Here is a 57,671-nt window from a genome sequence, read left to right on the forward strand (position 1 = left end):
AGCTGTAATAAGGGTTAGTATAAATATTGACCAAAACCCTAGTTCTGTTTTTCTCACAATCTTTTATCTCATTACAATTTTAAATACTTACTTTAGGGAAGTCCAAATGAACACAATTTTTAATTGTATACCGATAATGAGCTTGTATAATTTTTAATTTCTAATCGCACAATTAATCTCATTTTTTAATGAATGGTTACATAGGCTTATATCTTTATACACAATTATCTTGTCTTTGCTAATAAATGATTATATAGGCTTATATACTTTATATATAATGATGCCATTACGTAAAGAATTAGGCTTAATTGAACTTGTAGTTATAGGTATCGCTGGAGCAGTAGGGACTGGAGTCCTCTTTAGTTCAGCAGGTATGGCTGCAGCAGCAGGACCGGGTGTAGTGTTGGGATGGATATTGGGATCGATCTTCTACTTCTTTGTAAGCTTCACTTACGTTGAGTTATCCTTAACTTATCCTGAAGCTGGAGGCCCTTCAAGATATGCTTTGTATAGCCACGGAAGAGTAACAAATTTCATAAACGCCATGGCTGACTTGATCTGGTACCTTTTCATACCACCCATCGAGGCCTTAGCCGTAGTAGAAGGTTTAGATTTCTTTTACCCTAGTTTGATCAACCAACAAACTGGTGTACCTACATTACAAGGAGTTATGTTAGGAGTTATCCTACTCTTATTATTCGTTCCATTTAATTATTTCGGTGTAAAATTTTTTGGAAGGTCAACTTTAGCTTTCGGTATTATTAAACTTATCATGTACGTTGCTGTAGCTATAGGAGTTGTATTCGTATCGTTTAACGTTAGCAACTTCACTTCTTACGGTTTCTTACCTTTCGGAATAGCAGGAGTTTTTTCAGCAGTCCCCCTTGCAATGTTCGCGTTCGGAGGGATAAGAGTTTTACCGGATTATGCTGAAGAGACTAAAAACCCAGATAAGCTTAAAGAGGGGATAATCTTGACGGTATTAGGACAATCCCTAATTTATGTACTGTTCGCAGTTGCATTTGTAGGAGCGATTAACTGGAGCGGACTGGGAATTAAAGAGGGAGATTGGTCCGCTTTGTCGTCTCTTCCCGGAAATCCCTTTATAGATATTGCTTCATCATATCACGCCAATACGTTATTACTGCTTACGGTTATAATAGGGATTATAGGACCTTTTGTTACAGGCTATATATACTTGGGAGCGGGTACCAGAGTGTTATTTGCTATGGGGAGGTCAGGATACGTCCCGAAAGTGATGGAAGATTTGCATCAAAAGTACGCAATACCCTCTTGGGCCTTATTAGTCTTTGCGATAGTAGGAGCAATAGTAACGTACATTTCTTCACCCTTACCAACCATTTACGGCTTAATTACTGATTCAGTAATAGCCGGTTACCTCGGTTTTTCAGTTAATCCAGTAGCCATGATGGTATTGAGGAAGCAAGGCATATCTAGGAAAATCATTCCGGGAGGTAGCATTATTGCTGCAATAGCTTTTGCTTCAGCTTCACTAATTGTCTTCTGGTCGGGTTGGCCTCAAGTCCCTTATGCAGTCTTACTACTTACTATAGGCTCAGTAATATTTGGAGTTATTTACAAGATAAAGGAGAACTTCACTAACTCTTTATGGTATATATTTTATATAGCGTTCCTTACAGTAATGTCTTATATAGGATCTGATGGTGCATTAAACCTTATCAATTTCTATTTAGCGTCAGCTATAGTAGCAATAGTTTCAGTAGCACTATTCTTCCCCTTGGGAATTATTTCCAGTATGAAAGAGGTGAGGACTAAACAGAATTAATCAAGTTAAACATCTATATCCCTTTCTCATTTATGTCAAACTAATACGGCTAAATCTTTTATTAAATAGATTTTTCTTAATATTAGAGTAGACTATTTAAGAAATACCTATTGAAATTTTTGACCACTTTGCCAAAAAATTATAATATAGTACAATCTAATCTTTTCACATATATGAAAGGAGAACGAATGATAATATTGCGAGGACTGCTGCCAGTTTTTGTCTCATTTATAATCTACAAAAGGGGAAAAAGAGCAAGAGCAGCAGATATAGTAAAAGATTTACAGTGCTTATACGGAAAACCTATACCAAAGAGCCTGGTCTTCACGACCCTGAAACGATTGATAAGATATGGGGTAGTTGAAAAAGAGACTGACGGAAATAGAACCTTTTATATCTTAAATGAGGACGGTGAAGTATTTTTAATTAGACATATTGAGATTTTAAAGAATTTAAATGTGGTCATACAAAAAGTAATAAAAGAAATGGAAAATAACGGATAATTTTGTTAATTACGCTAAAACAACCGCTGGAATGCCTACAGTATCATTATCGGCTGTTATTAGCATAACTATAACTCTCTCTCCTACCCTTAATGAGTTGAGCATACTAGAAAAATATATCGTTACCTCATTATATCCCTTCATCAAATACCGTGGATTAATAACTTGAGAGGTATAGGAGGTACCGTCTATTTGTGCTGACAGTAAATAGACTTGCCCTAAAGAATACAAATGTAACCTTACCATTCCGTTTAGGTAAACTTCACCCACTTTCACGTATTTCACTAAATTTGCTTGAGAAGATGGTTGAGTAGAAGTTGGATTATTATTATAGGGAGTGTAATTATACTGGGTATTAGAGTTACTCATAATTAATTATTTAGTTTTGAAGCACATTATTAAATTTTATCTGAGTATTCTAAAAGACTTATCTCATCTCATTCACCAATTTATACTTACCGTCTTGTATAACTAAGTTAGCATTAGTATACTTTTCCTCTGCCGTCAAGATCGCGTCAATATTTCTCTTAGTATCACCGCCTAGCACTTTGTAACAATTTCTTAGGTCTTTAATCATCATAAATTTTAACAAGGCCAAATCTGGCGGAGAGACCTCATTGCATTCAAACTTAGCGAAATCCCTTTCGAATATTCCTCCCTTTTGGATAATTAATGAGAGGATTGGATAGTAATAGTTACAATCAACAATTTTTATTGGTTTTAATACCTCCCCTACATACATAATAACGTTTGTCAAGCACTTTTCGTCCCACACATCTACTTCAATCAGATCGTTAATAATCAACTTTCCGTCCCTCTCAAAGTACTCAACCTTTCTTACACCAAAATTCAAAACTTTTTGAAGTTTATCTAAGTTCTCACCATGATATATCACTATACTAGGGGTTTGACTTTCCACAATTTTAAACAGTCTTTTTATACATTTTAATACAGCCTTAGGATCTGCATAGACATAGAACTCCTTTCCAAGTTCCTCTTCGATTATCATAACTCCGTTTTTGTTGATTTTTATCGTAGCCCTTTTGTGACTTAAATCCACTAAGCTCTTTACGTCCTCCACGTCCAACATTTCAGCGGTAATAATTCTCAGACTCCCAACATCTAGTTCCAATTCACCTAATAGTTTCAATGGAATTTTAAGAGCCTCAGCTACTTCAATTAGCCTGATTATCCTTTCGTCAATCACAATAGGAAATGTGAAAACATGGTAAAAACGTTATGTCACAACTTCAGAGTTGGTTACATTTTGTGATAGTAAAATATTTTTTAATAATCCCCTTACTTTCTCCTCTAAGATAACAGTATCCCCACGGATCATTCTCACAACTTCTAACGTTGATAATTCTACGCTGTCTATACCTTCTAACGATATTTTTCCATTGGTTATAACGAATCTCTTAGCGACTTTATAATCCTTTTTATCATGCTCTATAACGTTGATGAAAGGTAACAATTGGATCTCCGAGTCAACTTCTTGATTATTCATTAACTTCACTAATCCTATATAAGCGTATTCACCATAAATGAAGAATAGACCTACCGTGATATTTTTCCCTTTCACTTCCACTCTCTTACCTCTAGGGTGAACATATGTTATATCGTATTCCTTAGCTAAGTTTGCTAATTCCTCTCTTATCATTTTCTCTAAAGTTTTTGAATCTGTTTCTATATCTTTAAGAGTATAGGAGTTCCTAACTTTCTCCTTTACACAACTTAACTCCTCATTCCCACAATCATTTACTGCTTTGTCAACTTCATTTTTGACATATTGTAGGATCGAACTGACGGTATTGAGTTCTTTACCGTTCCACATGGATAGGACTATTGGATATAATTCTTCACTTAGTGGTTTGCAGTAAACCTCGATGATTTCCTTTATATCATCCGCAGTTAATGCACTATCAAGGCTTATCCTACTCTCGTCAAGTCTTCTCCTTATAGCTAGGTCTGTGACCTTGTTATAAGCATCTGTAGGTATAGCCATTAAGACCGGTACAGCTAGACCTGAGTTTATAAGCCTATGAATTTTAGGTAAGTGTGAGTCTCTAACTTCATCTATAAATAATACCACGTCAGTTACTGACTTTAGATCCCCTATAAGTTTAAGCATACCGTCGAAATCTCTCGTGTAATTTATGCAATATAACCTGATCAAGGGGTCATTCAGTTTGTCGCAAAGATCTTCTAAATGCTTCTCAAACTTTATGCCTCTAATCCTCTTAAAGAATGTGTAACCGTACTTCTTCTTATCCATTTTAGGGAGTACTATCTCTCTAAGCTTAAACTTGTCTACTTTACTCCAGAACTCGTCTTCTATCTCGTTTTTGCTGGCTAGATCAAGGAAGAATGTGAACATCTTGTCTTTACACGACTCTTCAGCCTTCCTAAGTATCGTAGTTTTTCCCATCCCAGGTTGTCCAATGATCGACGCAACGTCCTTAGAGCTTATTATCTCCAACGATTTATTTAAGTACTGCCTATAAGTAGGGCCTGCTAATACTATCTTATCGGAAGACCAAGTAGTTACAGTTACTTTAGGTATATTACATATCATTTCCCATTACCCCTCTTTCTTATAATCCCGTAAACTACACCTTTCTTTACTAAACCCTCCTCACCTCCTGCTATGAGGTCGTATAAAGACTCTATGTGGTTCTTAAACTTAGAGTAAAATTCTTCCTTAGGTAATCCCAACTCAACCCTTATTGATTGAAGGGAAGCATACCCTAAATTGTCCTTTATTTCATCGTAAATTTTGTCAAAATGGGAATAGTCTATCTTAGACTTTTCGTTTACTAGATCTTCTAACCTCTTTAACTCTTCCTTTATTTCCTTAAGCATATTAAGAATTTGAGTTATCGGATCGGTTTTAACTGGCACGTAAGCCTTACCACCTCCAACTTCGTATCTCCTTATCAAGCCCTCCCCTTCCATTTGCTTAAGAAGCTCCTCAAGCACCTCCGGTCTCTCCTTTATCTTCTTTTTTATTTTAGAAAAGGCGATGGGTTTGCCGTCATATAATTCCTGAAGAACAGTTAATAGTTGTTCCTTAGTAATCATAATTCTTAGCTTAACTTAGTCTTTATAAAAACGTAAAGGTATATAATACTCTCTCTCCGTGTTAAACCAGATTATAGTACAATCCCATTTTCCCTTTCATCTCTCCTGCCTAAAGTCAGAAGTCCTAGCTTTATTGAGCCTGGCTTAAACTTATTACTAGTGATTACTGACGGATTTACCATAGGCTGTATATTTACACATATAAACGCCAAACCTTGACTCTTAGCATTGTCTATGATGTCTATAATGATATTGAGGGCTGAGGTATAGTGGGTGTTAAAGATTTTGTTAAAGTTTTCTACAAACTTCTTCTCATCATCTATAAGCTTTACAACTTCCTCAGCTTGGGGAAACTTTAACGTTACTATAATTTCAGGATGTTCGTTCCCCTCATGCTCAAGATAGACTTGTTCTCTCTTTACCGTAATTTTGTGACCGTGATGGCTTAAGCTGAAACAATCTTCTAAAGTTATGATAGGTGTGGTAAATGAGAACAATTCAAAATTTTTTCTAGTTACTATTATAGTCCTATTATTAACTGTTATTGTATTTCTATCTGGCACGTAGATTATTATAGGTAGAGCCACATTCCTAAAAGTCTCATAATCCGTAGATTTCAAACCTAGAGAACCTTGAGAAGAAACCGGAAAAGGTAAGCCACAATCGATCTCATTTATCATCGATACAAATTCCTCAGCGTTAAATTTGGATGGTATCTCGTTTTCAGGCGGGAGCCTCAGACCTCTTATCAACGTGTTTAGCATATACTGCCTAAATAAAGGCAATATTACATCTTTACCTCTCTTTCCGTGTCTTGTTAAGTGTTTATAGTAGAAATCGATCAATCCCTCCATACTAGTTGTAGCACTCCTTATCTCAGACTTTGTGACGTTAGCCTTATTTACACCGAGAAGATAAAAACGACTTTTACTGACTTTAATCCCGTTTACCTCCAATAATTTTATGAAATAAGCATCCCTTAAAGTTAGAATAAGATCATAAATAAACTTCTCTCTATTGTCGTCGTATAAAAGCCTGAGAATATTTCTTGTAAACGAGGATCTAGGGTTATAACATATTCTTTCTAATAATGCATAAACTCTGTGCATATCGTACTTTAACTTAGCACTAGTAATTGCGAACGCTTTTATGGAGAGTTCTGCTATTTTTCTTACGTCGGGCTTTTGCTGAGTTTTATTGTTAAAGAAAATGGTTACTATTAAGTCATTAAGAAGCCTCATCAGAAACTCGTGTCTAACATCTAGTTGTTTAACAACATTTATGTCTAACTCGTTCACTCGTTCAATTATGTTCCTAACAGTGTTTATGGCTTTCTCAATCCCGCCTAAGAGGATCAAACTGCCGTCTAAAAGAATATTTACAAATAAATCCCCTAATCCGTAGTAAACTTTACACCCCAACTGTTCCTCCACGAAAGGTATTGAAAACAAGTAACTACCTTCACGTTGAAGTAAAAGACTGCTAAATGGAAAATAATAGTGAGAATTCTGACAATCCGAACTCGTAAGTTCGTATATTGTCTTTGAGAAATAAAACGAAGGGGTATCGTAATTGAATTTCTCTCCTAATAATTTTTCTAGTATTTTTGACTGATATTTTCTAATCTTCTCTACTTGATATTCCTTAAAATTCTTTAATAATATCAATGATGACTCTTTTTCATTTCTATTTACTGTTTCTATTAATTCTTTTAGAAAGTCTGACGTAATTATAGGAGTTATTAACAGGTAAAAATCTCCTTGTTTTACAAGAGTCAAATCTTCTACCCTTATATAGCCAACATCATTCACAAATTCTTTTCTAGATATAATATCCAAATAGTCTTTAACATATTCCTTTATCCTTTCTGGTGGAGCTACAAACATATTTATGAATAATTTCTCTGTTCCGCCTACGTACTCAGCTTGTTTACCTACAATATAAACTGGGATAAACTCTGTGAAGAAGTCTAAAAGCTCTTCGAAGAATATAGCTGAAAAGGACTTATCCAACGTCTCTGTAATTGATTTGGTTCCTACTAAAATGAGGTATTCGTCCGGTCTATTTGGTTTTAACTCACTTATCAACTGATCTAACTCATCTCTCAAAGCGTTGAGACAGGTTAATTCCTCACGCTTTCCCGTATTAGGAACTCTACAAGGCCTATATAATGTCTTACCCATATCTTTAAGTTCGCCTTTTTCGAATTTGTAAACATTTAGCGGATATCCTGATGCATAGTTCAATATACTCCCTACTATCGATTGATAGAACTGATTATCAAAGACTTTCGACGTAATATATTGCACTCTTATGTCTTGGATTAAATAAAATCTTTCTATAAATTCTATCCTACTCTCCTTGGGATTTTCCATCCTCAGCTCAAAAAGAAACTTATGCGTACCGCTCTCCCTTATGACAATCGGGACGTAGAAGGCTACAACTACCAAATATCTCTTCCCTTGTATATTAACGTGGTACCTCGCCTCATTAGTAGGTCTAGTAAGTTTTATTTTCCTAATAGACCTTGATTGTGCTACGCCTTCAATTTCACCCTCCAGTTTAAAGTACAATCTCATTTGATCCGAGTTAGAGTCAACATCTCTTAAGACAAGATAGAATTCATTTGGGAGGTTTACGATTTCAGGAATATTGATCTCTATTTCGGATTCTCTGGGCTCATCCATACTTGTGGGATAATTAACGAGAAATGTAGACGATGTATATACGTTTACTCCCTCGATAGGGATCCTCAATTTTTTAGTAGATGAACGAGTATGATCAAAGATCTTGATAATATCCATAACATATACTCTCTCAAAAAATAATACTATAAACTTTGTTCACATAGAGCATTCATAAGGCATCTATAGTTCCCCTAATGAACCGAACACCACTTCGTCTCCACTTTCGCAGAAATAAGATAAGGAAGAAGAAAACACTACGTTCTCTCTTCGGTAGAGTTTATAATACTCATTATGTATACCTTTCTTTTTCACGTAATCTTCGTTGTAAAAATTGACGTAGAGGAGTTGTGGTGTTCCTTTCTCCCTAGGAATCCTCAGGATGAATAAGTTTAGTGCACTCTTAGTAAACTCCTTTAATTTATCTATAGACTCTTTACTTAATCCTTCCCTGACGAGAAATTTTCCTATGAGTTCAGAGTCCACCATAAACTGGGTGTCTATTCCCAAATATTTCCCTAAAGAAAACTTATCAACACTACCATTGTGAGCAAAATAGAGTAGCTCATGTGGGGTAGACTCTATGTAAGGGTGAGAGAACTTCGAGTCGACTAATTCTTTCTGAGAAGCTAACCTAGCGTGTATGATCGCCCAAACCTGACCTTCTAAAATATCTAATATTTTCCACAATTTATTATCAGAAAAGATCGGCAAACTACTTCTGTAGTGAATTAAGGTTCCGCTGTCACTATACACGACTATACCCCACCCATCGCCATGAACATCGCCAGTAATAGGATCCTTTTCTGCTGCCTTTACAAGACAAGAGACATAATTTTTCAACTCCTCCTTGCTTTTTCCTTTGTATGCAAGCATCCTACACAAAGCTAATCGTTCATATTACTACTTAGCCGGATTTTAATTTACCTTTAATTCTTCAACAAGTGTAAGACCTTCTTGTTTGTTTAATTTAAACAAGATCTAAAACTTTCGGTTTCAGCTAAAATGAGTAGACAGTTAAAACATAAAAAGAGGTTAAACTAATCCGCTCGTAAGTACAATAAATCCAACAGAATATAGTATTGTAACTGCTAATCCTTTTAGTACTTTTTTCGATACCCTTTTAGACAATTCCCTGAACGCAAATAAACTCCATAAGAAACCCAGAAACCCTCCTATCAATCCTAACGCACTACCAGATATTATCCATGCACTCACAGAAAATATATCAACTTCCAGCCCCTCAGCCACAATACCGATAAAGGCTAGTAGGAAAGCACTATTCGGCGTAGAATAGTCGTCCTTATAAAGGAAGTAAGTGGCTAAAGACACTAGTAGAAGTCCTAAAAAGAGTTTTATATAATATTCTGCTATATCGGACACTAGAATAGGTAATATGATATAAGTTAAATACAGCATTAGTGTAACGATTAAAATACCAATGATTACACCCATATTAGCTTTAGTTTTATCTTTCAAACTCGCTAGACTCCAAAACATACTCATTTCAAATCCTTCGAAAGAGGAGGGAATAAAAGAAGCTAAAAGACCGACCTCATTTATATACACTTTTCCTCACCTTATTACTAGACCTCAACCTTAGTGCTCCCGCCACCAAGAATCCTATTAGACCCGAGTATGTATAGTAATTAACTACGAAAGAATATATTACAAACGACGAGTTATAGTATAGGGCTATGCCGGTAACTAATACCATTAAAACTAGTGATAAGTCTAACAGAAACTTTCTCTTAGACCTTATTAAGAATGACGCTACTATCAACACAAACCCCGTAAATGTCATGGGAAATAAGAATGAGATTGCAGGGGCTGGATACACTTGAGCGTAAGACTGTCCTTGAGATACCTTAGCTATATAACCGTAATGGACTGGGTACTGTAGAGGTATTGGATAAGTCCAGTTATTAGGCGTCAAAATTATTGGAGGTCTTGGCTTCGAAGAGAAGTTGAAAGCTTGTAAAATACCTTCTACATCGCTATTCTCTACCCACTTCGTAAGCCACGGTAAATGCCAATTATAGTCTATAAAACCCAAAAGAGTATAACCGGAAAGCGTGTAGTTGTCTATCCATGCCTCTTTAGCATAAGGGGATATTATAAGCAAAGGAATCCTTTGTCCTAAGCCCATTGTGTTAATCGCAGGCGGGGTGATTTGGTCGTAATAACCTCCTCCTTCGTCAAACGTTATGAATATTACTGTTGAGTTCCAACAAGGGCTCTCCATTACGTGGTTTATAATGTTACTAAGCTCGACGGCACCCTCAGTGACGTTGTAAGGTGGGTGCATGTCATACTTATCATCGCCACATCCTATTAACATAACCCAACTTACTGATGGTAACTCACCGTCCTTAAGGTCGTTAAAGAACGCGGTTAGGCCGTGAATATGGGATTTGTATTGTTGAATTCCTATGAACGCATTTAACGGCCAAGGAATACCTCCCTGATAGTCATAAACGAAATAGCCCCACGAGATTCCGTAAGAACTTAGTTGATAGAATATTGTCTGATTAATTGGAATTACGTTAGAAGCACTATCGGTAAAGAAGTTAGGAGGAGCACCGGTTAGGTAAGCTACTCTGTTAGGCTCTGTAAGTCCTAGTACCGGGGCGTAGTAATTATCTGCTAAAACATATTCCTCAGCATAATCCCATAATATCCCTACTTGCTGATAGGAAAAGTAAGCCATAGACTGAGGGTCAGAGTAATAGACAAAGCCTATCGGTTTTCCGAACCAGTAGTCCCCGTGATATGAAGACCAACCTTCGTAAGGGTCTACCGTATCCCATGAATTAGCATAGTAGGGATGAGATATACCAGCCAACGGAAACCAAGGGACGTTAGGTACCGTGATATAACTCAGGACTCCGTCTTTAGACTGTTGTAATTGAGTATAACTGGTGTAAAGTCCTTCAGGCCACATGACAGATAGAGTAATATTATTCACTATAGGAGGCCATCCAAAGGGATATGTCCCGAACAAGTTGTCAAAAGAGTGGTTTTCTTCGATTATGATAATGACGTGCTTTATAGGAGTAGCAGTAAGGGTCTCTGAAGAAGCTATTGGAGAGAGTAAAATTAATAGTACGAAAGATAGCATGATTGAATTCTTAATTATAGATTTCATACGAAACACCTAATAGATATTTTGAAGGTAATTTAAAAAATTGTCTAATAAAAATACTTACAGTCCTTCGTAAGGGATCGTCCTACCGAAACCGGTTAAATTTGCAACAATATCAACGATGATTAATAACACTATCACCGCAAACATAATATAATCCAGATTAGTGAAAGATAGATTAACTAATGACGTCCTGCCTGGATAAGCCCTAAAACCTCTAGTATCTGCTGAAATAGCTAATGTTTTTGCTCCCCTAAATAAGTACACTATTGCCGGGACTATAGCCATAATTCCAGCATAAAGGTAATAAAAGACCCTCAAAACCTTAGGCTTATTATAACTTAACCCTCTAAGTAATTGCATTTTTACGGAAGTATCTAAAACTTCAAAGATCTTAGGCACGGTTCTAACACCTACCATAATGGAGAATGTAATGGGAAGAGGAATCTTCATCTTAGTGAACATCCTAAAGATGTCAGAAGTTGTAGTTGTGAGAATTAGAAGAAGTGCTGAGACTAATGTTGCCGTAACCCTAAAGGATGTCTGAAGACCGTAAATCACCGCTTGCAAGGTGAGTACGGGCTCGTAACCCATGTAAGTGAAATAACTAGGCCAAACCCATAAGGTCTCGTAAGATGAAGGATTAGGAAATACCAACTCGAGAACGCTAGTGGGAGTGTAAGGAGCTATCGCCCATGTAGAGCCTATAATTGTAGAGAACACTAAGAGTACTACATAAAGGAACTTCTTAAGACCGTTGTTAAGAGTTAGATAAAGGGGAAGTATAGCTAGAGTTAACAGCGCACCTATCCACCATATTGTAGTTGAAGCAACGGCCATAACCACAACTCCGAAAACCAACTTTGTAACCGGATTCAACTTATAAAGGAACGTGCTTCCTTTCTCAAACCTGGTTAGCTCTATAAAACCCTTAAGACCTATAGCACCAATTATTATTACTACAGGTAGCGCTACACCATAAAAGAACAAAAACCAACTTATCACGTTTTGAGTTAGCGGATTTTCATAAAGAAAATTCCATGGAACCATATTTCATCACCAAATACTCCGTTGGAGGATAGATCCCAAGCCCTTCTTTGGAAAATATTTCCTCCGGTTTATCGTCAGCAACTATCCTTCCCTTTTCCATAACCAACACTCTATCGCAGAACTTGTCTACAAACCTTGAGTCGTGCGTAACTATTAGGAAGGAAAATCCCTTATCTCTGAGGTAATGAATTTCTTTTCCCAACATCTCTCTGTGATACCAATCCTGTCCGCTCGTGGGCTCATCCATTAAAAGTACTTTAGAACCAGAGGCAATGACTGAAGCCATAGCCACCCTCCTCCTCTGTCCCATTGACAGCATTAAAGGGTCTTCACGCCTTATTTCGTATAAAGAAAACAGCTTCAGTATTTCGTCCAGCCTCCCCCTACTATAAATACCTCTATTTTTCATAGCAAAAGCTACCTCATCTTCAACTGTTCTTTTTATAAACATCACGTCAAAGTTTTGAGGTAAGTATCCAATGTACGCACCCCTTTCCATGATACTCGACTTACTTAAGTCCTTCCTCTCAACAATTAACTTTACCTCTGACTTCAACGTACGGTCTAAAATACCCATGATCGCCTTTAACAGAGTAGACTTTCCGGCACCGTTCTTTCCCATCAGTGCAGTTATTTCACCCCTACGTAAGGATAAAGATGTGTCTACTATAATCTTACCTGACTTCTTGTCCCAAACTTTCACCTTGGTGTCTAAAATTATACTGTCCCCTTTCATCCTAGGGGGAGGTATATACACGTAATCTTTTAGGGATTTACGAGCTCCAAAGTGCAAATAGTAATCAGGGACTTCCACCCCAGCCTCCCTTAAGAGTTGAGCCTTATCGAAAAGCTCCTCTTTTTTAACGTCAAAAACTAACCTACCTTTGTCTACTAAAACTACTCTATCAACATAAGGTAAAACCCTCTCCAACTTATGTTCAACGATTATCAACGTCTTTTTCTCCTGCCTGAACTTCTTCACAAGCGAGAAAATTTGAGCCGTTCCCTCAGGATCTATGTTAGAGGTAGGTTCATCTAGGACTAAAGCCTTAGGGTTCATAGCCAAGACTGAAGCAATTACTGTCCTTTGTAACTCACCTCCAGAAAGCTTGATAGTCTCCATATCTAAGAGTTCTTGAACTCCAGTAATCTTCGATGCCTCGATAACTCTGTTCATTATCTCCTCGGGGGGTAACATCAGATTCTCTGGACCGAAAGCTATTTCATCTATGACCTTGTGATTAAAAACCTGCATCTCAGGATCTTGTAAAACTGTCCCTACTTCTTTTGTAATATCGAAAATAGGAGTCTTCCTTGGATCCTTACCGAATACATTTATTTCCCCTTTTACATTAGCATTAATCATATTAGGGATTACGCCATTAATTACGTTTACAAGTGTTGACTTACCGGATCCAGACTTACCTACTATTAAAATAGATTCTCCTTCTTCTACGTGGAAATCATGAACTACCAGAGACGGTTTGGCTCTTCCTTGATATACCACCTCTACGTTTCTTAGCTCTATTACGTTCACTGTCCCACCGCCCTGGCTATGTAATATGCTAGAATTCCGCCTATAATACCCATTATGATATCTCCGGGTAGGAATGCGTAAATATGAAATATTATTTTCCCCCAGTTGGGAGCATATGCATATATGAATGGCCCGAAGAAACCTTCATAAAACAATGGGTCTGGCAGTGCCCATAGAGCACCGAGTATACCGCCCTCTAAGGCAGCTAATACATTTGTTCTACTCACAGATATAGCAGATGGTTGGTCTACTTCTTTTGGAGTATAACCAATACCGAATATCTTTCCCTTAGTGAACACTATCATTAAATCAACGAAAAGACCGTACGTTAACGTCTCGTATATAAAAAACATAGGTTCTCCTCCAAAACCATAGTGAAATAAGTCCGATAGAAAATCAAATATGAATAAGGTTAACATACCCGCACCGGCTTTTCTAACCAACCCCGCTACTATGAAAACTATTATTAGTCTTCCCCAGAAACCCACACTAACAAAAGGCGTACTGGGAAGGAACCTCCCTATGAAGCTTCCTATGTAAAACTCCCATACCATTGCAAAGGCTCCACCAATACCTATATAAACGAGATCTAATGTAGTAAAAGCCTTTAAGCCTCCATATTTCTTACCTATGATAAATACTATTGCTAGAGCTATGGCGAAGTATCCTACTACAACTTCCCACGGTAATTCTCCAGGTTCATTTACTGCACCACTTATACCATTAAAACCCATACTAACTCGATATAAAGTCACTATCACAATTTATAAGGATATCCTATTTAGACTATATACATTTTATAATTCTCTTTACGACTATATATTGCTATGACTAATAGATTTTAAATAATGATAATATCAGTTATACCTAATATCGATACAAAATTTAACGTGGAAACTGTTTTAACTGGAATAAATCCTTATATTATTCACCGTCTTATTATGTGTAAATAATGTGGACGTGTCGCGGCACTGATTGGTGAGGACGCTTGACCGCCTGAACCCTATATTATTGTTTTTAAACCACGTAAGTAAAATATACACTATGAGCAAAGGCACCTACCTGATTAAAAACGGCAATAGGATAACCGTTATAACGGGGAATTATACTGCTGAGTTCGAAGAAAATTCTGTAAAAGGCTTCATGGACTTTCAGGGATTAAAAGTTGAGTTTGAGGGAAAAGTAAACTCTCTGCCTAAAACAGTAGAAGAGGCAAACGAGATCATAAAATCCCTATTCTTAAGCCCGCCTACAAAGGTCAAAATTGGATCCGTTGTAGAGGCTGAAAATGACAAAGTAAAGATAAAGGCTTGGGGGATAATCATAAACGACATTAATTCTCTATTTAATAAACTCTCTGAAATAAAAATTTTCCCTGTGGATATTAATAAAATTTCTCATTACTATGACCTACCTCCTAAGGTAGTGAAGAATATTCTTAAGGAAAGCCCTTTAGAGGTGGATGAGAGAGCACAAAGGGATTTTATGCACAAATATGGAACCCAGTTACCCCGAGTAGAAGAATTAGGCGAGTTTAAGGTCATACTCGATGTAGACAAAAACTTTGGTATTGCCAGACTATTTTATAATAATAACTTCATTTACTCAGTTAAGGTTAGCCTCTCTACACTCGCACATTACCTAAAACTTGATACCAAGGATTTAATTGAGGAACTTTTATACTCCCTTGAGGCTCTTATTAATCTCGCTGGTAAAGCTACTGGTAACGTGTTACCGGGTGTAGTTGAAGTACATAATGACAGTATCATAAAGATCACGAGTTCTAACGAAGTCGCAGAGATACCTATAAACGATATGAGTAGACTTAGTGAGTTCATCGATGGGCTGAGGAAAAAGTTTTTACTATTAAGTCAAAGATAGTGTTAGAAATGAGCATATTCAGCTTAGACGTAAAGAGAATTCATGAGAGTATCAGATCGCAATTAGACGATATATTAACAGAGTCTCACGAAGTGAGGGGAGTTTCTAAAGGTTACGAGATAAGGCAGAGATACACGAGAAATATCGACGGTGAGATAGAGGAAATATTCGTCAAGAAAGGGGATTATAGCGTAAGCCTTTACATAAACTCCAACGGAGTATATACAGTAACTATTAACAAGGATGGAAAGATAGAGGCTAAAGAACTCTCACGTGAAGAGTTAGAAAAAATTATCAAAGATATTCTTTCGACCATATCGGGTTAGATCCTCTTACAATCACCGCTTGAGCAGTCATAAATTTCTTTAAAACCTAATTTATCTTTAGCTATTTCTAGATCAGCCTTTACGTCGTCTATTGAAGTTGATTGCAGGATATACGCACCGATTTTATCAGTGGGCCTTGCCGTAATAGAGTAGAAGTATACTTCCGTCTTTTGCTGTGGCCACTGTATCTTCTTTACGTCAATTAACTCTGTCTTTACATTTTTAGTCACTTCCTTTTTTAACATCTCTTCGTTTATTTTTGCGTTTAATTGTTCTAACTCATCTAAAGTCTCGAACTTCTGCCCTGAGAAAACATCCACTAACTTTTCCTTAACGTTTTTGCTTATATTTTCGCCCTTCCTTATGACGTTGAAGACGATCCTCATCGCAGCACAATCCGTGCGGGGAAGGTATAAAATCTCGTCCGGCTTTATCTCCTTAAGCCTTTGTAAGAACTCCTTTACATTTGCACCAGCATTCCTGAAAATTAACGTGTCCTTGTCTGCCCTTTTCAATATTTCATCAGTGAGTCTGTAGTCCATACATGAGATGATAACTCTTTTCATAAGATACAATCAACACAATATGCTAATTAATCAGAAATTTGAAGAATTATTAATTTTATTTTTATGTATGTTTAAACAATTTAAACATTTCAATTAAAGTTAGTCAGCCCGGGGCTCTCAAATTATTAATTCACTGATCATCTTGGGTAGCGTCATCATCCCTTTATTTTATCTAAGGGTATTTTGTTTGTTATTTGTCCGAAAGCCATTATTAAGATTGACGATATTATAGCCACCATACCTACCACACCGGTAGAGAAAGCTAGACCTATGTGATCCTGCAATAACACGAAGACTATAGGCCCTACAGCTCCTCCTAAGTGACCTATACCGTCGGCAATCCCATAGCCTAAAGTCCTTATCTTAGTTCCTAAGTTTTCAGCAGTATATGTATACATAGCCGGAAACTTAAAACCCTGGAGGAACATGATAGCAAAACCTATAGGCAAGAACATAATTCCCGAAAAAGGCCATATTACCATAAGAATAGCCGATAGTAGGTTTGCCAATGAAGAAGTGTACTTCCTCTGCAGACGGTCGTTTAGTACACTTGCAACAACAACTCCTAGCGGGTCTCCATATAGAATATAACCGAAGTAAAGATTAGAAGGAGTATATCCATGGCTTGATATTAGTGAGAAGATTGGAGTAGAGAATAATGCATAACCTGTGAAATAACTTGCAAACCAAATCAATGTGAAGATAACTACATCCTTGTCCCACTTAAGGCTATCATATCTTTTATTCTCCCATAACACCGACTCTGGTAATTTTATCCTAAATAAGAGAGCTATTACTGCCAAAAATAAACTAGGTAGAAACAATAGTCTCCAAAAATCCTCTCCTAAAAGAATAGCTATAGGTGTTACTACTAAACTCATTAAGAATCCGCTCATCGTAGTATAACCGACATTCTTCCCCCTTGATTCTGCGCTTGACATTTCTGATACATAAGATGGGACTACAGATACTTCACCCTCTATTCCTATACCTATTAGAAGTTCAGCCACAAGTAACATTGCTAGGTTAAGCGAGATAAACCCAAGTAGAGAGCCCATACTGATTAGAACCATAGAACTGAGAAGCCCGAACTTTCTTCCGTATTTACTTGCCAAATAACCGTTTATTACTCCTCCTAAGAAGTAGCCTAGCATTTCAGTTGATAATATTAGTGTGGATGAGATCTCCCCTATTTGTTTTGACGCATAATTTTCGATATAGGGAACGTTAAAAATATCCCAAAAAGTCAAGGATGTTCCTATGGATAAAAGGGCAATCTGTTTTTTTGATAACATAAGTGTTTAAAAAATCTAAACATTTTAAATCTTTCTGTACGCTCTTACTTTCTAGTTTATTTAATCTATATGAGACAGCTAAACCCATGAGAACACAAGAGGTTGTATATATAATAGTACCTCCTGTCGAGGCTACAATGAAACTTAATAAAAAAGTTACCACGATGAGTGCTGCAATACCCCCCATAAGGCCCTTCATATACCAATGAGGACTTTTATCCCATAATTTGGCGATAAGATAACCGGCTAAAAGACCACCAGCAACCAGCGAAATCAGGTCGAGATATAGCAAACTAAAAGGAAGATAAATGGGAAGTTCTTCACTATATTCCGTAGCCTCTGTAACATTCCCATTTGTTGAATTAAGTATCTCATGATAGTAATATTGTTGTAACTGAGGTAGTTCTGGATAAATGAATAATGTGTAGTATAAAGCCGTTGAAATAACCGCAAACAGAACCCCGAATATTAACCCCCCATTTTAAGCCAGTGGACGTTTTCATATAACATGATCATCGCATCCGTACTATTTAAATTAAGTAAGCTGAGAAAACAGATGCCTCTGTTAATGAAAGTTGTAATTTCAGCTTCTCACGTCTTGTTACTTTTTCCCTGATAATTTTCGTCTTCAAAATAATCCTCTGAAATCATTTCCCTTACTTCAGCGTAAAGGAAACCGAGTATTATCCAACCCATGAATGCATAGACTATATATGCTTGGAAGCCTGGTATTGAGTAAAATAGTACAAACAAGCTAATTACTATCGCTATTAAGCCAATAACAATTTCCGACTTATGTTTACGAGGTCTCTTAGACGCAGTTCTTATTAGGGAAAAATCTGCAGATAAGTGAATGAACAAATTGAACATTCCAGCTAAGGAACCCAGTATGAGGAAAGTCTCATAGAGCCCTAGGAAGTAGCTTAACAAAACTACTAACACAGTAAAAGTTCCACCTATTATCACCTCTGCATATAACGGCTCATCATTTCTCTTCCTAGCTAAAATCTGTGGAAATATCTTATCCTCAGCCATAGCCTTTAAAGTTCTAGAGTTAGCTAAGATATACGTCATTCCCCCTAAGGTTCCGTCATTTAAAGCTACAAAAGCTAGCAGTATAGCTACGATAAAACCGAAATTACTGAGTAAATATTCTACTAAGTTACCCGTGAAATCCATTGAGCCTAACGAGTAAAAGAAAAACGTAGCTAACAGTCCACCGAAAAGTAGTACAGCAATTGCAGCTTTACCAATTTCCTTAGATTTAGCCTCTTCACCTAAAGGTGCAATTGACCCGTAACCCGTAGGTATTCCCAAACCTAAAATTACAGCATCCAGAATTCCCGGATTGATGGATTTCGGAATCGGATTATAAAATCTCCAGCCAGATTCATAAAGAAAGTAAACAGACAAACCAGCTATTGCTATAATTTCAACTACTGACATGATCATTGCATACTTTGCTGAAACTTTTACTCCTGAAATCACTAAGGAGGAAGCAGTAATGCATACTACTAGTGCTAAAAACCACTGTTGTGAAATAGGGAAGATCAAGCTATTACCAGTTACCTTGAAGAGAATAGTATACAAAACATAAGCACTGCCAGCCAAGAGTGTCCCACCGTAAGATAAGGCATAAATAAGGTAAGTCCAACCAGTATTTAGTCCTAATCTAGGTGTTAAGGAGTATAGAGCGTAAACGTAGTAGCCTCCACCTCTCTTATATCTCTTCGATAAAAAATAAACTACTAGACCGTTAAACAATACTACAAAAGTTGCAATAAGCATGCTAAAAGAACCAGCCAAACCAGCTTCTGCTATCATCACAGTACCGAAAGTAAGGAGGGATATAAACGGAGCTTGACCCCCAAATGATATGAAGAAAAGATCAACGAAAGATAGACTATTATCACCTTTATTAAACTGTGATTTGGCTTGTGAGGACATTATTATACAAATTAAGACTTCTCTCTTATAAAAGTAGTGTAAAATCTCTCATAGTAAATTAGTATATTTCTTCTAATCAGCTGTAAGAAATTTTAACTAGAAAGACTCAAGTCAATCATAGAATTATTTAGTTTTACTTGCTAAGTCAGATTATTGTGTAAATAGCTTAATATCCTCTCCAAGGCGTGTTGAGTACCACTCTTAAAGTGTTCCTCAGTCCACCTTTCTCTAAGGCTAAAAGGAAAGGTTAACCTAACGTTCCATTTAGAGCAAAGTTTTGTATCAGTGATATAAATCTCATGAGTTCCTAAAACCGGCCCTTTAAGGTAGTTGATGATAACTCTTTTTTCACCCTCACGGATCTCAATTTTCACCTTTCCCTTAGATGGGAAAGCAAACCTTACATCTCCTTCATATATACTTTGACTCGTCTCCACCACGTTAAGCTCTCTCGTACCTTTCCAGAACTCTGGAATCTTCTTTACATCCTTAACTACATCCCATACCTTTTCCCTATCGTTTATTTCTTTACAAATCTCAAAGTTTATCATCGCTTAAGCACCAGTCCGAATTGATAAGGGCTAGGTGAGAATTTTTCAACTAACGAAAAGTCCTTGAAAAATGCTAGATAATCTACCTCGCTCATCCTCTTACTTAAGGGAGGTCCCATAGGAGTTTGTTCCTTTTTCCACTCCACTATAATAACTCTCCCTCCAGCCTTTAAAATCCTCTTTAACTCTTCTACCACCTTTTCCTTATTTCTCATGTCATGAAAGGAGTTAGCCAATAAAGCAACATCTACACTACTGCTGGGGAGAGATACTTCTTCAGCTGATTCACACAAAAACGAAGCTGTAGGTGCACTCTCTTTAGCCATTGAAAGTGCTATACAGTCCACGTCAATACAGTACACTTTCTTGGCTAACTTGACTAGTGTCTTACAATAATACCCTGGTCCACATCCTAAGTCAACAACAATATCATCTTTTGAAATATATCTTGGAAGAAACTCATCGGGATTCTCCGGGTGTAGAACAAATCTCACAAATATTAAAACTCTTAACATTTTAAAAATTTTTACCCTAGTATTTTAATCTGAAAATTCTGTAATTTTTTCCAGTTTTTTAATCAACTTAAAGAGATTATCTACCCTGAACTTAAATTCAGACTCACCTTGTGGTCTTGGATGGTATTCTCCGTGAAGTCTTTCACTATTAACATAGAGTTTGACCATCTCTCCGTCATTAAGCTTATAGGAAAGATAATCTATAAGCGTGAAATAATCTTGATAACTTGTAATTTCAAATCCGAGCTTTAAGGCAATAGCTTGCATAAGAAACGCTAATCCCTCCAATACATCTCTCCTGATTCGACAAGAACTCCTTTTTCTTCTAATTCCTTACCTCGAGCTATGTACTCCTTACTTATTGCTTGGAGCACTTTTATTTTCTCTTCTTGCGACATCATATTAAGCACTAATTTAACGACTATGTCACTGACTGAAGCCCTTTCTTGCTCACCTATCTTTTCGAGATAAGCATAAATTTCATCAGGTACTAGTATTTCCTTCATTGCTATTAATTATCTCACCTAGCCTTTTATACACTTCTAAAGCTGAGGGTCTTTTTTCAGGATCTGGAGAAGTCATCTGCCTTATCAATTCTATCAAACGCTTGTCCACGTCCTCAACGGTTAGACTCTCATGGAATTTCACATAGAACTCTTTTGCCTTCTGGATAGAAGGCATTGGATCCTTATTTTGTTTGTAAAGTTGTTCGGCGTCATTAACCAAGTTTATTACTTCCCTAGGATTAAAGGGTTGTCTAGTCAGTAAAGTATACATTGTAGCTCCGAGAGAATATATATCCATGTAGAACTCTGCCCCTTTGTCATTAAATAAAGCCTCTACCTGATCTAATGGGCAATATTCGGGAGTATACTGTATGAACCTCTCGCCTCTCTTTCTAGCTGAACCTAAATCGCTTAGCTTAACTTTTACTTCTCCCTTAATTAGATTTTCGAAGACCTCCTTACCTGTCCTACCTGGAAACTTTGAGAACAAAATATTTGACGGTTTTACATCAAGATGTACGAAGCCCATTTCGTGGATAGATTTTAATGCTTTAGCAACTTCATATCCTATAAACGCTACTATCTTCCACCATTGGTCGGAATAGTATACGTTATTATCGCCCATAAGGGATTTAGCACTACCTCCTTCCATATACTCCATAACCAAGATCGGTGGTTCCTTCATATAGGACAAAACGTCGCCTGAGAGAATCTTTTTCAAGCTGAAAGAATCTATCTTCGCGTCGACAAACTTAACTATGTTTTCGCTTCTGTTAGACAAATCCCTTAGCTGTGAGTACTCGTTTACAAAGTCATAATAACTCGCGCTAGATGTAGATGGGGGCATAAGTATAGGAATTTTAATTGCGTATTTTTTACTGTCTTTTTCACCTACCAAGACGTAGGCTGAACCTCCTTTACCTAAATATGATGTTATCCTATATCCGTAAAGTTCCTTCCCTATCCATACTTCTGGATTCCAATTATATTTTAAGTAATCTAATTTTAGAACCTCTATTTCTTTCATTATATTAACCAGTTTAGGAGAAGGAGAAATGTCTAAAGCTAACTCACCTACTTTTTCAGCTAAGTCGACGTCTTTTTCCTTTACAAACCTCAGATAATTAACTATGTCTTTCGTCGGAACTTGTTTCAATTCAAAGAAACATTCAGCAACTTTCTTATAATCCACTTCTAAGTAATTGATCTTATAAGGACGAAATTCCGGTAACTTTACGACAGCTATGCATAATTTCATATCTACTAACTTCTTATAAACTTCTGTTAGGTCACCCTCATATATTGAAGAAACTTTTTCAGCCAATCGTAAATCCTTTCTCTTAAACGCTTCTATGATAATATTAGCTAAATCCTGCTGTGAAAAAACAAAACTCGTACTAACCGAACCAGAAAGACCAAACATTATGGAGATAGGTGAGACAAATAAATACGCTAACATACTTCCTACAACAACACTTACAACCGATATGATAATATTAGTGAATCCGTGTATTAAGTAATCCTTTCTCATCAGATAGAGTACAAACGTGATAATTACTACAGCATATGCAAGGTAAGCATACTTGCTCAGGGCTCCAAACAAATTTAACGCCCAAAGAGAAGGAGAGATATATACGGAGTAGAAAGCGAGAAATAGGACTTGAGTAACAAAGTAAGGAATAGCTAAAGTGAAAACCCCACCTGGGTCGAAAGGTCTGTCATAAACAGAAAATATTAGCCCAGCGGATACCAACAGAGATACCAGTAAGAAACCGTGAAAGAAGACAGAGAGTAAGACAACTACTACAAAACCTATTAGGGGAGAGAGTTTATTCTTGAATGAGAGAATAGAGAAGATTAGCCCTAAGATAGGAACGAGAGTTCCGATAACGTTAACACTAGAGGCGAGAAGAGTAAATACTAAACCTGATAAAATAAGCCCTATCCCTAAGGTTCTATAACTAGGTCTTATTCCGAGAGCTACAATAGGTGGAATAAACGAGACTCCTAATGTGAATGAACCACCCTTTATTACGTAGAGGATTATAGGTAGCGCACCGAGATAAATCAGCATCTTACTAACTCTATATAAATCCATTATGCAAAATTAATGAAATAAGGTATATAAATCTTCGTATGAATTAGTACATATTTTCTTATTACTAAAATCACTATGTGAAAATCTATTGATTTATATAATTACTGTGATTCTCCAATAATTACATGCTTTATGTAATTCTTCGCTTTATTACTTCCTCTATCTTCTCAGGCTCCGGTATATCTTTGAGGATCTCTACTCCTTTTCTTCCCTTCAAAACTATATATATAGAACCACAATTAAACTTTCGTGCTAATAGACCTTGGGATAGAAATCCATCCTCGATTTCACTATATTCTATCCTCTTTGTAGAGAGAAGGTTATGAACAACTATATACGTCTCCCCTATTTCGTAGTAATTTAAATACTTAAGTAAAGAATAAAATAGTAGAAGAGAAAAAGAGATCAATAAGAAGACAATAAAGTTCTCTATCTTACTTACGTTTAAAAAGATAGAAAAAATCAGGATTAAAAGTGTTCCTTTAACTATTGTTTTTGAGATTTTTGGTCTAACAACCAGCATGCTACTTTTCTACCACCAATCTCGAAAAGTGGAGGCTCCTCTTTTTTGCAAATATCCATTACATAAGGACATCTTGGATTAAATCTACAAGCCGGAGGAGGATTGATTAGCGAAGGTACTTCACCAGAAGGCGGAGTTAGTGCCTTCTTAGACAGTGTTGGCACTGAAGAAATCAAGCTTTGCGTATAGGGATGTTTAGGTGAAGATATTACTTCCTCTACTTGCCCTATTTCAACCAACTTCCCCGCATATAAGACTGCTACTCTGTCAGAAATGAATTTAGCCACACTTATGTTATGCGTAATAAACATATACGTTATATTTTTCTCCTTCTGCAATTTAACCAGAAGGTTCAATATTTGAGCTTGAACTGAAACATCTAAGGCAGAAGTAGGTTCGTCCAACACTATAAATTCAGGAGACGTGATTATAGCCCTAGCGATAGCCACTCTCTGTAATTGCCCACCTGATAGTTCCCTAGGATACTTATTTGCTACGTATTCATAATCAAGTCCCACCTCTTCTAAAGTATTTCTAACAGCTTTCAGCCTCTCCTCTTTTGGTAGTCTACGTGAGGCCTCTAAGAGAATATCTAAGATCTTCATTCTGGGATCTAAGCTCGATGCAGGATTCTGAAAAACCATTTGCACTTTTCCTCTAATCTTAGACAAATTCTCCTTAGTTACCTTTTCCCCTTTAAAGTATATTTCCCCCGACGTAGGAAGATCCAATGTAGCTAAAATCCTTCCTAATGTCGTTTTACCAGAACCCGACTCACCTACAACTCCCAATACTTCGCCACTATAAATCTCGAGGCTAATATCGTCAAGAGCTTTTACGTAAATAGGTTTCTCACGGAGGATTTTCTCTATTAATCCTACCTTCTTTATCTCAAAGTATTTCTTTAAATGCCTCACTTCATATATGACATCTTTACTCATATAACCAACACCTCACCTTTCGCCCTTTTACCTCAACCAACTCTGGTTCTTTCATTTTGCATTGTTCCATCACCCTATCGCATCTAGGGTTAAACTTACACCCCCTAGGTAAGACTAAAAAGGATGGAGGAGAACCTTCAATTGCTTTAAGTGCTCCGTCCCTTTTAGTTATAGTAGGTATACTTGATATCAAACCCTGAGTATAGGGATGTAAAGGATTTTTTACCACATCTTCTATGTTTCCGTCCTCCATTATTCTTCCTGAATACATCACCACCAGTCTGTCAGCTATAGCGTATACTAACGATATATCATGAGATATAAAGATTATAGAGATCTTCTCTTCATCTCGCAACTCCTTAAACAATTTTACTATCTGAGCTTGAATAGTTACGTCCAAAGCTGAAGTAGGCTCGTCTGCAATAAGGATCTTGGGTCTCAATATTAGAGCCATTGCTATTACGACCCTCTGAATTTGACCTCCAGAAAGTTGATGAGGGTATTTCTTTATGATCTCCTCAGGATCAGGTAACCTTACATCTTTTACCGCATTTAGTATAATTTCATTAGCCTCTTTTTCATCTACTCCGGGCTTCTTGACTTTTACAGCTTCTAATAACTGATCTCCTATTCTTTTTACTGGATTCAAACTATTAAGGGGATTTTGAAGGATCATGAATATGCCAGTTCCTCTTACCTTAGTCATCTCCTTTTCATTCAATTTCACGAGGTCTTTACCCTGAAATATGATCGATCCTTTTTCTATAAATGAATTAGGAGGTAATAACCCTATAATAGCGTGACCAAAAGTGCTCTTTCCAGAACCAGATTCTCCAACTATTCCTACAATTTCTCCTTCCTTTAACGAGAAGTTAATATTATGAAGAACTGTAAACTTACCTACTAACGCCTTATATCCCACACTCAAATCATTAACTTCTAGTAAGCTCAATAAACCACCCTCCCGGAGATTACGTCTTGAATTCTGTCTCCAAGCAATATAAAACTGGTCACAATGATCACAATAACTAGAGATGGAAATACTGGATACCACCACGCTTGCGGTAATTCTTCAACTCCGTGAGACACCATCGAGCCCCATTCTGGAGTGTTAGGATTGAGCAATCCGATTCCCAAAAACGTTAAAGTCGAGTACGTCAGGATAACATTACCGAAGTCAAGAGCAGCATAGGCTAGAACAGCATCTATTACATTATGAACAACGTGCTTCGTGAGAATCTTCAACCTACCTAGACCAAGAAGTTTTGCTGCGTCAATATATTGCATATTTTTGACTACTAATGTTTGACTCCTGAAAAGCCTTGCATAAGTAGCCCACCACGGTACCATTAAACCTATTATTGCACTAGTGAAAGACTCTCCCAATAAGACACTAACTGCTATAACCAAAATCAAACCCGGTACTGCCAGAAACACATCAGTTATTCTCATTAACACTTCATCGACTATACCACCAAAATACCCAGATAATATTCCTATCACTCCCCCTATTAATATAGCTGATAATACTACAATCGTGGAAATCTCAGCATCAGAAGGAGTTGCGTACAAAACTCTTGATAAAATGTCCTCTCCGTTAGAGTTAGTGCCGAAAGGATGTGCAAATGACGGAGGTAGAAGAGCCATTGACGGGTTATACTGAAACGGATTATAAGGTAAGAACATATATGATAGTTTTACGTAAAGTATTTGTCCCGAGGCATATTCCAACAGTCCCTGAAATAAAGACCAAATGTAATAAACGAAAAGAATTATGAAGGCTACTAATGCAGGTTTACTTCTCAAAACTAGCCTTACTGTCTTATTCGTTAAAAAGAAAACTAGCGATAATGCAGCGACTGAGATCGTTATACTGAAGGTCGAGAACAGAACGTAAGGAACTAATGACAATATGTCGAAATGAACGGATCTTAGCGTTCCTTTGTTTGCATAATGTATGTATACTCCTATGTTTATTAAAAGATAAAGAGATAATGCTATTATAACAAGTCTTTTCCACTCTTTTCTGAAGTTCATTGAACCTTCACCCGCGGATCTAATATACCATAAAGAAGATCCGCTACAAAGTTCGCTACTATTACAGCAATTCCTACTATAATTGTAAAGTCTAGGACAGCAATATAATCTAGATTCTCTATTGCTTGAGTTATATAATATCCTATGCCCTGATAATCGAAAATGTCTTCGACCAGAACCGCCCCAGCTACTGAATAGCCAAAGAAGAGCGCTATTAGGGTTATTACTGGAATTAGACTATTCCTTAACGCAATCCTATATACCACATAACGTCTTGTAAGGCCTTTAGCTAAGGCTAGTTTAGTGTAATCCGATTCCATAGAGTCTATCATTGTAGCCCTAGTTACTCTTGTGAACAAGCCGAACGTAATTATAGCAATACTTAAGGAGGGTAGTATTGCATGTCTAACAGCGGATATAAAGTACGTCCAGTCTCCAGCAATTAACGCGTTAAGTATTGGAAAGTCTGTATAGTGGGGTGGAGAAGTGAGCAACTCATTTACTGGTTGTCCTGCGGGTAACAAATTTAGATAGTAAGCTATGACTAGTTGCAAAACAATTGCAATGAAGAAGGGAGGGGAGGCCCACGTTATAATATACACTCCTTTAATTGTTTTGTCCTTCCACGTCCCCCTTGATGATGCTGCAACTGCACCACTGAGTACTCCGAGAATTGCCGCTAAAATATCACCGGGAATCACTATCTGAAGACTTATAGCAAGTTTAGGAACTAATAACGACAGTTCTGAAGTCTTATATATAGGATCTACACCCCAGTTTCCAGATAATATATCTTTAAGATAGTTCACGAACTGGACGTAAAGTGGCTCATCCAACCCATATTCCTTAATTATTTGTTGGATCTCCACGGGAGGAGCATGGGGGTTACCAGCATATATTCGGGCTAGCTGTGCAGGATTTGGTGCTGCTGCATGAATGAGGACGAACACGAAAAAGATCAATAGAAGTATGGTGATAAAGCCGTTTATCATTCTCTTTATAGCAAATTTTATATAATCCGTCAGCATAAACCTAAACCCTTAAATTAAATCCCTTAAATTGTTTATTAAACTTTCGCATAGTATATGAAAACTAACGAAAAAGTTAATTACTAGTTAAAAAGATGCTTATACTGATTACTATGAAAAGTAAAAAGAAGTTAGGTCTTTCAAAAACTGCTATTATAGGAATAATAATAGTAATTTTAATCATAGCAATAGCAGCTGGAATATTTTTAACAACACGGCATCCTAGTACTACAACATCAACAACTACAATGCCTTCTACCAGTACTACAACATCAACAACTACAACCTCTACAACATCAATAAGCACAACAACTTCACCAACAATGGTTGCACTTTCACCTCCAAATTCAAGCGTACTAATTGACGAGTCTCAAACCGCTCCACCGGATGCTTTAGATCCCGCTACAGGTTTCTATGTACAAGACGGTCCATTATTCACAGCGTTATTCCAAGAGTTAGTTGAGTTTAACGGAAGTAACTTCCACCAAGTAGTTCCAGTAATAGCCCAAAACTATTCTACCACAAACTACGAGAACTATACGTTCTTTATTAGACCAGATGTATACTTCCCAGATGGAGTACAAGTAAATGCCTCAATAGTTTGGTTCTCTTTCTATAGGACTATATTAATGGGTCAAGGACCAGGTGTAGCTAATTATATAGGACTATTATTCAATTCTACAGTTTACGGACAGACTGGCTATGCAATTCCTTGGGGAGTTAATAATGCAATTCAAAATGCTACTGGTTTACCCACTGCGAAAAACTATACACTAACAGCTCATGTATTGGCTTCTATATTGTCCCACTTTAATGCAAATAACGCAACTATTCAGAAGATAATGGAGTACCCATATCAGGCTGTCGTTGTTAAAGGACCTTACGAAGTCCAGATCAACGTGTTAGCTCCATACAAATTCTTCCTTTACGACATTGCTTCATGGTGGGGTGCCATAGTGAACCCAGTATACATTGATGAACATGGAGGTGTACAGCCTAACTCACCTAACGCTTATATAGATGAAAACGGTATGAACGGGACTGGTCCATACGTTATAGTAAAAGTTACTAGTGGGTTCAGCACAATAGTCTTAGAGAAAAACCCACACTATTGGGCTCAAAACGTATCTAATATACCGGCTGTTGCACAGCCCGCTCATATACCGATAATAGAGATAAACTACGGTCTATCCCATGAACAGAGAGTAGAGGACTTCCTCACTAACAAAGCTCAGATGAGCTATGTGAGCATACCTTACTTATACCAGATACTTAATCAAAGCCCCTACAACTCAATACCAATTAATGAGACTTTCAGAAACTACGGAGCTACACCTGGAGTCCTATACATCTCGATGAATATGATGAAGTTCCCCACTAACATAACAGACTTTAGACTAGCGATAGAGTATGCAATTAACTACCAGCAATTACTAAGCATATTCAGTTATCAAGGACAAGATTTAGCAATTGAGTATTTAGGGCCAATTTCCCCCCAATTCCCTGGCTATTATAATCCAGACAACCTAAGTGAATATACTTACAACCCAGCATTGGCAATTAAATACCTAAACGAAGCCGGATATCAGGGAGACTTTTACGTAGTCTTACCTAATGGTACGGTAATAGGAAACCCGAATGGTAAACAACTACCTACATTGGATATATATGCAATAGCACCAGTTAATTTACTAGAGCAAAAAGAGCTTATGATAATAACTCAGGATTTACAGCAAATAGGAATAAGTGTATCTACCACGTTCGTTCTACCGTCAGTAACAGATAGCTGGACAACTCCTAACGGAACGCCGGTTATGGTTAACCTGGGATGGTTCCCAGACTGGCCTGATCCGGTATACCAACAATTAATGCCATTAACAGACGTGCAATTTGGAGGAATATCTGGCAATTTAGCATGGGTAAATATTTCAACCTTGCAGACAATGTATGAAACTTTACCGTTTATAACTAATACAACAGAGCAAGAACAGATGGTAGCACAAGCATATAACATTATATACCACGAAGCACCTTACGTATGGTTACCGTTTCCAGACACTTACTACTTTGTACAGCCATATGTACAAGGATTCATATACGACCCATTTGTCGGATATTTCTATAACATGATGTACTACTCTAATTCAAGCAGTTAAATTCAATCAGTTTTTTTAATTTTAAATTTAAACATATAATGAAACTATAGAAAAGTTATTCGTTTCTAAGGAATTTTAAATTATAAGACAGATGTTCTAATATATGTCTCGGTTCTATTGGAATCGAAGTAAAAAGCCCTTTCTTCTCCACACCAATCATCACGTTTAAAGTTCTTGAGGTAACGCTAGACGATACGATAAAAGCGTACTTAATCTTTCCCCTAGTATCTTCCAAAAGATACTTAATTCCCTCACTTGAAGTAGATATTATAAGATCAAATTTTTGTAACTCTTCTCCAACTTTTACATTTTCTACTGTTTCAAACGGGTATAAGAATACTATGTATTCATTTTCACTCTTCTTTTCAAAGAGATGAAAATGCCATGTTAAGGGTATGAAGAGCTCTGCCTTCGATAATAATTTATAAACATATGATGAATATGGTAAATGTTCATTAACCCACATAATTCTTCACTAATAATATTCCAGTTCCAATCAGTAATATAATATCGAGTAAGATAGCAGGATACACTTCTGGTATGATAGGCAATGGTTTGCCTAGTAATGGAGCTTTATCAACGTGGGTATAAATTATTAAAAATGTATTAAATGTGAATAAAATAAAGAAAGGAAGGAGAAGTTTTCTTGTATTCGTTAATATCTCGTATGATGCAAACAAATACAAAGCTGCGTTAAAACCGAAATACTCTGAATATATAGCAAAGATTAAAGACGCATGACCTACTACACTCGAAGCTATTACTGCAGCACCATAACCTACTATTAGATGAACTATAGACCATATTGCTGCTGAAACACCAACAATTATCCTCAATATTTTTTCATTAACACTTCCTAATCGGTTGGGTATTAAGAGGAATTAGATCTAGATATTATTAAATTATTTCCCAACTCATCAGACTAATCTAACTTCATACTCTAGACTTCCACTTTTAACCCTTAACCTATCTCCCTTTTTAACGTCAGTCGGTCCTACAAACACCCCTGAAGATACATAACCGTTTATGTAACCTACCCTCCTCAATAACCACTTCACCATATCATCTACAGTTCCGTAAACATATCTAGGTCTGCCCTTGCCTACTTTATGACCATTAAGGTAAAGCTCTACTTCCTCGTTGAAGGGAAGTTTAATACTTTCTCCAACGAATAACCTACCTGCAGCGCTATCATCTGCCACAATCTGGTAAGCCTTTAGATTCCAAGTGTCAAACCTCGTAGCGGGTAATTCAACACCGAGGTAGACACCTTTTACACAAGTTGGATAAGATTCAACAGTGCAATGATCCATCTCGAAGACGATTTCGACCTCAGCCATATGATTCTCGAACCATAACTCCACTTCGCTATCTGTTTCAATCATTGGTTTAGTTAATATCCCATATAACGGTTCAGTAGAACCGAAACGTTTAAGTGTTTCTTCAGTAGTGAGGGATATTTTATATCCGCCAAATCCCTCTGATTGCACTAGCATCGAAGAAAACACGTTAAAGACCCTTTTTGCTTGAGCCATATTTACTTCGAAGGGTTTAATAGATTTCCTCTCCCGATATGCTTTATAAAGCGTTTGGGCTAGAACATCTTCCAAAGACATGATATATAGTTATAAATGTTACATCTTATTAAGAATAACTATATACATTATTTACTTCGAATTATAAACAAAAATAATAACTAGACTTAATTATGCGTACTGATTATTCTTTTATTATGGGTTGGAAATTTAAGGTCGGTAATAAAGTGGAAGCAAAGAAAACCATTTGTACCGTTGACGAGTTAGCTGAGGAAATAAACAAAATAATAGGTAACACTGATTTTTCTCAACAACTGGCTACCGAACTACTGGTTAAAGTCTTCACTGAGAAGAAGGAAACTTTAGAGGAGTTTAAGCAAAAACACAAAGATTTAGGCCCAGATAAACTTCAGAAGATTATTAACATAGCTAACTCCAAGCTTCAAGGTGATCTATAAGCATACACGATCCCTTTTTCACTCACTTTCACTTCATTTGCTATCCCCATCAATATGCTCTTCACTGTTACGGAATTCAGCATTAAGTTTGTGACCTCTTTAGATCCTGAAACTAAGTAAGTCACTTCCTCTGCAGTCCTCTCTTTATTGGTTATCAAATCCTTAATTTTTTGTACTAGCTTCAGATTAAACTGTATATTAAAATCTAATAATTCTTCCATTTTCTTTCTATTGTTATACACGGGGCCATGAGAGATAACTACTTGTTCTACACCTTTTATTATCTCCTTTAAGGACTCAAGTGTCTCCATAGCCTTCCAAAAGTCGCTGTAGAAAGGTACGCCGAAAGACTCTAAGACCTTTTGACCGAAAAAGGAATCCCCCGCGTAAAGAACTCCCCCTAAGATATAACCAACTTGACCCGGCGTATGTCCTTGCAATTTAACCTTTTTTACCTCAGTTTCACTGAACTCGTCCCTTAAATCCTCTTTAACCAGATCAAAAGTAAAGTATTTATCTTCCTTAGAACTAAAGCCGTAAATCATACACCTTCTGCCCATTAAAGTCAGAGACCAGTAGTCTTCTTTAGGTAGATACTTAATTTTCGCATTTTTATCCAGTAACCCGGCTATGTGATCAGCATGCCCATGTGTTGCAAGTTGAACTTCAGCGTTCAGTGCCAAGTTAGCGTTTTTCCCTCCTTGATCAACAACCACTCTTCCTTGGTAAACAAGAGTGTTAGGACTTCCCGGGATAACTTCAACGTCTTTATTTAGCTTCAATTTTCAGATCCCTCACTTTTGGTTCAACAACGCTATAAACTCTTATTGCCTTTTCCAGTTCTTCCCTAGAAGTTGTTAGCATATGTGAGTAAATGCCTATTATCTTCCTCATAATATCCAACGAGTAGTACTTACTAGCAGAAGAAATTATCATTGCGGCTTCTTCCGGTTTTTCCCTAATCATTTTTACGCCCTCTGAATAAGCTTTGAGAACTTCAGAGGCATTAATTTTTGCATAAATTACGCATTGGGGCACTAAGTAACCTAACGTCTTCATCTCATCTTCAAAGATCTCTCCTAATTTAACTTCTATCCCTACAAGACCTATTCCTTTTCCAGCTTCAGCCATTTTCACAGCCTCATCTGCAGTAGTGTTTATTACCTCATTAATTCCTCTTATAACAGCGTAAAGCCTTGCATTATAATCTGCTAGAGTTCCTTGCTTGATCGTGAAGATCTTTGAAGGCCTCTTGGTCTTATCCCCTATTAAAGAGTACATCCTGACGTAAACTCCCGCAACTATCGAATAGCCCTTTACATTAAGTTTTGCCACGTTAGTTATTGAGTCGAGAACTATTTCACCAGGTTGAGGATTTTCACAACTGTTTCTTAATTCAAATGAGGATTTTTCGCCGCTTAGTACTTTATAAACCAATAGGGGAAACGATACTGGTCCTGCAAATGGTGCACTAACTATCATAAAAAATATTTGGCTTAATGATTATAAATAGTGTATGCAAGTAGGAGAGACACTAGAAAAAGTATTCAAAGTCCTTCCAGAACATGCTGCATCGTCAATATCTAGCGGTGCTGTTTACGTCCTTTCTACTCCATGTCTGATAGGCTTTATGGAAGACGTTTCTTTCACCCTATCTCAAAAATACCTAGAACAAGGAATGACTACTGTAGGTTATCACGTAGACGTAAAACACTTAGCACCTGCACCAGTAGGGGGCGAAGTAAGAGTGAGAGCAACTCTTATTGAGATAAACAAGAGGAGGTTAAAATTTAAGGTCGAAGCATATTATAAAGACGTCAAAATAGGGGAAGGAATTCACGAGAGAGTTATTGTAAACGAGAAGGAATTCATGGATAAAGTATCAAAAACTTGATTTTTTAATTTCGAGATTTAGTGTAAATGCCATGAAATCCCTAGTCTTGCACGGCAAAGGGTCATCACCGGAGAAAGTAGAATGGTTAGCTAAACCTTTGCGCCAATTTGGAGAAGTATTAGTACCTGAGTTCGAGATCGAGGCTAAAGAAGGTGTTCAAAAAGCTTTAACTTATGACTTTGACCTAATTGCTGGTCATTCTAGAGGAGGCTTAGTAGCTCTAATCGCTGCAGCTTTAAAGGGAAAAAGTGTCATAGCAGTTTCAGCCCCCTCAGATAGGAGAAAACAAAAGGAATACCTTTCGAAATTCCCACCAGGCACTATTCAGCATAAGATATACGAGGACATAAAGAACTTACCTGAGGAGGAGTTAGAGTGGTACCCGTTAAAGTACGCTGACAGAATTAAAAACGCGCTGCTAATACACGGAGAGAATGACGATATAGTATTGAAAGAGCACTCAATTGTTTTGTGCGATGTGATACGTAAATACGGAGGTAAATGTCAATTATATATAATAAAAGGAATGAAGCATTCTCCTCTAGGACAACACTACAACGAGATCTGGAAGATAATAACAGAGTGGATTAAGGAGAATAACTATGCCTAAGACGGTTTCCCTGATAATATCTGAAGAAAACCCGACATTACCAAGGGACGTTAATTACCTCTACCCCGGGAGGTTTAAGATCTTTAATATGAAGTTCTATCCCGGGCACGGTATAAGGAAGGACGAAATGGAAAGAATGTATAAAGAATTAAGCCAGATCAAACACGAAGTCGAAAAGAGTGACGTGATCTTCTATGCTAGATCTTACGGAGTCTTCTTCAAAAATCAGTGGGAGAGAATGAGGAAGTTCTTCTCCAAACCGACGATAATCGCAACAGAAGCGATTATAACTAGGCTCAGGGAGTTAGAAGCTAAAAAAATCTACTTGATCACACCTTATAACCAGAGGAGGCATGACTACGAAATAAAGTGGCTTAAAGATTTCGGGTTCGAAGTAATTGGCTCAATAGCCCTCGGAAGGACTGGAGGGAAGGAAATAGCTTCTACACCGCATGAACTCACGTTACAAGCCGTTAAGGTAGCCCAACAGTCTTCAGCTGATGCCATTTACGTCGCTTGTACCATTCTTTCTACTCTTCCAATACTTAAGGAAATGGAAGGCAGACTTCCCGTTATTACTGCTTCCGGTGCTATGTTTGAAGTCGCAAGGGAAAAGGAGTTGATTGATTTCTAACAATATCATTAAAAGATCCCTAGCCCACACGGTAAAAACTTTCTCTTTAGGCAAATCCGTAAACCCGTAAGGGTGTAAAACTCTAGACAAATTAGCGTAAATCTTGAGGAGAGAGTTAGATTTCTTGCCCACCGTTTCGCATGCTAGAGCTATTAACGCACTAGCTTTAGGCATTGCTAACGTGAAATACTTAGCCTCTTGTTTACAGTACACACACTTTATACCCTCCTTGTACTTCTTTTTCTTAAAACCTAGTTCTTTATACAGTTCGTGAATTGAAAGCGAGTAATCCTCCCATTTCAAATGTTTTTCACACACAGGTTTCCCGGCAAAATAGATAGTTATACCGTTGACCTCCCTACTTCCACTGAACTTCCTTATCCTAGTTAATCCCTCTCCTCCAGACCTAATTATAAAACCATCATCAACTAGTTTATGCCAATCCCTTCTCTCCAACGCTCTTTTGTAAGCCTCGGTAGTATTTTTCACAAAGACCGAAAGAGAGGCCCTCTCTATAAGAAACCTGTTATTTTCCTCAGCAGAGTGGAGGTAACCGAGTATCGCAGTCTTGTACCCGGCCTTCATGGCAGTAATCATATCATTACCGAATAGAACGTTATTCAGTCTCTCACTTTCGTTAATAATTATTCTCTTTATTAATTTCCTGAAGGACTCGTCGCTAGGTGGAGCCTTAGTTATGGCTTCTATCGTCCCTGATGTGTTCTTCAGAAATTTAAGTATGGACTTATCCACGCATGTAGTCATTGAATCACGGTTAATATTTATTTACTTAATTACATAATAACTACTAGTTGATAACAGTGACAAGAATTTAAGCCAAAAACGAAACCCACAGTGAGGAGCCAAGATAGTTTTATTAGAGTTAATTCAACTCTGCGATTTGCAAACTTAACGTAAAACGGAATAAGTGATCTATTGCTCTCTCCCGTTATTATGAAAATTTAGTGAGAAATGTCCATTAACAGAAGGAATTAAAAGTAGTATACCTGGGGCAGTTAAGACGAATTATAAAACATAAAATCTTTAATAGGACAACTTTAAAAACAAACAAACAAATAATCAAACTCGTGGGTCTGTTTAGGAGGAATTCTGATAAGACCATTGACAAGAAAAGCAGCCAAGTTAAAATATTATTTACAAGTGATATTCACGGTTCCGATATTGTATTCAAAAAGTTCCTCAATGCCGGACTCCAATTCAAAGTTGACGCCTTTATAATTGGCGGAGATCTGGCAGGAAAAGCGCTTTACGCAATTGTTGATCTTGGAAACGGCAAATACAGAATAGAAGAAAAAGAGGTAGGAAAAGAAGGTTTAGCGCAATTAACAGAGGAGATTAGAAAGAGAGGGGAATATTACACTATAGTTAGTGAAAAAGAGCACGAGGAAATGCAGTATAATAAAGACCTAGTAAACCAGAAGTTTAAGGAGGCTATGGAGAGTGTTGTGAGAGGTTGGATGAAGATTGCGGAGGAAAAGCTCAAAGGGGCTAACATTCCTATTTATGTTAACTTAGGGAATGATGATCCAGAATATTTATTTCGAGTAATAGAGGAGTCTGACATAATGAAGAAATGCGAAGGAGAAATAATCGAAATAGGAGATCATGAGATGATCTCGTACGGTTATGTAAACCCTACACCTTGGAAAACACCAAGAGAGAAGGACGAGGACTCGATATATAAAGACCTGAAGGAAATGGCTGATAAGATAAAAGACCAGAGTAAGGCAATATATAATCTTCATGCTCCCCCGTATAATACCCATCTTGATAACGCACCATTACTTGACTCGAATCTGAAACCAGTAGTAAAAGGAGGAGAGATCGTGTTTACCCATGTAGGTTCTGTAAGTGTTAGAAGAATAATCGAGGAATATCAACCATTAGTTGGGCTCCACGGTCACATCCATGAGTCTAAGGGCTTCGATAAACTGGGCAGGACTATGGTATTTAACCCGGGAAGTGAATACAGCGAGGGAATCCTTCACTCCTTGTACCTAGTACTTGAGGGAGACAAAATAAAGACCTATATGTTCAGGCAGGGGTAATTAAGTAAGGGGCTAAAACCTTTCTCATATTCTCCATAATTGACATCGTAACTATTTCAAGCCTCTTTTTAACTTTATCTTTCAGAAATCTCTCAGTATAATAGATCACTAAACTTACTGACATGCCGCACTTACCATTGGAGTAATCTATCACTCTAAACGAAACTTCATAGAGTAATGTCCCGTCATATAGCACGTAAGTTATAATGTTTTGTATAACTTTGGGTCCTTCTATCTTTAACGCTAATGATTTCTTTAATGTTACTCCTATCATTCTACGTAATGCTGGAAAAGGAATTATATACATGTTATCTTCTACTTTTTGTAATCCCAATAACGTTGCAACGAAATCCTTGTCTTTCAGTTCATCAAACAAAGATTGCGTAGGTAAACTCAAGTTATAAAGCTCAGAATAAGCTACATTCTTTACTTTCTTCCCTCTATTCTTTACTTTAAATAGTTTGACAGAATCAAAATAGAAAGAATTAATGTCCATAATAATGAATTACCACTCAATAAATATAAAATAGCAAGTAAATAATTAGAATTTCTTCTTAGCTTAAAATTCTAAGAAATAGAAATAGGACGTTAATTCCACCTTTACCAAGCTTTAGTTATGTTAACACCATCTACGTACACATACGGCGAGATAGTAGGTATAGGTGCGTCCCACCACCTCACACTATATTTATCCTTTCCGAGTCCTTTAACATTCTTTATCAAGTTAGGGAAGGAGTCAGATATTCTTATCCTACCAACAACACCTTGCGGTTTACCCTCTTTATAATATACTACTGCATCCCTGCCTACAGTTGAAAATGTTCCTTCATAGTAGTTCTGAAACCTGGTATACCAATTATTATTAAGAAAGATCACTTCCTTACTACTCGCCAATAACGAGTCCAGAGATAGGTCTCCCGAGTTAATTTCGAAAGAATAAGCAATGGGATATATTAACCCTGCATTACCCGTGGTCTTTTCCCCGAAAATCTGGGCTAACTCGTTGTTAAACAGAAGCGAATTAAATACCCCGTCCTTAATTATCTCCTTATCTCTAGTAAAAGTAGCCTCATCATCGAATTCTGCAATCCTACCCTTTCTGGGGATATCAGATATTGTGAGAAGCTCACTGGCTACTTTCTCACCCTTTTTATATTTAGCGAGGAAGGACGACGCTGTCATTACGCTGAAAGCTGAAGCGAAGTCGGCAAAGAACACCATGAAATTAGCTATCACTAGAGGTGAGAGAACAACGCTATATTTTCCGTCGTCTATCCTCACTTTACCGGTTATTGAAGCGAACTCATTAGCCTTTTTCAGGGTTTCGTTAAACCCCTTAAGTGAGTCAGAGAAAAACGCCCACTGACCGCTATACTCACCGTTAAAAGACCTTGCATAACCGTCAGCCCTTACTCTGGTCTCCGTTCCTTTAAACCCCTTGTTCGTCATAAGCTCAGTTGTCGTCTCATAAACGTTCACTATCCCAGAACTCGGAAACTCTGACTTCGCCAATACTGAATCTATAAAACTTACGTCTTGTCCTTCTATCACAGACCTTAACTCAGCATTATCCTCTTTTACTTTCACTTCACCATCGTTTTCTGTCAATTGCGGGACTATATCGCTCTCAACAGTGTAGTTAAATCCCTCTTTTACTCCCTTAATTATCTTATCCAGTTCTTCCTCTCCGGAGAAAGTATAAGAGTAAAATCTCTTACCTTTGACTACAGAGACAGAATATTCAACTTCATTTAGCCTCTGGACTTCCGCTATTTCGCTTAAAACAAACTTTACAATTAACCTCTTAGTCTTAACTTTCTTTATTATTACACTGTCAAATCCCTTAAGACCTTCAAGTATTTTCTCTAGTTCCACGCTTACTCACCCCTTACCTTTACGGTTATATTCCTCGCCCTCATGTTAGGTCCACCAAACCACACTGGGATCGGTTGATCAGGGTCTCCTTTCCCACAAGTCCCTCTATAAAAGGAGAGAGTATTGTCCACTGCGTCTATCGAAGACAGAAGCTCAAAAGTAGTAGTCTCCAAAACGGGGAAGAGCAGTGGCTCCCCAATCTCTCCGTTTTTAATCTCATACGCCTCAAGCCCTACGTATCTCTCCCCTACCCTCAAATCATCAATATTCCACTCCATATAGGATTTGAAGTAAACCCCATCCTTTACGTTCTCCATTAACTCATCAAAAGTCAATTCACCAGGTTTAAAGAACGTATTCGACATCCTTACTATAGGTTCTCTATCATACGCTGAAGCCCTTGCAGACCCGTTACTTTTAACACCGAACTTATAGGCAGAGAATCTGTCCTGAAGAAGTTCATTAATTACACCTTCCCTTATGAGATATTTAGGCCTCGCTTCTATCCCCTCGTCATCTATTAGGTAGTAACCAGAACTACCGTAGATTGTGGGGTCATCTATTACAGTTACTTTATCACTGGCTATCTTCTCTCCGAAATTCTTCCCTACTAAATAACTCAGTCCAGCTTGTGCTCCCTCCCTCCCCAAAACTCTGTCAGCTTCAAATGGATGACCTACGGACTCATGGACAATTATCCCCGCTAACTGGTTACTTAGGATTACGTCTTTCCTGCCTGGTGTCACTGCTTTTCCTTTCTCCAGAACTTTATCAACTGACTCCAAAGTATTCGGGAGGAACTCCTCAAGGTTCCAATTTTTAACGATTTCAAACCCTCCGCTACCACCTAGGTCTCCATTAGCAATAGTCGCGGATCTTTCGCCGTTCTTCAACGTTATAGAAAAGTAAAGACTGACCCTAGGAACATATCCCTTTACTTTAACACCGTCCTCAAACATTATCTCTTTTTCCTCCTTTGACTCCGTGTAATAGAAATTAACTGAGACAACCTTAGACTTAAGGTTCTTATCTGAGTAGATTAATTTAGAGAGGTCTACTAAGAGTTTGACCTTCTCTTCAGTAGATATGTCGTCTAATTTTATTTTCTCATTTACTGAATACTCTCCACCAACCCTTTTATCTGAAGAAATTCCTTTCTCCCAACTCCTAAACCTTAAACTTTTTAGTTCTAGACCTTCAGGAGTAGGTGAAGAAGAGAATAGAAGAGATGAACCGTCAAAAGCCCTAACACTGTACCCTCTTTTAGACCATTTATAAAGACCAGTAGGTTTTCCGTTAACTATCACTATATTAAGATAAGAATTGGACTGGTACCTAAGCTCTACCTCCTTAAAGGTCGAAAAATTACGTAACAAGTGTTCCATAATATAATTAATTTGTCGAAACCTAAAAATCTAAAGTAATAAAGTAAAACACAAATAGATATGATAGAAGAAAGACAATACTATAAAAAAGATTTGTTGTTATCTTTTATTTATTTGATTTTTTAATTACTATATCTTAACTTAATTTATCTATAACACTAACTTATTTCTTTTCCTTTTCCCCTTCTTTTGTTTCTACTTCTTCCTCCTTTTCTTGCTTAGCAGACTCAGGTAAGGTTGCTAATAATTCGGAGTATGCCACCTCACCGTGTATTGCATAATCTCCTACAGCAAGCTCAGTGGGTTTAGCTTGAAGCGGTATGAACAGACCTATGAGTTTCAATAGACCGAACGTTATTGTGAAGTCATATGCAAATACTACTGCAGCTCCTAACGCTTGAACAGCCAATTGGTACCAGTTACCATAGAGCGCACCAGTTAATCCTGGAGCCACGTACTGTGTGACATTAGGGTTTGCAAATATACCAGTAAGTAAACCACCAAGTATTCCAGCAATCCCGTGTGTGGAAAAGACTCCTAATGTGTCGTCTACCTTTAGTTTAGGCTCTAATTTATATAAGGCAAGCCATGGTATCGTTCCAGACGCAATTCCTATCACCATTGCCTCCCAGCCATTCACATATCCAGCTGCTGGCGTTATAGCTACCAAACCAGTAATTGCACCGGAAGTGGCACCTACTAACGTTGGCTTCTTAAAGAACGCCATATCCATAAGCATCCATGCTATGGCACTTGCTGCAGTAGCTATGTTAGTGTTTAATACAGCTATTGCAGCATCTATCGTAGCTCCTCCTGGGTCGCCACCGTTAAATCCGTCCCATCCTAACCATATTAGCCCCGCACCTGCTAAGACTAAAGGCAAATTGTGAGCCTCTAACTTCCTCTCACTAGCCAATCTAGGACCTACAGCTAATGCAGCAGCTAGAGCACCCACACCAGCATCTACATGAATTACATAACCTCCGCTGAAGTCTACAGCCCCTAATTGATTCAACCAACCTCCTGCGAATAGCCAATACGCTACGGGGCTGTAAACCAGTAAAGACCATAGAGGTACAAACACCATCCATGCCTTAAAGTTCATTCTTTCGATAACACCACCAGCGAGTAATACTGGGGTTATAGCGGCGAAGACAAACTGGAAAAATATGTAGGTCGATGTAGGTATATCGACTAGAGAACCTCCTGGTCCGTAGACTGTCTGGTGGGCTTCATAACTACCTAACCAAGCCGGTAACGGATAACCCATAATACCGTATTTTCCAACATGAATAAATGCAGGGTAACCGAAACCTGCATTATAACCAGCGATCATCCAAACTATTAGGACAGCAGCAAATGCATAAAACACCATTAAAGCGGAATTAACAGCGTACTTCTTCTTAGAAAGGCCTGCATAGTATAGTGCGACACCAGGGACACTTTGAAGACCTACGAATGTAGCCGCCGTAAGCATCCACGCGTTACTTCCGGTATCAAGCCAAGATGGTACCGCTGCAGAAGGATAGTCTGCAGTGTGGTTCTCTAAAGCTAAAATGGATTGGTTTAAAGATTGAATTTCAGCTGTAATATTGCTAGTAGTTTGTGCTGAAGATGAATGTGAAAAAGCTATTACAAAAATTGTTAAACTTAAGATTATTGTTAACTTAATTAAGCCCTTTTCATCGAACCAGATCTTTTTAGGCATCAAAACCTATTAAACTTAAATTGGTTTTAAACATTTCTGAAAATTACACTTAAAGTTTTTAATTTTTTATCGGCAAACAAGAAAACAGTTAAGATATTGTCAATTATAAACTAATTGGACTTTATGAATATTTTTTATTACAAATGTATTATCTAAAAAAATTCTCATTGAAAAGTTTAAACCCTATAAGAAGTCCTCTCAGAATGCCGTTTCCAATCCTAATAACAGCAACCAATATAATCATGTGAAAATAGAGTTATACTATGCAAAAAACATATACAGGGAGATACGTAAATATACCATTATTAGTCCAAGAGATAAATAACATGTTCTTAAGCGAAGGTTGGGAAAGCCAAGTCCAACAATTATCAATGGGAATGATGCAACCAACTATGCCACAATATGCGGATTACGAGATAAGGGCTATAAAAAGAGGACATTTACATCACGTAGAAACCGTAATTGTAAGGGTTAAGGGTTATCCTAACGATTTCACCATAATTGTAGAAGAAGAGCATATAGGACCCGTTGGTAGAGAATTGATTAACAGAAGATTATTCGGTAACATAGATAAACAGATAAACGACGGTCTCTTCGACATGCAAATGCCCATGGGAATGCAAATGGGACCACAGCCCGGAACGATACAGCCACCAATGGGACAACCAACACCTCAACAGTCAATGCCTCAAACACAAATAAGATGCCCCCAATGCGGATATATGAACCCACCTGGAGCTAAGTTCTGCTTAAACTGTGGAACAAAGTTAATGTAAAGAAATTAAAAAGACAAGGGAAATTTTTCCTTTCGTCTAATCGTTCAGATATATTTAGATGCCTCCTCAGCTTCCTTCTTATCTATTTCTCTGTAAGTTAACCACCATGCATAGCCTTTATATTGTCCCAACCTCAGCTTAGCGTCTTTAACAGTTCTTGGAGGGGGATTTAACACGTTATCACCAATTATTTCGTTCTTAGGCCAATTTGCCGGCATAACAGCTCCGGTCTTGTCTATTAACTGTAAAGCTTTTATACTCCTCAGGATCTCATTTATATTTCTTCCCAACTCGAGGGGATAATACATTATAAGCCTCACTATGCTCTTGTCGTCAACTATGAATACAGCCCTTACTGTAGCTGTGGAGGACTCGGCATGAATCATTCCTAGTCTTTTTGCAACTCTGCCCATAGGGTCTGCTATTATTGGAAAAGGTATCTCCACCTTCAGAGTACTTTCTATCCAGTTAACCCATTCTATGTGGCTGATGTTAGTATCTACGGAAAGACCTATTAGTTCTGTATTTAACTTCCTAAACTCTTCATACTTTTTAGCAAAAGACACGAACTCGGTAGTGCATACGGGTGTAAAGTCACCAGGATGGCTAAATAACACAAACCATTTACCCTTGTATTGGTCTGGTAGCTTTATTCTTCCGTGAGTTGTTTCAACCTCTAGTTCAGGAAACTTTTCACCTATTAAAGGCATTCTAAATTCTTCTTCCATTTTTCTTTTCCCATACTAAATTAGACTGAATACTATTTAAAATTTGTGATTATTTCTAATTCGAAGTTATCTCAATTTATAGCTTCTTTATAAGATTGCCTTATGAACAATCTTAATAAAGAAGAGAAGTGTAATAGTACACTGAAATGAAAGGAATTATAGTAGCTATTATAATCCTACTAATATTGGCAGGTGTTGCATATTACCTCTACAGTAACGGGTACTTCTACACAGTTAACGTACAAGGCATTTACGTGGAATACCAGAACAGTTTCCTGATCAATACAATCCAAACGTCGTATAGCAACTCTTCCTTAACTCTCCACGGCGGTCAAACCTTTGTTATAACACTAACTATGAAAAATAACGGCTTGTTACCTATTGAAATAACTGGGATAAACGTATCAGCTCCGTTTACTCTTGTAAGCGCATCGCCATCTTTACCGACCACTATAGACCACGGACAGAACATGGTCTTCACCCTGACTATAAAGGCACCTATGAAATCCTACATTGGATCATTACAAATCTACGTTAATGGTACCAAGACATTATGATTAAATTCCAACATTGAAAATTAACATTTAGTAAAAATTTAAGATAATGCATCTTTTTTCAAACAATTAAATACTCAATTGTTAATTTATAATATAAAGAATTTTAAATTGCTACAGTTATTATTTCTATAAAGTTTTGAATGTCCGGATATAGCCCTAACAAGTAATTGCATCGAGTAATACGAAAGTAGAGAAATACCATAATGAACCTTATTTTTTCCTGAAAGTTAACAGAGAAGACCTACCATATTTGAATATATATTTTAGGATATTTTGATTGTTTTTAATCTTTTTCAAGCATTAATACCTATCATTTAATGAAAATTCTTCTATGTTATAATCAGAATAAAATATAGTAATAAATTAGGACTTCATATGTTTACAATTTAATATAAATAAACTGCTAGCAAAATAATATATTTTGTGTATAAATAAATATTGAATATTTAATGCTAATAAGTGATAACAATCGTGGGCTAGCCCAAACTGGCAAAGCTTACTTAGTATTATCCACGGTGTTATTACCCTTATGTGCAATTTCATTTCTACATATGAATGCCATGAGTTTTATAAGTAAGTTAATGTAAAGGAAAGAAATAAGAAGCATACAGTATTTTATGAATCAAAGAGTTTTTAATAAGATGAAGATACATTTACAATTAAGGCTACTTAAGCTGAAATGTTAAGACGAGAAAAACGACGGACTTACTGATACAGTAATGCTTTATAACTTTCTCTAATAATTGTAACTCATGGCTATCATTGTAAGAAAAATACATAAGAAAAACGACGGAGGAATAGTGTGGATCTCAATCGACGAAGTACCACCGATTATTAAAGATACTAGTGTAGTCGACGGTGCTTTCTTCGTACGCATATCAGATGACAAAGGAGACAAGGTCATTAGGTTGACAGACCAAGAGGCGTTAGATATAGCATATAGGATTATAGAAGCTTACAAGAGACACGTTAACGAGTACCCTAAGCTGAACCAGAGAGCCTATGAAGAGTATAAAAAGAGAAATCCTGAGGAAACGGAGTCCTATGAAGACCTTGAGTAAATGACAATGTTTTTTCATTTTGATGAAAAAATTTTTAATATAGTAAATTCTAAATAATCACATGGTTTGGAAAGAATTAATGGATGAAATGAAGAAAAACATGAAGCAAATGATAGAGACCGGAAAGGAAGTAGGAAAAGCCTCAATGTCTGCAGCAGCGGGTGTAACTAAAGAGACAATGGAAGTGGGGAAAGACGTAGTAAAGGCTTCAATTGAAGTGGAAAAGAAGCGGAAAAGGAGTTCAAAGGGACTGTTAAGGAAGCTGTAAACCACACTAAAGATGTAACTGGAACACTGACTGAAGGGGTAAAGGACACAATGAAGGGACCTATTAGAGAAATGAAAAAGTTAGGAGGAAAAGACGAAGAAAAGCAACAAAAGCAGTAGGCCTAATGCCCCGCCCTTTTTAAGCTAAAGGGAAATCTCTCTAACTTATATGCAGAGTCCCAGAACATGTACTCAAATATCGAAGCAGTTCTGAAATGCCTCTTCATATTCTCCTCTTGTTCCTTAGTCACCTCAAATTCATCTATGATTTTAATAACAGCTCTGACTCCCTTTTCGTACTCCTCTCCGCCATAAGTATCTATCCACTTCTGGTAAAACTTGTTATTACTACCCATCCTCTTTAACTCCTTTCCCACCTCCATGTATATCCAATAACAAGGGAGAACTGCTGCTACACCCTCATAAAAGGGTCTCGAGTACACTACTGATAATAAATAGGAAGTATATAAGAGGTTAGTAGGTGAAATCTCATATCCCTCGGGGTTTATCCCCCACTCTTTTACAAATCCTTGGTGAAGCTCCCTCTCCACGTTAAGGGCGTGGGTTACGTGAGTTGCGAATAACTCCCTTTCCTCTGATTTATCAGCCTTAGCAGAAAGGAGAGCTAATGCCTTAGCGAATTCCTCCAAATAATGGTAGTCCTGAATAATATAATACTTAAACTTTTCAAGAGGTAAAGAGCCGTCTATGAGGCCCTTTATAAAAGGATGAGTTAGGATACTTTCATAAATATCTCTTATGCTGGACCAGAGTTCGTCAGACCTCATATTATTACCATGATTCTCCACCTATTTTTGTTTTTCAGTTAAACTAGGGCATTGTTAATCTCATTAGATTGAGTATAATAAATATGCAATTCTAGCTCTATATTTATTAAATTCTCACAATTTCTCTCTTTTTTCATTTATTTTTAGCAGAAGGAGTTTACACGTCTTAGCTATATCTCCCAATATCTGAGACCCGGGAATACTCAAGGAGCGTATTACTTTCAAATCACGTAATGAACATCTTTACCCTTATTTCAAGTGGAAGTGACGTCTTTATTGTTCTCTTTGTAGGAACTATATAATACAGTGTACAGTTAACTGCGACTTAACTGCACAAATTAACGGGGCTTACAACACTCCATAACTAAACCACGTCTTAACACAAAAATAACAGACCCACCGTGAAAAATAAGCTTTTATGAAGTTCTTTTGGACGTGGGAGTTTGTGCTCAGAACTAGTATAATAATTAAATATTTCTTGTGATGTGTAGGTTTTATGAATTAAATCTTGTCATTTCATCAATTTTTGAAAATACAACAGTAAGAGGAAATATAAGCCGTAAGATTTAAGGTAGGTAGAGTCTAGAGTTAATAATATCACTACTACTTTATAATAGAAACATGATACAAAAAATTTTATGATTTTGAAAAATTAGTTGAGCGTCTGAACTAGTAGCTAGTATTCACGATCTATAAATAATTAAACCTATGAAATTCTTGTATCTCGCAGATATTATTAAAAAATAGAAGTACTTAATGCCCATGTAGTCTTAAAAACTAAATAGAAAATAAACCAGAAAGATCTAACTAAGAATTGTTAAAATTTTAGAAATAGTGTGGTAAAAGGAAAGACCTAGATCTTTAAACCTTAATTTTAGGCAACTCCCATTTATTCCTTATTGCCATAACCCTTATTACTAGAGTAATGGTGAAACTTACCATCGTCGTCACGAGATCCGAGTACCCCAGTTGCCTCAGAGAGAAGTAAATTAATGAGCCTAGTATAGCTACTGTGGCATAAAAGTCCCTAGTGAGTACCATGGGAACTTCGTTAGAGAGAAGATCCCTAATAACACCACCGCCCGTAGCTGTGATAGTCCCAACAGTAACGACTAACAACACATTTTCAGAAACCGAGTATGCTAAAGAAGAACCAGATACTGCAAAAGCTGCTAAACCTATAGCGTCAGCATAAAGTAAGGGCTTTTGAACATGAGAAAAGATCTTATAGAACACAAATGTGAACAAACTCGATAATAAGGCAACAGTAGGATAAGGCAAGTACGTTAAATTGGTAGGAGGAGTTTTGCCAAGGAGCAAATCTGCTATTATTCCACCGCCTAACGCTGTAGAGAAGCCTAAAACCAGAACACCTAAAAGATCCATGTTTTTCTTAATCCCTTTAATTGCACCAGAAACAGAAAAAGCTACAATACCGATGTAATTAGTGACATCCAACACCAGGTTCATTAAGGTCTATTCACTAACTAATTACCGGAGTTTAAACAGCTTTCTATATTATCTCGTCTATTTAAATTCCTAGTTATCCCGAATTGCTTTATTGATTGATATTGTCTCCCATTCCTATCTCCTTCGCCTTCTCATTGTCTTGTCCTAATTGTACTAACATTAGTATTTCGTTAGTATTACTTCCTGCTATAAAAACAAACGCCTCTCTGTCTGGGAATATTCTGTTAAAGACTCTAGTAATATTTTCAGCATCTTCTTTAGTAGATACTATGAATACTATAGTTTTGAAAGGAATTGAATTTAAAATTAGTTTGAAAAATTTATAGTAATCATGAATTATTGGTTTAGGAATTCGCCTTGATATTAGTTTTCTCTTATCCACGGATAATATTCTCAATATTCCATCGATTTCCTCTACCTCTAAAGTCATGCTAACATACTCTAATTGTCCCCATATATAAAGTTAAATTAAAGAGCGTTTAAAATGAACACTGGATTAAATTTCACTAGGGGTATTTTTAATTTGATTAATCTTTTATCTTATATTTTCTATCTTTGGAATATATAGTAATTTTTATAGCAACTAATAATAAAAGTTAAAGTAATTTAAGGAGCAATAGAAGGGATTTATCGATTTGCACTCCTTGCGACATCAACTAGAGTAGTCCTTACTTCCTTACCTCTCACGGCCGATAACACTAACGCAACTACGAGTACTCCTACAGACACTAAAAACGCGGAATGCAAACCGTTTATAAATTTGTCAGCTACACCACCTATAAGATCAGAAGTGCCAAGAAAAACCTGAAAAGCTACATAACGCGGAATTGTAAGGGATGCGGCTGTGATCGAGATTACGTAACTCAATAAAATACCCGTGTTACTTAAGGTCCTTAACATACCAGAAATACTACCATAAGAGTGTTTAGGTGTATTGGCCATTACTGCACTGTTGTTAGCTGGGTAGAAAAGAGAAGAACCTAAACCACCTATAACGGATAAGCCTACTATATAGATTAGAGGAGTGTCTAGATTTAATATATGGGAATAAAGTAACGATACTAATGCCATCAAACCTATACCTAGTGTGGCAGGAATTCTAGCCCCAATCTTATCCGAAAGCCTACCAGCTAAAGGACCTACCATACTCGCTATTACGTAACCTGGAACAAGCAATAAAGAAGCGTTTAAAGGAGATAAGCCCCTTATTCCTTGCAAATACATGATTAACAAAAAGGCTGTAGACAAGTACCCCGTACTCTGGAAAAACGATGCAAATAAAGAAGCTGTAAGGACTCTATTTCTAAATACACTAAAATCTATAAGCGGGGCTTTAACTCTTTTTTCCATCACTATAAAGGGAAATAGAAGAACTAATCCTACTAGTATTAGTATCACGTTTTTTAACGCTAATCCTTCGCCCGCTATCTCAGAGCTTCCGTAAGTTATCAGAGATAACGCCGCTCCAAAGAGAATAACCCCATATACATCAAAGTCTCTTTTTATCTTATTTACGTCCTTCACTACTCTAAACCCTAAAAGAGATGCTACAATACCTATAGGGACATTAATGTAGAATATATACCTCCATCCTATCAACGTTGTTATTACTCCACCTAGGACTATTCCTAACACAGCCCCTACATTCCAACCTATTGAAGTATAACCGAAGGCCTTACCTCTTTCATTAGGAGGAAAGTGGTCTGAAATAATCGCTCCACTATTAGCTTGCATCATAGAGGCTCCCAGAGCTTGAACACCTCTAGAGCCTATGAGAAAATACGCTGAAGGAGATGCTCCACATAAGGCAGAACCGATGGTGAAGACAATGAAACCTAAGTTGTATATCTTAGCCCTTCCATAAGAGTCTCCCAATCTCCCTAATTGGGTAGTTAACACAGCAACTTCTAGTAAATAAATCAATATAACCCAGATCATTGTCAAGAGATTAGAATGAAGATCTGTCACAATTGTAGGTAGTGCTAAGATGACTATAGTAGAATCCACAGCACCCATTAATACACCTAATACTACAACCAATAGAAGTAGTGTTCTGTTTGATACCATACAATATTTTTAACGAACATATACATTTAAATAATTATCTTCTTACTACTAATTTACTCTTTAATTAGTTTTATTTCAAATTTTTCTTAAAAAATTATAGTTGCCTTCCACAATTAGTACAGAACTTAGCGTTTGCAGGATTCTGATATCCGCATAAAGGACACACTTTTACCTGGTAGGGTTGAGGATAAGGTTGAGCATAATAAGGCATTGTGGGCTGATATCCGTATTGATAGCCAGGCTGTGGCATAGCACTTACGGCACCACTGTTTATAAGCCTGTCTATCTCTTTCATGATTTCATGCTCTATCTCGATATTCCACAGTCCTTCTCCAGCTTCTACTAAGAGTCCTATAGGTCCTAATATTAAGTCACCTAAGAATGCCTCAGTAACGTCTTCAGCTTTCACCCAATTAGCCACTCCAGTTTCTACTTCAAGGTACCCTTGGCCACCGAAGAGCTTGACTGTGAAAGCCCTATCCGCAGCAAACAAATGCCTCAAAAAACCTTCTTTTTTAGCCTGAACTATATAGTAATTCCCTGCACCGTAATACTGAGACTGATATCCTTTTAAGGTAAACCACTGAAAAAGTTGCGCAGCTAACATTTGAAGGTTTACATTTACACCTTGAAATACTTTCTTCATTATCAGAATTTCCTATTTTCAAATCTATTAACTTTATCCGAATGCGACAAGGAGAAAAAATACTGTCGAAACTTAACATTTATTAGCGTTAGAGCTAAGACGATTAGATAGTATTAAAAATGAGCTATAAAACAAGTAATGACAAGACTACAGTAAATATTATACTCTCTTTCGTAATTTCTATTCTAGTTATGATATCGACGTTATTCTTAGCTCCGACGCTTATTTCAGTACCAATTCCACCGTCTATTAACACCGGTGCACTTAACGTAATTACGCAAGGTAACTGGACTCAAGTTGTTAGTGCTGTAGTATCTCGACAAGACTCCATGTTTGTAATTACATTTTCTAATGGGACTTCATTGACCTTAGAAATGAATAATTTCCTGAAATCAAATTTAGGAGAAATATTTATAAATAGTTTTAATAATCGTGATGCCATCGAGTTTACCAAGGCTTTCGTGTATTTTTATGAAGATAATTACAGTGGCAAAACCACCTTACTTATAATTAAGGCTTATTATACTCAACCTAATTACCAAGTCCCTTATGAGATCTATTCGAGTGCTCAGGGCTTCAGAGGTACTGAAGGACCGTTCTATTGGGTCGGAAATTCAAGTTATTGGGTTAGTTACTCTAACCAAACTTATTATTTATCCGTCCTAACTTTAGTTAAAACCGTTAGCTTTAACATAACTGTAAACCAATATCTGTCCATTCTTCAGCTTATAACTACCTCGAACAACTTATAACATGACAAAAAGATATTTTAGTGAGATAATCCCTTAACAAGAACTCATTTCAAAACCGGATTATTTCGTAAGTTAACGAAATCCCCGTTTAGGTCGACATTTTAAACCTTTTCATCATTTGACACTGAATCATCTTTATTCTATCAACTTGTTCCTTCGTGAGGTGTTGTGAAACCCATTCATAGTTTAGCGAGACCAGTAATAGTATTATATTCTTTTTATCCACGTTGTTCTTCTTATATTGTTCAAATAATGACAGAGCCGTCTCCGTAAACTGGTATATGCCATGATAGAGTTTATCCAACTTTTTCGATACTTGCAACATTTCCTTTTTGGGAACCGCACAATTCGTATCTTTTCTATGAAGGTTATGGTGCATAGCTAATGATTACAACAGCCTCCTCTCTGCTTTATACGCCCTGAATGCCGACAACCTTAGCTCGCCTTTCTCTAATCTATAATAAGACACAATAAAGTCCTTGTAACTCATTCTGGCATACGTAATTTCATCCCTGATAGCCATTTTGATTAATGTACCTTATGTGAGTTTTTAACTTTCATAAGTGACTTAGTAACAACTTACTTTCTATGACGAACTACTGAACCCTACGTAATTATTATAAGTGTTATATCTCTACACCTATATTTATTAAGCTCTAGAAGAATTCTCGTAACCTATAAACAAACTTTTGCAAGATTTTCAACTAGGTTTAAATTATTCGAATAACTTTTAAAGTAAGAATATTGAGTGACTGCTCATGGATATAGGGTTAATAATAGGAATATTAATACTAATCTTCAATTTTGCAATCTCTATATGGAACAGTTATAATGCGGGGAAAATATCTAGTTACAGAAAAGGATTAGGAACTTTAGTATTCTTTTTGGGAGGATTCTTGCCAGTAAGTTATGTAATCGCGACAATAATCACATTTATACTAGCATACTTAGGTTACATCTCGATATCAACTACAACGTTCATTTTAGGATTCGACTTCCTATTTTTCGGACTAGCGATAGTAATGTGGGGAGTAATAGCTACAACTCTAAGCATCGTAGCCACAGTGAAGGGAAGAAGTTGGACTGCTGGAATAATAAGTGTTTATAATGCCTTTGCAACTATAGCAGATGCATGGGAATATATCACGGGCTTCTTTTCAGCCTGGAAAAGCATAAGGAGAGCAGTAGATTCCAGTGACTTTTCAATTATAGACGTAATAGCAATTCTAGCTATAGCACTGGGCATTGGGTATATAATCTCTTATGTAGCGTACAAAGAAGGTCTTAAATCTGAGATAGGATATTCTTACGCTTCAAGGAGAGTTTTTTAAAAGAAAAAGTCATAGAACTTTTCTTGCAGTATATGCTATAAGTTCATTCGTAGTAGGGTGTTGGTCTGCGAATTCAGCTAAATCCCTAGCTGTTAATCCGTGGGCTACAGCTTGTCCTAACTCGTTAATAACAAACCCTGCATGAACACCTACGATCCAAGCCCCTATTAGCCTCAAACTACCACGTTCAAAGTACAGTTTTAAAACTCCACCCATCTCGTCATATATTTGTGCCATAGGATCATTCTTTAACTCGTAAGAAGCCTCAATGAAGCTAATTCCCATTCTTTCTGCTTCGGAGGGCATAATGCCTACGTAAGAAGCTGGAGGAATTGTAAAGATAGTTACTGGAATACTCTTGAAGTCCACGTAGTCCATTGGCGTGCTATTACTCATAATGTTATAAGCTGCAGCAATCGACATCCTTACAGCGGCGTGAAAATATGGAGCCTTTCCATTGACATCGCCAGTTGCAAAGACGTTAGGTAAGTTTGTTTTCATGGAGTCGTTGACACTTATATGACCTTTACTATCTAGTGCTAGAATTCCTCCAGCACCCTCGGGTAAAACGGGTTTCCTACCCGTAGCAAGCATAACCAGTCCAGTTTTTAAACTCTTCTTATTCCCCTTACCGTCACTATAGAAGACCTCAAACTCTTGTTCCCCTATCTTCTTGATTTCTAGGATAGGGGAGTTATACATTATTTCTAAGCCTAATAGTGGTAATAACGTGTTTACTAATTCGCTTTCGAAACCCTTGAGTACTTTATCGCTCCTTACTAGCAGTCTAACGTTATAGCCTAACGCCTTAAGGATAGTAGCAGTCTCGAGTGCAATATAACCTCCTCCTACTATTGTTATATCGTCAGGAAGTCTTCTTAAGGGCGTTCTATAGCCATAAAGATCGTCACTCGTTATTGCAAATTCAGACCCAGGGAATTTCGGTTTTACAGGCTCACTTCCAGTAGCTATGATTAAGTATCTACCCTTAACCTCAATTATTCCATTCTCGATTTCGACTTCTACTGTCTTATTATCTATTAACTTTGCCTTTCCTCTTATCAGCTCTATATTGTCTCTGAATTCCTTTAATTCCTCTCTATGCTGCATATACCTTATTTCCTGAACACGATCCTTGTGATCTTGAATTACGGAGAAATCCGGTTTTAAATTAGATTTTAGAATCCGGTTATTTCTCCAGACCATCTGTGCTATTTCTCTAACAGTCTTTGATGGGATACACCCTGAAAAAAGGCAGTTACCCCCCAGTTCTCCTTTAGGATCTATGATTACTACTTTGTACCCAGATCTTGCTAGTCTGAATGCACCCGGATATCCTCCACCACCTGCTCCTATTACTATTACATCTGTTTCCATAAAAGTATGTAGAATCATATATGTTTAAATCATTTAGAGAGAAGATAAGCGACTTGTTCACTTGTATACCTCTTCATGAAATCGGTAGTTATACAACCGTAAATAACGTTAACAAGCTCTTGAGGAGTATTAGGAGGCAATTGAGGGCGCCAAGAGGCTAAAACAACCTTAGCTTGGTTAATGTAACCCAATGCCTCGTTTATTCTACCACTGATAAACAGATCAGAGGCTTTATTAAGATAGGGAATTGCAGGGTTATCGTTATGTAGTGTCAGGAGATAGTAAGCTGTAATCCCTAAGGAAAATACGTCCATAGACGGATTCGCCCCTTTTCCCAATACTATCGCTTCTAATTGCTCTGGAGGGCTATAAGCGGGAGTTGCTTGGTTGAACTTTTGCCCAGCTTTTACTGCAGACCCTAAATCACCTAACTTCACGTTACCTACTAAGTTTAGATTCCTCAAGACCTCATCCACTTGATTCCCAACCTTTTTTGCGAAAAATATATTTTGAGGCTTGACGTCTAAGTGAACGTACCCGTTTTTGTGCAAAAAGCTCAAAGCCATAGCAATTTCCCTAATAATTAACTTAACAATTATGGGCCATTGCGGGTGATTAACCAGTTGAGTCTTTATTAGATCTGCGGCAGTACCACCCTCCATAAATTCCATAATTATTGCAGGTGGATATTTGAAGTAGGCTTCACTATTCCCCCTTAAGGCTGATGTAATGTTATTTATATCAACATATATGCCATAAATCCTCACAAACCGTGGGTTCTTAGACAACTCTTTGAGGTTCTCCGACTCACGAAATAAGTCATCAAAAGATGAGAAACTTAGCGCTCTTGTTTGCAAAGGCTCATTTCTCATACTTAATACTTTTATAGCATAGTTTATTCCATCCTTTTCAGCCTTTAGAACGTACCCATTCCCCCCTACCCCAAGGACTGAAATAACATTATAACCATAAAGATCATTACCAACCCAAATCCTTGGATCCCACTTATCCAAAGGAGGCAATATAAGGGGCTTCTTAGGCTCTACAACGCTTGTGTATGTTATAATAATCTTTTCTCCTCTGTTTACTATTCCACTTTCTACATTAGGTTTAAAAACTACTTCACCTATCCTGATCTCTTTCGCTTTCCACGGAGCGTTTTTTGAACCCAATATAGGGACTAAGATAGGAGACGCTGAACTACTCGAAACGTAATCATACCCTCCTACTTGAACACTCCACTGGATATTAGAAGGAAGACCCGTTACTAAAAAAGTAGCAAAACAATGAGGATACTTATCATATGGTATTGTATTGCTGGTGACGAAATTAATCTCAATCTTTCTCCCCTCTTTCAAGTTCCCACTTATCTTGTCTGGCAAATAGTATATACCTTGTACGAAGGAGGGACAAAGATGAAACTCTACCCTTTTCTCGTTCAAAACCAGCTTTCGTCCGGTGACTTTTCTCACAACACCGTTAATCTCTATCTCCCACTGAAAACCATCAGGTATACCCTTTTGCGAAATTACTATAGGATAGCCTTTACCGGTAGCTGCGATTATATTTGCAAAGGCTAAAGTAGTAAACGTAGACGATAGTAATAGTAATGTGAAATCTCTAGTCAACGGTTCATAAGAGGATAACTCGTAAGTCACTAGGGCTGAGGCAATAGTAATAACTTCCCACGCGCATGGTATCACTAAACCAGGAAAACCTAATACTACTGCAAGTATTAAAGACAGAAAGGGAATCCCTAAAATGCTCGTGTTCCCCGATGAAATAATTAAGACAAATGATGCAGAAAATGATAGGATAAATGCTATATACGTTAGATTACGATTGAAAGATGCTAATATAGAAATCAATGAAGTTATTATTAATAACAAAGTAACATATAGAAGAGAAAACGATTGGAAAAGCAAGAGTAATATTATAGGGGTGAAAATACTGACTATGGACGCCTTAATCAGTCTTCTATTATAGTAGGGCATAGTAGATAATACTTTTACTCGTCATAAAAAATTAAGTGATGGTAAAATACCCGAACTGAGAACATTATTAAATAGAAAATTTCTACCGTCTTCCTTAACTCTAGTCGAGTAATTTTAAAACATTAAATATAATGGACGTTGTTTTTATAATTTATGAAATTCGGATTTTCTACCTCAGCTTTTCAATTTGAAGAGACTAACACAAATTCAGACTGGTACGAGTGGTTAACTGACGACGTTAATATATCCACTGGTAAAGTAGTTCCCTACTTACCTTATATGAATGCTTACTTATCAAAGTACTCCGTTATACACGATTTAGCCTCAAAACTTAATGCAAGCGTTTGGAGGTTCAACCCGAGCTGGAGTAGGCTTTTTAAAACAGAAGAGAAAATAGATAATGAAACCGTCAATAAATACAAGGAAGTCTTGAAAGACTTAAAAGACAAGGGGTTTACAATCATTCTTTGCTTAAATCACTTCGACCTCCCTTTATGGATACATCAGCCTATTATCGCACGTGACTATCTTCTTACCAAAGGAAAACTGGGTTGGTATGACGAGAACACAGTAGGAAAATTCGTGTCCTTTGCAAAGTTTATCCGTGACACTTATTCAGAATATGTTGATTTGTGGTGCACTTTTAACGAACCCAATATACTGATTAACTTCTCTTATCTTAGCGGAATATTCCCTCCGGGTATAACTAGCAAAATTGCCTATCAGAAAGCGTTATTAAACGTTATAACAGCTCATAACTTAGTATATGATGAATTTAAGGGCTTAAAAGTAGGACTTGTCTACAACTTTCCATATGTTCAGGGAAACGACAAAATGGAAGAAGCTGTTTATTCCTTCCTAGAGAAGGTAAAAGTGGATTGGATAGGAGTGAATTACTACTCAAGAATAGTCTATGATAAAAACGGAAGCCCCAAGAAGGGATATGGTGTATTTTGCCAACCTAACTCAACTTCCCTAGACGGTAATCCGACCTCGGATTATGGATGGGAATTATATCCTAAAGGTTTAGAAGAAGTACTAAGAAAAGTAAGTCGACGATTTGACAAACCTATATATATTACCGAAAACGGAATAGCCGATTCTAAGGATGTACTAAGACCAAACTTCCTCTTTCAACATCTAGAGGCAATAAAAAATTCCGGCGTTAAAGTAGAGGCTTACATGTACTGGTCTATAATAGATAATTACGAATGGAACTTTGGCTATGAAATGGAGTTCGGACTGTATGGGCTAGACTTTAGGCCAAGACCAAGCGCGTTTTTGTTCAGAGAGTTAGTGGAGATTTATTCAAATATTTAAGTAAGAAGAAGATAGTACAAAAATTGATAAAGAAGATAAACATTTTCATCAATTCTATGGTTTAAATGATCATCTACCTAATGTCAGTCCTCTACAGTAAATAACAATTCAAAGCTGGTATTAGCTTACTCTATGTCTCATTGCAAACTAATTTTGAAAAATGTTATTCTATATAACAATCAAGAAATATGA

General features: G+C 37.0%; 62 protein-coding genes (1 of these 62 running past the window's edge). 18 read left to right on the forward strand and 44 right to left on the reverse strand.

Annotated elements, in window-relative coordinates; translation table 11 throughout:
- Positions 1 to 57, reverse strand: the beginning of a protein-coding gene (locus tag D1868_RS03735) for a cation diffusion facilitator family transporter (protein ID WP_196770272.1). The gene continues 762 nt to the left of window position 1, outside the view; 57 of the gene's 819 nt are visible here — the first part of the coding sequence; its start codon is at positions 55 to 57; its stop codon lies beyond the left edge, outside the window.
- Between the two features lie 223 nt (positions 58 to 280).
- On the opposite strand from D1868_RS03735, the gene D1868_RS03740 reads away from it, so the two are divergent.
- Together D1868_RS03740 and D1868_RS03745 are read left to right on the forward strand one after the other, a co-directional pair.
- Positions 281 to 1,807 carry an APC family permease gene (locus D1868_RS03740; RefSeq protein WP_156005689.1) on the forward strand — a complete coding sequence of 509 codons (1,527 nt, stop codon included), beginning with the start codon at positions 281 to 283 and terminating at the stop codon, positions 1,805 to 1,807.
- Between the two features lie 173 nt (positions 1,808 to 1,980).
- On the forward strand, positions 1,981 to 2,310 hold the full coding sequence (locus D1868_RS03745) for a helix-turn-helix transcriptional regulator (RefSeq protein ID WP_156005691.1): 330 nt from the start codon (positions 1,981 to 1,983) through the stop codon (positions 2,308 to 2,310).
- Between the two features lie 9 nt (positions 2,311 to 2,319).
- On the opposite strand, the gene D1868_RS03750 is transcribed toward D1868_RS03745, so the two are convergent.
- The 11 genes from D1868_RS03750 to D1868_RS03800 form a co-directional block, all read right to left on the reverse strand.
- Positions 2,320 to 2,679 (reverse strand): DUF973 family protein, encoded by a 360-nt coding sequence (locus tag D1868_RS03750; protein WP_156005693.1) that lies wholly within the window; start codon positions 2,677 to 2,679, stop codon positions 2,320 to 2,322.
- Positions 2,680 to 2,737: 58 nt separating this feature from the next.
- A complete protein-coding gene (locus tag D1868_RS03755) occupies positions 2,738 to 3,517 on the reverse strand; it encodes a hypothetical protein (protein WP_156005695.1) in 780 nt (259 codons plus the stop codon).
- A 30-nt stretch (positions 3,518 to 3,547) separates the two neighbouring features.
- The gene (locus tag D1868_RS03760; protein ID WP_156005697.1) at positions 3,548 to 4,885 is read right to left on the reverse strand and encodes an ATP-binding protein; all 1,338 of its coding nucleotides are present in this window, start codon (positions 4,883 to 4,885) and stop codon (positions 3,548 to 3,550) included.
- A complete protein-coding gene (locus tag D1868_RS03765) occupies positions 4,882 to 5,391 on the reverse strand; it encodes a hypothetical protein (protein WP_156005700.1) in 510 nt (169 codons plus the stop codon). Before D1868_RS03765 ends, D1868_RS03760 begins: the two co-directional genes overlap by 4 nt.
- Before the next feature lie 71 nt (positions 5,392 to 5,462).
- Positions 5,463 to 8,195, reverse strand: coding sequence for a hypothetical protein (locus D1868_RS03770; protein ID WP_156005702.1), 2,733 nt, complete (start codon positions 8,193 to 8,195; stop codon positions 5,463 to 5,465).
- A gap of 63 nt (positions 8,196 to 8,258) precedes the next feature.
- Complete coding sequence (locus D1868_RS03775; protein WP_231112460.1) at positions 8,259 to 8,951, reverse strand: class II glutamine amidotransferase; 693 nt, start codon at positions 8,949 to 8,951, stop codon at positions 8,259 to 8,261.
- A 159-nt stretch (positions 8,952 to 9,110) separates the two neighbouring features.
- Positions 9,111 to 9,644: a hypothetical protein gene (locus tag D1868_RS03780; protein WP_231112461.1), complete on the reverse strand. Its 534-nt coding sequence runs from the start codon at positions 9,642 to 9,644 to the stop codon at positions 9,111 to 9,113.
- Positions 9,631 to 11,196: a phospholipase C gene (locus D1868_RS03785; protein ID WP_156007947.1), complete on the reverse strand. Its 1,566-nt coding sequence runs from the start codon at positions 11,194 to 11,196 to the stop codon at positions 9,631 to 9,633. Before D1868_RS03785 ends, D1868_RS03780 begins: the two co-directional genes overlap by 14 nt.
- Before the next feature lie 84 nt (positions 11,197 to 11,280).
- Positions 11,281 to 12,270: an energy-coupling factor transporter transmembrane component T family protein gene (locus tag D1868_RS03790; protein WP_156005706.1), complete on the reverse strand. Its 990-nt coding sequence runs from the start codon at positions 12,268 to 12,270 to the stop codon at positions 11,281 to 11,283.
- Positions 12,245 to 13,807, reverse strand: a complete 1,563-nt coding sequence (locus D1868_RS03795) for an ABC transporter ATP-binding protein (protein ID WP_156005708.1) — start codon at positions 13,805 to 13,807, stop codon at positions 12,245 to 12,247. Before D1868_RS03795 ends, D1868_RS03790 begins: the two co-directional genes overlap by 26 nt.
- Entirely contained in the window at positions 13,804 to 14,541 is a 738-nt protein-coding gene (locus D1868_RS03800) for a hypothetical protein (RefSeq protein ID WP_156005710.1), read from the reverse strand. The genes D1868_RS03795 and D1868_RS03800 overlap by 4 nt, the downstream gene beginning before the upstream one ends.
- Before the next feature lie 310 nt (positions 14,542 to 14,851).
- Between D1868_RS03800 and D1868_RS03805 the strand changes: the two genes are divergently transcribed.
- Positions 14,852 to 15,688, forward strand: coding sequence for a hypothetical protein (locus D1868_RS03805; RefSeq protein ID WP_156005712.1), 837 nt, complete (start codon positions 14,852 to 14,854; stop codon positions 15,686 to 15,688).
- An 8-nt stretch (positions 15,689 to 15,696) separates the two neighbouring features.
- Positions 15,697 to 16,014 carry a hypothetical protein gene (locus D1868_RS03810; protein ID WP_156005714.1) on the forward strand — a complete coding sequence of 106 codons (318 nt, stop codon included), beginning with the start codon at positions 15,697 to 15,699 and terminating at the stop codon, positions 16,012 to 16,014.
- Here D1868_RS03810 and D1868_RS03815 read toward each other — a convergent pair.
- Positions 16,011 to 16,580 carry a carbonic anhydrase gene (locus D1868_RS03815; RefSeq protein WP_156005716.1) on the reverse strand — a complete coding sequence of 190 codons (570 nt, stop codon included), beginning with the start codon at positions 16,578 to 16,580 and terminating at the stop codon, positions 16,011 to 16,013. The genes D1868_RS03810 and D1868_RS03815 overlap by 4 nt on opposite strands.
- 155 nt (positions 16,581 to 16,735) lie before the next feature.
- A complete protein-coding gene (locus D1868_RS03820; RefSeq protein WP_156005718.1) occupies positions 16,736 to 17,875 on the reverse strand; it encodes an MFS transporter in 1,140 nt (379 codons plus the stop codon).
- 86 nt (positions 17,876 to 17,961) lie between these two features.
- Between D1868_RS03820 and D1868_RS11215 the strand changes: the two genes are divergently transcribed.
- Positions 17,962 to 18,084 carry a hypothetical protein gene (locus D1868_RS11215; protein ID WP_269194910.1) on the forward strand — a complete coding sequence of 41 codons (123 nt, stop codon included), beginning with the start codon at positions 17,962 to 17,964 and terminating at the stop codon, positions 18,082 to 18,084.
- A 382-nt stretch (positions 18,085 to 18,466) separates the two neighbouring features.
- On the opposite strand, the gene D1868_RS03825 is transcribed toward D1868_RS11215, so the two are convergent.
- The 11 genes from D1868_RS03825 to D1868_RS03875 all read right to left on the reverse strand — a co-directional run bounded on the left by D1868_RS03825 (position 18,467) and on the right by D1868_RS03875 (position 28,021).
- Positions 18,467 to 19,822, reverse strand: a complete 1,356-nt coding sequence (locus D1868_RS03825; RefSeq protein WP_156005719.1) for an APC family permease — start codon at positions 19,820 to 19,822, stop codon at positions 18,467 to 18,469.
- A gap of 140 nt (positions 19,823 to 19,962) precedes the next feature.
- Entirely contained in the window at positions 19,963 to 20,373 is a 411-nt protein-coding gene (locus D1868_RS03830; protein WP_156005721.1) for an SRPBCC family protein, read from the reverse strand.
- A complete protein-coding gene (locus tag D1868_RS03835) occupies positions 20,370 to 20,867 on the reverse strand; it encodes a class I SAM-dependent methyltransferase (protein ID WP_156005723.1) in 498 nt (165 codons plus the stop codon). Before D1868_RS03835 ends, D1868_RS03830 begins: the two co-directional genes overlap by 4 nt.
- A gap of 45 nt (positions 20,868 to 20,912) precedes the next feature.
- The gene (locus tag D1868_RS03840; RefSeq protein WP_156005725.1) at positions 20,913 to 21,176 is read right to left on the reverse strand and encodes a hypothetical protein; all 264 of its coding nucleotides are present in this window, start codon (positions 21,174 to 21,176) and stop codon (positions 20,913 to 20,915) included.
- Positions 21,164 to 21,394 (reverse strand): hypothetical protein, encoded by a 231-nt coding sequence (locus tag D1868_RS03845; RefSeq protein WP_156005727.1) that lies wholly within the window; start codon positions 21,392 to 21,394, stop codon positions 21,164 to 21,166. The genes D1868_RS03840 and D1868_RS03845 overlap by 13 nt, the downstream gene beginning before the upstream one ends.
- Positions 21,372 to 23,492 (reverse strand): serine/threonine-protein kinase, encoded by a 2,121-nt coding sequence (locus tag D1868_RS03850; RefSeq protein ID WP_156005729.1) that lies wholly within the window; start codon positions 23,490 to 23,492, stop codon positions 21,372 to 21,374. Before D1868_RS03850 ends, D1868_RS03845 begins: the two co-directional genes overlap by 23 nt.
- A gap of 130 nt (positions 23,493 to 23,622) precedes the next feature.
- Complete coding sequence (locus tag D1868_RS03855; RefSeq protein WP_156005731.1) at positions 23,623 to 24,015, reverse strand: PH domain-containing protein; 393 nt, start codon at positions 24,013 to 24,015, stop codon at positions 23,623 to 23,625.
- Positions 23,979 to 24,956, reverse strand: coding sequence for an ABC transporter ATP-binding protein (locus D1868_RS03860; RefSeq protein ID WP_156005733.1), 978 nt, complete (start codon positions 24,954 to 24,956; stop codon positions 23,979 to 23,981). The genes D1868_RS03855 and D1868_RS03860 overlap by 37 nt, the downstream gene beginning before the upstream one ends.
- Positions 24,949 to 25,908 carry an ABC transporter ATP-binding protein gene (locus tag D1868_RS03865; RefSeq protein WP_156005735.1) on the reverse strand — a complete coding sequence of 320 codons (960 nt, stop codon included), beginning with the start codon at positions 25,906 to 25,908 and terminating at the stop codon, positions 24,949 to 24,951. Before D1868_RS03865 ends, D1868_RS03860 begins: the two co-directional genes overlap by 8 nt.
- Positions 25,905 to 26,993: an ABC transporter permease gene (locus D1868_RS03870; protein ID WP_156005737.1), complete on the reverse strand. Its 1,089-nt coding sequence runs from the start codon at positions 26,991 to 26,993 to the stop codon at positions 25,905 to 25,907. The genes D1868_RS03865 and D1868_RS03870 overlap by 4 nt, the downstream gene beginning before the upstream one ends.
- Positions 26,990 to 28,021: an ABC transporter permease gene (locus D1868_RS03875; protein WP_156005739.1), complete on the reverse strand. Its 1,032-nt coding sequence runs from the start codon at positions 28,019 to 28,021 to the stop codon at positions 26,990 to 26,992. Before D1868_RS03875 ends, D1868_RS03870 begins: the two co-directional genes overlap by 4 nt.
- A gap of 323 nt (positions 28,022 to 28,344) precedes the next feature.
- Between D1868_RS03875 and D1868_RS03880 the strand changes: the two genes are divergently transcribed.
- Positions 28,345 to 30,177: an ABC transporter substrate-binding protein gene (locus D1868_RS03880; RefSeq protein ID WP_420824485.1), complete on the forward strand. Its 1,833-nt coding sequence runs from the start codon at positions 28,345 to 28,347 to the stop codon at positions 30,175 to 30,177.
- A 55-nt stretch (positions 30,178 to 30,232) separates the two neighbouring features.
- On the opposite strand, the gene D1868_RS03885 is transcribed toward D1868_RS03880, so the two are convergent.
- From D1868_RS03885 to D1868_RS03895, 3 genes are all read right to left on the reverse strand, one after another.
- Positions 30,233 to 30,643 carry a hypothetical protein gene (locus tag D1868_RS03885; protein ID WP_156005741.1) on the reverse strand — a complete coding sequence of 137 codons (411 nt, stop codon included), beginning with the start codon at positions 30,641 to 30,643 and terminating at the stop codon, positions 30,233 to 30,235.
- Positions 30,633 to 31,013, reverse strand: coding sequence for a hypothetical protein (locus tag D1868_RS03890; RefSeq protein WP_156005743.1), 381 nt, complete (start codon positions 31,011 to 31,013; stop codon positions 30,633 to 30,635). Before D1868_RS03890 ends, D1868_RS03885 begins: the two co-directional genes overlap by 11 nt.
- An 81-nt stretch (positions 31,014 to 31,094) precedes the next feature.
- A complete protein-coding gene (locus D1868_RS03895; RefSeq protein ID WP_156005745.1) occupies positions 31,095 to 31,793 on the reverse strand; it encodes a hypothetical protein in 699 nt (232 codons plus the stop codon).
- A 116-nt stretch (positions 31,794 to 31,909) separates the two neighbouring features.
- Here D1868_RS03895 and D1868_RS03900 point away from each other — a divergent pair, with 116 nt between their 5' ends.
- Positions 31,910 to 32,170 carry a hypothetical protein gene (locus D1868_RS03900; protein WP_156005747.1) on the forward strand — a complete coding sequence of 87 codons (261 nt, stop codon included), beginning with the start codon at positions 31,910 to 31,912 and terminating at the stop codon, positions 32,168 to 32,170.
- On the opposite strand, the gene D1868_RS03905 is transcribed toward D1868_RS03900, so the two are convergent.
- Both D1868_RS03905 and D1868_RS03910 read right to left on the reverse strand, forming a co-directional pair.
- Positions 32,155 to 32,952, reverse strand: coding sequence for an MBL fold metallo-hydrolase (locus D1868_RS03905; RefSeq protein ID WP_156005749.1), 798 nt, complete (start codon positions 32,950 to 32,952; stop codon positions 32,155 to 32,157). The two genes, D1868_RS03900 and D1868_RS03905, sit on opposite strands and share 16 nt — an antisense overlap.
- A complete protein-coding gene (locus D1868_RS03910; protein ID WP_156005751.1) occupies positions 32,939 to 33,652 on the reverse strand; it encodes a DUF3834 domain-containing protein in 714 nt (237 codons plus the stop codon). The genes D1868_RS03905 and D1868_RS03910 overlap by 14 nt, the downstream gene beginning before the upstream one ends.
- Before the next feature lie 34 nt (positions 33,653 to 33,686).
- Here D1868_RS03910 and D1868_RS03915 point away from each other — a divergent pair, with 34 nt between their 5' ends.
- The 4 genes from D1868_RS03915 to D1868_RS03935 all read left to right on the forward strand — a co-directional run bounded on the left by D1868_RS03915 (position 33,687) and on the right by D1868_RS03935 (position 37,377).
- Positions 33,687 to 34,064 carry a thioesterase family protein gene (locus D1868_RS03915; RefSeq protein ID WP_156005753.1) on the forward strand — a complete coding sequence of 126 codons (378 nt, stop codon included), beginning with the start codon at positions 33,687 to 33,689 and terminating at the stop codon, positions 34,062 to 34,064.
- Between the two features lie 31 nt (positions 34,065 to 34,095).
- Positions 34,096 to 34,674: an alpha/beta hydrolase family protein gene (locus D1868_RS03920; RefSeq protein WP_156005755.1), complete on the forward strand. Its 579-nt coding sequence runs from the start codon at positions 34,096 to 34,098 to the stop codon at positions 34,672 to 34,674.
- A complete protein-coding gene (locus D1868_RS03925; protein WP_156005757.1) occupies positions 34,667 to 35,308 on the forward strand; it encodes an aspartate racemase/maleate isomerase family protein in 642 nt (213 codons plus the stop codon). The genes D1868_RS03920 and D1868_RS03925 overlap by 8 nt, the downstream gene beginning before the upstream one ends.
- 1,088 nt (positions 35,309 to 36,396) lie before the next feature.
- Positions 36,397 to 37,377, forward strand: coding sequence for a metallophosphoesterase family protein (locus D1868_RS03935; protein WP_156005759.1), 981 nt, complete (start codon positions 36,397 to 36,399; stop codon positions 37,375 to 37,377).
- On the opposite strand, the gene D1868_RS03940 is transcribed toward D1868_RS03935, so the two are convergent.
- The 4 genes from D1868_RS03940 to D1868_RS03955 all read right to left on the reverse strand — a co-directional run bounded on the left by D1868_RS03940 (position 37,364) and on the right by D1868_RS03955 (position 42,345).
- A complete protein-coding gene (locus tag D1868_RS03940; RefSeq protein WP_156005761.1) occupies positions 37,364 to 37,873 on the reverse strand; it encodes a hypothetical protein in 510 nt (169 codons plus the stop codon). The two genes, D1868_RS03935 and D1868_RS03940, sit on opposite strands and share 14 nt — an antisense overlap.
- A 104-nt stretch (positions 37,874 to 37,977) precedes the next feature.
- Positions 37,978 to 39,252, reverse strand: a complete 1,275-nt coding sequence (locus D1868_RS03945) for a TldD/PmbA family protein (protein WP_156005763.1) — start codon at positions 39,250 to 39,252, stop codon at positions 37,978 to 37,980.
- A 2-nt stretch (positions 39,253 to 39,254) separates the two neighbouring features.
- Positions 39,255 to 40,637: a TldD/PmbA family protein gene (locus tag D1868_RS03950; RefSeq protein WP_196770274.1), complete on the reverse strand. Its 1,383-nt coding sequence runs from the start codon at positions 40,635 to 40,637 to the stop codon at positions 39,255 to 39,257.
- A gap of 163 nt (positions 40,638 to 40,800) precedes the next feature.
- Positions 40,801 to 42,345 (reverse strand): ammonium transporter, encoded by a 1,545-nt coding sequence (locus D1868_RS03955; protein ID WP_156005767.1) that lies wholly within the window; start codon positions 42,343 to 42,345, stop codon positions 40,801 to 40,803.
- Positions 42,346 to 42,608: 263 nt separating this feature from the next.
- On the opposite strand from D1868_RS03955, the gene D1868_RS03960 reads away from it, so the two are divergent.
- On the forward strand, positions 42,609 to 43,121 hold the full coding sequence (locus D1868_RS03960) for a zinc ribbon domain-containing protein (protein WP_156005769.1): 513 nt from the start codon (positions 42,609 to 42,611) through the stop codon (positions 43,119 to 43,121).
- A 44-nt stretch (positions 43,122 to 43,165) separates the two neighbouring features.
- Here D1868_RS03960 and D1868_RS03965 read toward each other — a convergent pair whose 3' ends face one another.
- Positions 43,166 to 43,849 (reverse strand): peroxiredoxin, encoded by a 684-nt coding sequence (locus tag D1868_RS03965; RefSeq protein ID WP_156005771.1) that lies wholly within the window; start codon positions 43,847 to 43,849, stop codon positions 43,166 to 43,168.
- Positions 43,850 to 43,995: 146 nt separating this feature from the next.
- Between D1868_RS03965 and D1868_RS03970 the strand changes: the two genes are divergently transcribed.
- From D1868_RS03970 to D1868_RS03980, 3 genes are all read left to right on the forward strand, one after another.
- Positions 43,996 to 44,406 carry a hypothetical protein gene (locus tag D1868_RS03970; RefSeq protein WP_156005773.1) on the forward strand — a complete coding sequence of 137 codons (411 nt, stop codon included), beginning with the start codon at positions 43,996 to 43,998 and terminating at the stop codon, positions 44,404 to 44,406.
- 752 nt (positions 44,407 to 45,158) lie between these two features.
- Positions 45,159 to 45,467 (forward strand): hypothetical protein, encoded by a 309-nt coding sequence (locus D1868_RS03975; RefSeq protein WP_156005774.1) that lies wholly within the window; start codon positions 45,159 to 45,161, stop codon positions 45,465 to 45,467.
- Between the two features lie 61 nt (positions 45,468 to 45,528).
- Positions 45,529 to 45,735 (forward strand): hypothetical protein, encoded by a 207-nt coding sequence (locus tag D1868_RS03980; RefSeq protein WP_156005776.1) that lies wholly within the window; start codon positions 45,529 to 45,531, stop codon positions 45,733 to 45,735.
- A gap of 121 nt (positions 45,736 to 45,856) precedes the next feature.
- On the opposite strand, the gene tenA is transcribed toward D1868_RS03980, so the two are convergent.
- The 5 genes from tenA to D1868_RS04005 all read right to left on the reverse strand — a co-directional run bounded on the left by tenA (position 45,857) and on the right by D1868_RS04005 (position 50,705).
- Positions 45,857 to 46,522, reverse strand: coding sequence for a thiaminase II (gene tenA / locus D1868_RS03985; RefSeq protein ID WP_156005778.1), 666 nt, complete (start codon positions 46,520 to 46,522; stop codon positions 45,857 to 45,859).
- Positions 46,523 to 47,383: 861 nt separating this feature from the next.
- Positions 47,384 to 47,983: a trimeric intracellular cation channel family protein gene (locus D1868_RS03990; RefSeq protein ID WP_338055773.1), complete on the reverse strand. Its 600-nt coding sequence runs from the start codon at positions 47,981 to 47,983 to the stop codon at positions 47,384 to 47,386.
- A gap of 97 nt (positions 47,984 to 48,080) precedes the next feature.
- The gene (locus tag D1868_RS03995) at positions 48,081 to 48,422 is read right to left on the reverse strand and encodes a hypothetical protein (protein WP_156005782.1); all 342 of its coding nucleotides are present in this window, start codon (positions 48,420 to 48,422) and stop codon (positions 48,081 to 48,083) included.
- Positions 48,423 to 48,619: 197 nt separating this feature from the next.
- Complete coding sequence (locus tag D1868_RS04000) at positions 48,620 to 50,059, reverse strand: MFS transporter (protein WP_156005784.1); 1,440 nt, start codon at positions 50,057 to 50,059, stop codon at positions 48,620 to 48,622.
- Between the two features lie 94 nt (positions 50,060 to 50,153).
- Positions 50,154 to 50,705, reverse strand: coding sequence for a zinc ribbon domain-containing protein (locus D1868_RS04005; RefSeq protein WP_156005786.1), 552 nt, complete (start codon positions 50,703 to 50,705; stop codon positions 50,154 to 50,156).
- Positions 50,706 to 50,824: 119 nt separating this feature from the next.
- On the opposite strand from D1868_RS04005, the gene D1868_RS04010 reads away from it, so the two are divergent.
- Positions 50,825 to 51,457, forward strand: coding sequence for a hypothetical protein (locus D1868_RS04010; protein ID WP_156005788.1), 633 nt, complete (start codon positions 50,825 to 50,827; stop codon positions 51,455 to 51,457).
- An 88-nt stretch (positions 51,458 to 51,545) separates the two neighbouring features.
- On the opposite strand, the gene D1868_RS11045 is transcribed toward D1868_RS04010, so the two are convergent.
- Together D1868_RS11045 and D1868_RS11220 are read right to left on the reverse strand one after the other, a co-directional pair.
- Positions 51,546 to 51,782 (reverse strand): hypothetical protein, encoded by a 237-nt coding sequence (locus D1868_RS11045; RefSeq protein ID WP_231112462.1) that lies wholly within the window; start codon positions 51,780 to 51,782, stop codon positions 51,546 to 51,548.
- A 63-nt stretch (positions 51,783 to 51,845) separates the two neighbouring features.
- Positions 51,846 to 51,980, reverse strand: coding sequence for a hypothetical protein (locus tag D1868_RS11220; RefSeq protein WP_269194911.1), 135 nt, complete (start codon positions 51,978 to 51,980; stop codon positions 51,846 to 51,848).
- Positions 51,981 to 52,215: 235 nt separating this feature from the next.
- Between D1868_RS11220 and D1868_RS04020 the strand changes: the two genes are divergently transcribed.
- Positions 52,216 to 52,788 carry a hypothetical protein gene (locus tag D1868_RS04020; protein ID WP_156005790.1) on the forward strand — a complete coding sequence of 191 codons (573 nt, stop codon included), beginning with the start codon at positions 52,216 to 52,218 and terminating at the stop codon, positions 52,786 to 52,788.
- Between the two features lie 9 nt (positions 52,789 to 52,797).
- Here the strand turns inward: D1868_RS04020 and D1868_RS04025 are convergent, their stop codons facing one another.
- Complete coding sequence (locus D1868_RS04025) at positions 52,798 to 54,165, reverse strand: dihydrolipoyl dehydrogenase (RefSeq protein ID WP_156005792.1); 1,368 nt, start codon at positions 54,163 to 54,165, stop codon at positions 52,798 to 52,800.
- Between the two features lie 29 nt (positions 54,166 to 54,194).
- Positions 54,195 to 56,159: a serine/threonine-protein kinase gene (locus tag D1868_RS04030; protein ID WP_156005794.1), complete on the reverse strand. Its 1,965-nt coding sequence runs from the start codon at positions 56,157 to 56,159 to the stop codon at positions 54,195 to 54,197.
- Between the two features lie 153 nt (positions 56,160 to 56,312).
- On the opposite strand from D1868_RS04030, the gene D1868_RS04035 reads away from it, so the two are divergent.
- Positions 56,313 to 57,479: a family 1 glycosylhydrolase gene (locus D1868_RS04035; protein ID WP_156005796.1), complete on the forward strand. Its 1,167-nt coding sequence runs from the start codon at positions 56,313 to 56,315 to the stop codon at positions 57,477 to 57,479.
- The last annotated feature ends 192 nt before the right edge of the window (positions 57,480 to 57,671 follow it).

The organism is Stygiolobus azoricus (assembly GCF_009729035.1).
GTDB lineage: Archaea > Thermoproteota > Thermoprotei_A > Sulfolobales > Sulfolobaceae > Stygiolobus > Stygiolobus azoricus.

Bases quoted from the DNA above. Each gene is read 5' to 3' on its own strand.
- D1868_RS11215 (WP_269194910.1), top strand. From the start codon at position 17,962: ATGAGAACACAAGAGGTTGTATATATAATAGTACCTCCTGTCGAGGCT.
- D1868_RS03940 (WP_156005761.1), bottom strand. From the start codon at position 37,873: ATGGACATTAATTCTTTCTATTTTGATTCTGTCAAACTATTTAAAGTA.
- D1868_RS04035 (WP_156005796.1), top strand. From the start codon at position 56,313: ATGAAATTCGGATTTTCTACCTCAGCTTTTCAATTTGAAGAGACTAAC.
- D1868_RS03745 (WP_156005691.1), top strand. From the start codon at position 1,981: ATGAAAGGAGAACGAATGATAATATTGCGAGGACTGCTGCCAGTTTTT.
- D1868_RS03960 (WP_156005769.1), top strand. From the start codon at position 42,609: ATGCAAAAAACATATACAGGGAGATACGTAAATATACCATTATTAGTC.
- D1868_RS03800 (WP_156005710.1), bottom strand. From the start codon at position 14,541: ATGGGTTTTAATGGTATAAGTGGTGCAGTAAATGAACCTGGAGAATTA.
- D1868_RS03855 (WP_156005731.1), bottom strand. From the start codon at position 24,015: ATGCTGGTTGTTAGACCAAAAATCTCAAAAACAATAGTTAAAGGAACA.
- D1868_RS11220 (WP_269194911.1), bottom strand. From the start codon at position 51,980: ATGGCTATCAGGGATGAAATTACGTATGCCAGAATGAGTTACAAGGAC.
- D1868_RS03880 (WP_420824485.1), top strand. From the start codon at position 28,345: ATGGTTGCACTTTCACCTCCAAATTCAAGCGTACTAATTGACGAGTCT.
- D1868_RS03820 (WP_156005718.1), bottom strand. From the start codon at position 17,875: ATGTTATCAAAAAAACAGATTGCCCTTTTATCCATAGGAACATCCTTG.
- D1868_RS03870 (WP_156005737.1), bottom strand. From the start codon at position 26,993: ATGAACTTCAGAAAAGAGTGGAAAAGACTTGTTATAATAGCATTATCT.
- D1868_RS03875 (WP_156005739.1), bottom strand. From the start codon at position 28,021: ATGCTGACGGATTATATAAAATTTGCTATAAAGAGAATGATAAACGGC.
- D1868_RS03850 (WP_156005729.1), bottom strand. From the start codon at position 23,492: ATGGATTTATATAGAGTTAGTAAGATGCTGATTTATCTCGGTGCGCTA.
- D1868_RS11045 (WP_231112462.1), bottom strand. From the start codon at position 51,782: ATGTTGCAAGTATCGAAAAAGTTGGATAAACTCTATCATGGCATATAC.
- tenA (WP_156005778.1), bottom strand. From the start codon at position 46,522: ATGAGGTCTGACGAACTCTGGTCCAGCATAAGAGATATTTATGAAAGT.
- D1868_RS03785 (WP_156007947.1), bottom strand. From the start codon at position 11,196: ATGCTATCTTTCGTACTATTAATTTTACTCTCTCCAATAGCTTCTTCA.
- D1868_RS04000 (WP_156005784.1), bottom strand. From the start codon at position 50,059: ATGGTATCAAACAGAACACTACTTCTATTGGTTGTAGTATTAGGTGTA.
- D1868_RS03970 (WP_156005773.1), top strand. From the start codon at position 43,996: ATGAAAGGAATTATAGTAGCTATTATAATCCTACTAATATTGGCAGGT.
- D1868_RS03815 (WP_156005716.1), bottom strand. From the start codon at position 16,580: ATGAAAAGAGTTATCATCTCATGTATGGACTACAGACTCACTGATGAA.
- D1868_RS03760 (WP_156005697.1), bottom strand. From the start codon at position 4,885: ATGATATGTAATATACCTAAAGTAACTGTAACTACTTGGTCTTCCGAT.
- D1868_RS03975 (WP_156005774.1), top strand. From the start codon at position 45,159: ATGGCTATCATTGTAAGAAAAATACATAAGAAAAACGACGGAGGAATA.
- D1868_RS03955 (WP_156005767.1), bottom strand. From the start codon at position 42,345: ATGCCTAAAAAGATCTGGTTCGATGAAAAGGGCTTAATTAAGTTAACA.
- D1868_RS03845 (WP_156005727.1), bottom strand. From the start codon at position 21,394: ATGAAGGAAATACTAGTACCTGATGAAATTTATGCTTATCTCGAAAAG.
- D1868_RS03750 (WP_156005693.1), bottom strand. From the start codon at position 2,679: ATGAGTAACTCTAATACCCAGTATAATTACACTCCCTATAATAATAAT.
- D1868_RS03915 (WP_156005753.1), top strand. From the start codon at position 33,687: ATGCAAGTAGGAGAGACACTAGAAAAAGTATTCAAAGTCCTTCCAGAA.
- D1868_RS03770 (WP_156005702.1), bottom strand. From the start codon at position 8,195: ATGGATATTATCAAGATCTTTGATCATACTCGTTCATCTACTAAAAAA.
- D1868_RS03805 (WP_156005712.1), top strand. From the start codon at position 14,852: ATGAGCAAAGGCACCTACCTGATTAAAAACGGCAATAGGATAACCGTT.
- D1868_RS04025 (WP_156005792.1), bottom strand. From the start codon at position 54,165: ATGGAAACAGATGTAATAGTAATAGGAGCAGGTGGTGGAGGATATCCG.
- D1868_RS03925 (WP_156005757.1), top strand. From the start codon at position 34,667: ATGCCTAAGACGGTTTCCCTGATAATATCTGAAGAAAACCCGACATTA.
- D1868_RS03920 (WP_156005755.1), top strand. From the start codon at position 34,096: ATGAAATCCCTAGTCTTGCACGGCAAAGGGTCATCACCGGAGAAAGTA.
- D1868_RS03950 (WP_196770274.1), bottom strand. From the start codon at position 40,637: ATGGAACACTTGTTACGTAATTTTTCGACCTTTAAGGAGGTAGAGCTT.
- D1868_RS04005 (WP_156005786.1), bottom strand. From the start codon at position 50,705: ATGAAGAAAGTATTTCAAGGTGTAAATGTAAACCTTCAAATGTTAGCT.
- D1868_RS03740 (WP_156005689.1), top strand. From the start codon at position 281: ATGCCATTACGTAAAGAATTAGGCTTAATTGAACTTGTAGTTATAGGT.
- D1868_RS03790 (WP_156005706.1), bottom strand. From the start codon at position 12,270: ATGGTTCCATGGAATTTTCTTTATGAAAATCCGCTAACTCAAAACGTG.
- D1868_RS03980 (WP_156005776.1), top strand. From the start codon at position 45,529: ATGGTTTGGAAAGAATTAATGGATGAAATGAAGAAAAACATGAAGCAA.
- D1868_RS03765 (WP_156005700.1), bottom strand. From the start codon at position 5,391: ATGATTACTAAGGAACAACTATTAACTGTTCTTCAGGAATTATATGAC.
- D1868_RS03885 (WP_156005741.1), bottom strand. From the start codon at position 30,643: ATGTGGGTTAATGAACATTTACCATATTCATCATATGTTTATAAATTA.
- D1868_RS03860 (WP_156005733.1), bottom strand. From the start codon at position 24,956: ATGAGTAAAGATGTCATATATGAAGTGAGGCATTTAAAGAAATACTTT.
- D1868_RS03900 (WP_156005747.1), top strand. From the start codon at position 31,910: ATGGGTTGGAAATTTAAGGTCGGTAATAAAGTGGAAGCAAAGAAAACC.
- D1868_RS03825 (WP_156005719.1), bottom strand. From the start codon at position 19,822: ATGTCCTCACAAGCCAAATCACAGTTTAATAAAGGTGATAATAGTCTA.
- D1868_RS03895 (WP_156005745.1), bottom strand. From the start codon at position 31,793: ATGTCTTTGGAAGATGTTCTAGCCCAAACGCTTTATAAAGCATATCGG.
- D1868_RS04010 (WP_156005788.1), top strand. From the start codon at position 50,825: ATGAGCTATAAAACAAGTAATGACAAGACTACAGTAAATATTATACTC.
- D1868_RS03775 (WP_231112460.1), bottom strand. From the start codon at position 8,951: ATGCTTGCATACAAAGGAAAAAGCAAGGAGGAGTTGAAAAATTATGTC.
- D1868_RS04030 (WP_156005794.1), bottom strand. From the start codon at position 56,159: ATGCCCTACTATAATAGAAGACTGATTAAGGCGTCCATAGTCAGTATT.
- D1868_RS04020 (WP_156005790.1), top strand. From the start codon at position 52,216: ATGGATATAGGGTTAATAATAGGAATATTAATACTAATCTTCAATTTT.
- D1868_RS03830 (WP_156005721.1), bottom strand. From the start codon at position 20,373: ATGATAAACTTTGAGATTTGTAAAGAAATAAACGATAGGGAAAAGGTA.
- D1868_RS03995 (WP_156005782.1), bottom strand. From the start codon at position 48,422: ATGACTTTAGAGGTAGAGGAAATCGATGGAATATTGAGAATATTATCC.
- D1868_RS03810 (WP_156005714.1), top strand. From the start codon at position 15,697: ATGAGCATATTCAGCTTAGACGTAAAGAGAATTCATGAGAGTATCAGA.
- D1868_RS03910 (WP_156005751.1), bottom strand. From the start codon at position 33,652: ATGATAGTTAGTGCACCATTTGCAGGACCAGTATCGTTTCCCCTATTG.
- D1868_RS03965 (WP_156005771.1), bottom strand. From the start codon at position 43,849: ATGGAAGAAGAATTTAGAATGCCTTTAATAGGTGAAAAGTTTCCTGAA.